This is a genomic window from Sediminibacterium sp. (assembly GCF_051860225.1).
Classification (GTDB): domain Bacteria; phylum Bacteroidota; class Bacteroidia; order Chitinophagales; family Chitinophagaceae; genus Sediminibacterium.
Window position 1 is genome coordinate 519,042 of the sequence record NZ_JBHYEI010000002.1, and the last position, 57,671, is coordinate 576,712.

54 protein-coding genes (1 of these 54 only partly in view) are annotated in these 57,671 nt (G+C 35.3%); 21 read left to right on the forward strand and 33 right to left on the reverse strand.

From position 1 onward, the window contains the following. Positions 1 to 28: 28 nt before the first annotated feature. Genes ACTIEI_RS09175 through ACTIEI_RS09195 form a run of 5 tightly spaced genes read right to left on the reverse strand, consistent with a single transcriptional unit; the run spans position 29 to position 5,873 of the window. Positions 29 to 1,513, reverse strand: coding sequence for a M28 family peptidase (locus ACTIEI_RS09175; RefSeq protein ID WP_439505989.1), 1,485 nt, complete (start codon positions 1,511 to 1,513; stop codon positions 29 to 31). Positions 1,514 to 1,548: 35 nt separating this feature from the next. After that, on the reverse strand, positions 1,549 to 2,424 hold the full coding sequence (rfbD, locus tag ACTIEI_RS09180; protein WP_439505990.1) for a dTDP-4-dehydrorhamnose reductase: 876 nt from the start codon (positions 2,422 to 2,424) through the stop codon (positions 1,549 to 1,551). 16 nt (positions 2,425 to 2,440) lie between these two features. Beyond that, positions 2,441 to 3,424, reverse strand: a complete 984-nt coding sequence (locus ACTIEI_RS09185) for a UDP-glucuronic acid decarboxylase family protein (RefSeq protein ID WP_295186152.1) — start codon at positions 3,422 to 3,424, stop codon at positions 2,441 to 2,443. A 10-nt stretch (positions 3,425 to 3,434) separates the two neighbouring features. Then, positions 3,435 to 4,736, reverse strand: a complete 1,302-nt coding sequence (locus ACTIEI_RS09190; RefSeq protein WP_439505991.1) for a UDP-glucose dehydrogenase family protein — start codon at positions 4,734 to 4,736, stop codon at positions 3,435 to 3,437. A gap of 6 nt (positions 4,737 to 4,742) precedes the next feature. Then, a complete protein-coding gene (locus ACTIEI_RS09195) occupies positions 4,743 to 5,873 on the reverse strand; it encodes a DegT/DnrJ/EryC1/StrS family aminotransferase (protein ID WP_439505992.1) in 1,131 nt (376 codons plus the stop codon). Positions 5,874 to 5,983: 110 nt separating this feature from the next. Here ACTIEI_RS09195 and ACTIEI_RS09200 point away from each other — a divergent pair, with 110 nt between their 5' ends. After that, positions 5,984 to 7,201 carry a 3-deoxy-D-manno-octulosonic acid transferase gene (locus tag ACTIEI_RS09200; protein WP_439505993.1) on the forward strand — a complete coding sequence of 406 codons (1,218 nt, stop codon included), beginning with the start codon at positions 5,984 to 5,986 and terminating at the stop codon, positions 7,199 to 7,201. Here ACTIEI_RS09200 and ACTIEI_RS09205 read toward each other — a convergent pair. Then, on the reverse strand, positions 7,174 to 7,812 hold the full coding sequence (locus ACTIEI_RS09205; protein ID WP_439505994.1) for a hypothetical protein: 639 nt from the start codon (positions 7,810 to 7,812) through the stop codon (positions 7,174 to 7,176). The genes ACTIEI_RS09200 and ACTIEI_RS09205 overlap by 28 nt on opposite strands. Before the next feature lie 78 nt (positions 7,813 to 7,890). Here ACTIEI_RS09205 and ACTIEI_RS09210 point away from each other — a divergent pair, with 78 nt between their 5' ends. Both ACTIEI_RS09210 and ACTIEI_RS09215 read left to right on the forward strand, forming a co-directional pair. Then, positions 7,891 to 8,454, forward strand: coding sequence for a thymidine kinase (locus ACTIEI_RS09210; protein ID WP_439505995.1), 564 nt, complete (start codon positions 7,891 to 7,893; stop codon positions 8,452 to 8,454). Continuing rightward, complete coding sequence (locus tag ACTIEI_RS09215) at positions 8,447 to 9,106, forward strand: heme exporter protein CcmB (RefSeq protein WP_439505996.1); 660 nt, start codon at positions 8,447 to 8,449, stop codon at positions 9,104 to 9,106. Before ACTIEI_RS09210 ends, ACTIEI_RS09215 begins: the two co-directional genes overlap by 8 nt. Here the strand turns inward: ACTIEI_RS09215 and ACTIEI_RS09220 are convergent. Beyond that, on the reverse strand, positions 9,103 to 9,873 hold the full coding sequence (locus ACTIEI_RS09220; RefSeq protein ID WP_439505997.1) for an AMP nucleosidase: 771 nt from the start codon (positions 9,871 to 9,873) through the stop codon (positions 9,103 to 9,105). The genes ACTIEI_RS09215 and ACTIEI_RS09220 overlap by 4 nt on opposite strands. A gap of 66 nt (positions 9,874 to 9,939) precedes the next feature. On the opposite strand from ACTIEI_RS09220, the gene ACTIEI_RS09225 reads away from it, so the two are divergent. The 4 genes from ACTIEI_RS09225 (at position 9,940) to ACTIEI_RS09240 (ending at position 14,485) form a co-directional block, all read left to right on the forward strand. Beyond that, complete coding sequence (locus tag ACTIEI_RS09225; RefSeq protein WP_439505998.1) at positions 9,940 to 10,374, forward strand: type I restriction enzyme HsdR N-terminal domain-containing protein; 435 nt, start codon at positions 9,940 to 9,942, stop codon at positions 10,372 to 10,374. 222 nt (positions 10,375 to 10,596) lie between these two features. After that, the gene (locus ACTIEI_RS09230; RefSeq protein ID WP_439505999.1) at positions 10,597 to 10,947 is read left to right on the forward strand and encodes a hypothetical protein; all 351 of its coding nucleotides are present in this window, start codon (positions 10,597 to 10,599) and stop codon (positions 10,945 to 10,947) included. A gap of 55 nt (positions 10,948 to 11,002) precedes the next feature. Next, positions 11,003 to 11,827 carry a GLPGLI family protein gene (locus tag ACTIEI_RS09235; RefSeq protein ID WP_439506000.1) on the forward strand — a complete coding sequence of 275 codons (825 nt, stop codon included), beginning with the start codon at positions 11,003 to 11,005 and terminating at the stop codon, positions 11,825 to 11,827. Between the two features lie 198 nt (positions 11,828 to 12,025). Continuing rightward, on the forward strand, positions 12,026 to 14,485 hold the full coding sequence (locus tag ACTIEI_RS09240; RefSeq protein ID WP_439506001.1) for a hypothetical protein: 2,460 nt from the start codon (positions 12,026 to 12,028) through the stop codon (positions 14,483 to 14,485). A 53-nt stretch (positions 14,486 to 14,538) separates the two neighbouring features. On the opposite strand, the gene ACTIEI_RS09245 is transcribed toward ACTIEI_RS09240, so the two are convergent. The 3 genes from ACTIEI_RS09245 to ccsA are packed head-to-tail and all read right to left on the reverse strand — an operon-like array spanning position 14,539 to position 16,892. Beyond that, positions 14,539 to 15,960 (reverse strand): Glu/Leu/Phe/Val family dehydrogenase, encoded by a 1,422-nt coding sequence (locus ACTIEI_RS09245; RefSeq protein ID WP_439506002.1) that lies wholly within the window; start codon positions 15,958 to 15,960, stop codon positions 14,539 to 14,541. Positions 15,961 to 15,997: 37 nt separating this feature from the next. Further along, complete coding sequence (locus tag ACTIEI_RS09250; RefSeq protein ID WP_439506003.1) at positions 15,998 to 16,219, reverse strand: CcmD family protein; 222 nt, start codon at positions 16,217 to 16,219, stop codon at positions 15,998 to 16,000. Next, complete coding sequence (gene ccsA / locus ACTIEI_RS09255) at positions 16,212 to 16,892, reverse strand: cytochrome c biogenesis protein CcsA (RefSeq protein ID WP_439506004.1); 681 nt, start codon at positions 16,890 to 16,892, stop codon at positions 16,212 to 16,214. Before ccsA ends, ACTIEI_RS09250 begins: the two co-directional genes overlap by 8 nt. A gap of 254 nt (positions 16,893 to 17,146) precedes the next feature. On the opposite strand from ccsA, the gene queA reads away from it, so the two are divergent. Then, on the forward strand, positions 17,147 to 18,196 hold the full coding sequence (queA, locus tag ACTIEI_RS09260; RefSeq protein WP_439506005.1) for a tRNA preQ1(34) S-adenosylmethionine ribosyltransferase-isomerase QueA: 1,050 nt from the start codon (positions 17,147 to 17,149) through the stop codon (positions 18,194 to 18,196). Positions 18,197 to 18,278: 82 nt separating this feature from the next. Here the strand turns inward: queA and ACTIEI_RS09265 are convergent, their stop codons facing one another. The 11 genes from ACTIEI_RS09265 to ACTIEI_RS09315 form a co-directional block, all read right to left on the reverse strand. Further along, complete coding sequence (locus ACTIEI_RS09265; protein WP_439506006.1) at positions 18,279 to 18,746, reverse strand: iron chaperone; 468 nt, start codon at positions 18,744 to 18,746, stop codon at positions 18,279 to 18,281. After that, entirely contained in the window at positions 18,721 to 19,383 is a 663-nt protein-coding gene (locus tag ACTIEI_RS09270) for a Pr6Pr family membrane protein (protein WP_439506007.1), read from the reverse strand. Before ACTIEI_RS09270 ends, ACTIEI_RS09265 begins: the two co-directional genes overlap by 26 nt. Before the next feature lie 39 nt (positions 19,384 to 19,422). After that, complete coding sequence (locus tag ACTIEI_RS09275; RefSeq protein WP_439506008.1) at positions 19,423 to 20,400, reverse strand: YitT family protein; 978 nt, start codon at positions 20,398 to 20,400, stop codon at positions 19,423 to 19,425. Positions 20,401 to 20,486: 86 nt separating this feature from the next. Next, positions 20,487 to 21,608: a carboxypeptidase-like regulatory domain-containing protein gene (locus tag ACTIEI_RS09280; protein ID WP_439506009.1), complete on the reverse strand. Its 1,122-nt coding sequence runs from the start codon at positions 21,606 to 21,608 to the stop codon at positions 20,487 to 20,489. A 17-nt stretch (positions 21,609 to 21,625) separates the two neighbouring features. Beyond that, entirely contained in the window at positions 21,626 to 22,981 is a 1,356-nt protein-coding gene (locus ACTIEI_RS09285; protein ID WP_439506010.1) for a GntP family permease, read from the reverse strand. Continuing rightward, on the reverse strand, positions 22,978 to 24,906 hold the full coding sequence (gene gndA / locus ACTIEI_RS09290) for an NADP-dependent phosphogluconate dehydrogenase (protein ID WP_439506011.1): 1,929 nt from the start codon (positions 24,904 to 24,906) through the stop codon (positions 22,978 to 22,980). Before gndA ends, ACTIEI_RS09285 begins: the two co-directional genes overlap by 4 nt. Continuing rightward, on the reverse strand, positions 24,884 to 26,206 hold the full coding sequence (locus tag ACTIEI_RS09295) for an aspartate kinase (protein ID WP_439506012.1): 1,323 nt from the start codon (positions 26,204 to 26,206) through the stop codon (positions 24,884 to 24,886). The genes gndA and ACTIEI_RS09295 overlap by 23 nt, the downstream gene beginning before the upstream one ends. A 37-nt stretch (positions 26,207 to 26,243) precedes the next feature. Beyond that, on the reverse strand, positions 26,244 to 27,326 hold the full coding sequence (locus tag ACTIEI_RS09300; RefSeq protein WP_439506013.1) for an Ldh family oxidoreductase: 1,083 nt from the start codon (positions 27,324 to 27,326) through the stop codon (positions 26,244 to 26,246). Positions 27,327 to 27,374: 48 nt separating this feature from the next. Further along, the gene (locus ACTIEI_RS09305; protein ID WP_439506014.1) at positions 27,375 to 28,133 is read right to left on the reverse strand and encodes a LytR/AlgR family response regulator transcription factor; all 759 of its coding nucleotides are present in this window, start codon (positions 28,131 to 28,133) and stop codon (positions 27,375 to 27,377) included. A gap of 159 nt (positions 28,134 to 28,292) precedes the next feature. Further along, positions 28,293 to 29,213 carry a fasciclin domain-containing protein gene (locus ACTIEI_RS09310; protein WP_439506015.1) on the reverse strand — a complete coding sequence of 307 codons (921 nt, stop codon included), beginning with the start codon at positions 29,211 to 29,213 and terminating at the stop codon, positions 28,293 to 28,295. Positions 29,214 to 29,371: 158 nt separating this feature from the next. Beyond that, positions 29,372 to 29,818: a single-stranded DNA-binding protein gene (locus tag ACTIEI_RS09315; RefSeq protein WP_439506016.1), complete on the reverse strand. Its 447-nt coding sequence runs from the start codon at positions 29,816 to 29,818 to the stop codon at positions 29,372 to 29,374. 146 nt (positions 29,819 to 29,964) lie between these two features. Here ACTIEI_RS09315 and mnmA point away from each other — a divergent pair, with 146 nt between their 5' ends. Next, positions 29,965 to 31,080 carry a tRNA 2-thiouridine(34) synthase MnmA gene (mnmA, locus tag ACTIEI_RS09320; RefSeq protein ID WP_439506017.1) on the forward strand — a complete coding sequence of 372 codons (1,116 nt, stop codon included), beginning with the start codon at positions 29,965 to 29,967 and terminating at the stop codon, positions 31,078 to 31,080. Here mnmA and ACTIEI_RS09325 read toward each other — a convergent pair. From ACTIEI_RS09325 to ACTIEI_RS09335, 3 genes are read right to left on the reverse strand one after another with little or no spacing between them, the layout of a single operon-like run. Further along, positions 31,077 to 32,276 carry an Fmu (Sun) domain-containing protein gene (locus ACTIEI_RS09325; RefSeq protein WP_439506018.1) on the reverse strand — a complete coding sequence of 400 codons (1,200 nt, stop codon included), beginning with the start codon at positions 32,274 to 32,276 and terminating at the stop codon, positions 31,077 to 31,079. The two genes, mnmA and ACTIEI_RS09325, sit on opposite strands and share 4 nt — an antisense overlap. Then, positions 32,276 to 33,496 carry a 2-oxoglutarate dehydrogenase complex dihydrolipoyllysine-residue succinyltransferase gene (odhB, locus tag ACTIEI_RS09330; protein WP_439506019.1) on the reverse strand — a complete coding sequence of 407 codons (1,221 nt, stop codon included), beginning with the start codon at positions 33,494 to 33,496 and terminating at the stop codon, positions 32,276 to 32,278. The genes ACTIEI_RS09325 and odhB overlap by 1 nt, the downstream gene beginning before the upstream one ends. A 29-nt stretch (positions 33,497 to 33,525) precedes the next feature. Then, positions 33,526 to 36,267 carry a 2-oxoglutarate dehydrogenase E1 component gene (locus ACTIEI_RS09335; protein ID WP_439506020.1) on the reverse strand — a complete coding sequence of 914 codons (2,742 nt, stop codon included), beginning with the start codon at positions 36,265 to 36,267 and terminating at the stop codon, positions 33,526 to 33,528. A gap of 206 nt (positions 36,268 to 36,473) precedes the next feature. On the opposite strand from ACTIEI_RS09335, the gene rpsT reads away from it, so the two are divergent. After that, the gene (gene rpsT / locus ACTIEI_RS09340) at positions 36,474 to 36,728 is read left to right on the forward strand and encodes a 30S ribosomal protein S20 (protein WP_439506021.1); all 255 of its coding nucleotides are present in this window, start codon (positions 36,474 to 36,476) and stop codon (positions 36,726 to 36,728) included. Positions 36,729 to 36,780: 52 nt separating this feature from the next. Here the strand turns inward: rpsT and ACTIEI_RS09345 are convergent, their stop codons facing one another. Genes ACTIEI_RS09345 through ACTIEI_RS09355 form a run of 3 tightly spaced genes read right to left on the reverse strand, consistent with a single transcriptional unit; the run spans position 36,781 to position 39,567 of the window. Further along, the gene (locus ACTIEI_RS09345; protein ID WP_439506022.1) at positions 36,781 to 38,151 is read right to left on the reverse strand and encodes an ATP-binding protein; all 1,371 of its coding nucleotides are present in this window, start codon (positions 38,149 to 38,151) and stop codon (positions 36,781 to 36,783) included. A 4-nt stretch (positions 38,152 to 38,155) separates the two neighbouring features. Next, positions 38,156 to 38,836: a response regulator transcription factor gene (locus ACTIEI_RS09350; RefSeq protein ID WP_439506023.1), complete on the reverse strand. Its 681-nt coding sequence runs from the start codon at positions 38,834 to 38,836 to the stop codon at positions 38,156 to 38,158. Further along, positions 38,836 to 39,567, reverse strand: a complete 732-nt coding sequence (locus ACTIEI_RS09355) for a head GIN domain-containing protein (RefSeq protein ID WP_439506024.1) — start codon at positions 39,565 to 39,567, stop codon at positions 38,836 to 38,838. The genes ACTIEI_RS09350 and ACTIEI_RS09355 overlap by 1 nt, the downstream gene beginning before the upstream one ends. A gap of 82 nt (positions 39,568 to 39,649) precedes the next feature. Here ACTIEI_RS09355 and guaA point away from each other — a divergent pair, with 82 nt between their 5' ends. From guaA to ACTIEI_RS09385, 6 genes are read left to right on the forward strand one after another with little or no spacing between them, the layout of a single operon-like run. Beyond that, positions 39,650 to 41,185, forward strand: coding sequence for a glutamine-hydrolyzing GMP synthase (guaA, locus tag ACTIEI_RS09360; protein ID WP_439506025.1), 1,536 nt, complete (start codon positions 39,650 to 39,652; stop codon positions 41,183 to 41,185). 21 nt (positions 41,186 to 41,206) lie between these two features. Then, positions 41,207 to 42,364 (forward strand): ABC transporter substrate-binding protein, encoded by a 1,158-nt coding sequence (locus ACTIEI_RS09365; RefSeq protein WP_439506026.1) that lies wholly within the window; start codon positions 41,207 to 41,209, stop codon positions 42,362 to 42,364. A 31-nt stretch (positions 42,365 to 42,395) separates the two neighbouring features. Further along, a complete protein-coding gene (locus ACTIEI_RS09370) occupies positions 42,396 to 42,566 on the forward strand; it encodes a DUF2256 domain-containing protein (protein ID WP_439506027.1) in 171 nt (56 codons plus the stop codon). Then, positions 42,514 to 44,991 carry a ligase-associated DNA damage response DEXH box helicase gene (locus ACTIEI_RS09375; protein WP_439506028.1) on the forward strand — a complete coding sequence of 826 codons (2,478 nt, stop codon included), beginning with the start codon at positions 42,514 to 42,516 and terminating at the stop codon, positions 44,989 to 44,991. The genes ACTIEI_RS09370 and ACTIEI_RS09375 overlap by 53 nt, the downstream gene beginning before the upstream one ends. Before the next feature lie 6 nt (positions 44,992 to 44,997). Continuing rightward, complete coding sequence (pdeM, locus tag ACTIEI_RS09380) at positions 44,998 to 45,660, forward strand: ligase-associated DNA damage response endonuclease PdeM (protein WP_439506029.1); 663 nt, start codon at positions 44,998 to 45,000, stop codon at positions 45,658 to 45,660. Then, positions 45,657 to 46,559, forward strand: a complete 903-nt coding sequence (locus tag ACTIEI_RS09385) for a histone deacetylase family protein (RefSeq protein ID WP_439506030.1) — start codon at positions 45,657 to 45,659, stop codon at positions 46,557 to 46,559. Before pdeM ends, ACTIEI_RS09385 begins: the two co-directional genes overlap by 4 nt. On the opposite strand, the gene ACTIEI_RS09390 is transcribed toward ACTIEI_RS09385, so the two are convergent. After that, positions 46,556 to 47,026: an OsmC family protein gene (locus ACTIEI_RS09390; RefSeq protein ID WP_439506031.1), complete on the reverse strand. Its 471-nt coding sequence runs from the start codon at positions 47,024 to 47,026 to the stop codon at positions 46,556 to 46,558. The two genes, ACTIEI_RS09385 and ACTIEI_RS09390, sit on opposite strands and share 4 nt — an antisense overlap. Before the next feature lies 1 nt (position 47,027). After that, positions 47,028 to 47,780, reverse strand: coding sequence for a helix-turn-helix domain-containing protein (locus ACTIEI_RS09395; RefSeq protein WP_439506032.1), 753 nt, complete (start codon positions 47,778 to 47,780; stop codon positions 47,028 to 47,030). Positions 47,781 to 47,901: 121 nt separating this feature from the next. Between ACTIEI_RS09395 and ACTIEI_RS09400 the strand changes: the two genes are divergently transcribed. Genes ACTIEI_RS09400 through ACTIEI_RS09410 form a run of 3 tightly spaced genes read left to right on the forward strand, consistent with a single transcriptional unit; the run spans position 47,902 to position 50,685 of the window. Continuing rightward, complete coding sequence (locus ACTIEI_RS09400; RefSeq protein ID WP_439506033.1) at positions 47,902 to 49,554, forward strand: M14 family metallopeptidase; 1,653 nt, start codon at positions 47,902 to 47,904, stop codon at positions 49,552 to 49,554. Positions 49,555 to 49,579: 25 nt separating this feature from the next. Next, positions 49,580 to 50,389 carry a 5'/3'-nucleotidase SurE gene (gene surE, locus ACTIEI_RS09405; protein ID WP_439506034.1) on the forward strand — a complete coding sequence of 270 codons (810 nt, stop codon included), beginning with the start codon at positions 49,580 to 49,582 and terminating at the stop codon, positions 50,387 to 50,389. Then, positions 50,389 to 50,685, forward strand: a complete 297-nt coding sequence (locus ACTIEI_RS09410; protein WP_439506035.1) for a hypothetical protein — start codon at positions 50,389 to 50,391, stop codon at positions 50,683 to 50,685. Before surE ends, ACTIEI_RS09410 begins: the two co-directional genes overlap by 1 nt. Positions 50,686 to 50,728: 43 nt before the next feature. Here ACTIEI_RS09410 and ACTIEI_RS09415 read toward each other — a convergent pair whose 3' ends face one another. Together ACTIEI_RS09415 and ACTIEI_RS09420 are read right to left on the reverse strand one after the other, a co-directional pair. Beyond that, positions 50,729 to 53,212, reverse strand: coding sequence for an N-acetylmuramoyl-L-alanine amidase (locus ACTIEI_RS09415; protein WP_439506036.1), 2,484 nt, complete (start codon positions 53,210 to 53,212; stop codon positions 50,729 to 50,731). A 4-nt stretch (positions 53,213 to 53,216) separates the two neighbouring features. After that, positions 53,217 to 53,579, reverse strand: a complete 363-nt coding sequence (locus tag ACTIEI_RS09420) for a BlaI/MecI/CopY family transcriptional regulator (RefSeq protein ID WP_439506037.1) — start codon at positions 53,577 to 53,579, stop codon at positions 53,217 to 53,219. A gap of 90 nt (positions 53,580 to 53,669) precedes the next feature. On the opposite strand from ACTIEI_RS09420, the gene lpxB reads away from it, so the two are divergent. After that, positions 53,670 to 54,779, forward strand: coding sequence for a lipid-A-disaccharide synthase (lpxB, locus tag ACTIEI_RS09425; protein WP_439506038.1), 1,110 nt, complete (start codon positions 53,670 to 53,672; stop codon positions 54,777 to 54,779). Here the strand turns inward: lpxB and ACTIEI_RS09430 are convergent. Next, positions 54,772 to 54,948: a DUF6728 family protein gene (locus ACTIEI_RS09430; protein ID WP_439506039.1), complete on the reverse strand. Its 177-nt coding sequence runs from the start codon at positions 54,946 to 54,948 to the stop codon at positions 54,772 to 54,774. The two genes, lpxB and ACTIEI_RS09430, sit on opposite strands and share 8 nt — an antisense overlap. 90 nt (positions 54,949 to 55,038) lie before the next feature. Between ACTIEI_RS09430 and ACTIEI_RS09435 the strand changes: the two genes are divergently transcribed. After that, entirely contained in the window at positions 55,039 to 57,084 is a 2,046-nt protein-coding gene (locus ACTIEI_RS09435; RefSeq protein WP_439506040.1) for a penicillin acylase family protein, read from the forward strand. On the opposite strand, the gene metX is transcribed toward ACTIEI_RS09435, so the two are convergent. Then, on the reverse strand, positions 57,081 to 57,671 hold the 3' portion of the coding sequence (metX, locus tag ACTIEI_RS09440) for a homoserine O-acetyltransferase MetX (RefSeq protein ID WP_439506041.1). The gene runs 432 nt beyond the window's last position; only the last 591 of its 1,023 coding nucleotides appear in the window; its start codon lies beyond the right edge, outside the window — the gene reads right to left on this strand; the stop codon is at positions 57,081 to 57,083. The genes ACTIEI_RS09435 and metX overlap by 4 nt on opposite strands.

The window sequence follows — 57,671 nt, forward strand, 5'->3', positions numbered from 1 at the left end:
CAAAAAGCCCCAAAATTTGGGGCTTTTTTTATCGTTCTAATTTAAATCCGATTTCTTTGGCAGGTGGCTTGGGTGAGTTAGCTACTTTCCAACCCAATCGATACATCCAATCAGTCATTTTTTTCAACTTAGTATAATCAATACGTTCCGCATTATCTAAAGGAGTATGATAATCTGGATGCAATAATGTAGTAAACATCAAAGAAGGAATACCCAATCTTGCATAAGGCAAATGATCGCTCCTATAATACCATCCTTCAGGATGTGAAGACTTGTCCCATAAAGTATCCAATTTAAATTGTGGACCTTCTAGATTAGCCTGATATAACATCTCAACTAGTTCTGAAGAATTTTTGTGCGGAGATTGTGTACCCAAAACAGCAGCACTATCTGGATGATTTCTTCCAATCATATCAGCATTGAGCACCGTAATAATGCTATTTATCGGAACAGTTGGATGACCTGCATACCATTTTGAACCAAGTAAACCTCGCTCCTCAGCACCATGGATTACAAATAATACTGACCTTTTAGAAGGATTTTTCTTAAAAGCCCTTGCCATCGCAAACATCGCAACATCAATACTAGCATTGTCATCAGCTCCATAATAGATACTATCTCCATTCACTGGATTTCTAATACCATGGGCATCCGTATGCCCACTATATAAAAGATATTCTTTTGAAAGAGTTGGATCAGTACCATCGATTTTTCCAATAATATTCACAGATGGATAATCATACTGTTCTATTATGATATGGGCATTTAAAAAAGCATCCCCCTTTTGTAATATGTTTTTAGCAGCAGATCTGACCCAAATTACAGGAACTGTATTCTTAATGCTCATTGCAGGACCGCCATCAACTTCATACGCACCTTGCTTAAAATTAGCAACCGCATCTTCCCAAGTTTTTTCCCCTACTTCATCAGCAACAAAAATAATAGCCATTGCTCCTTTTGCAATTAAGGGACTGCCATATCTTGCTTGAACAGACCTTGCATAACGCCATGAAGGCAAAGAAACAGCAGGATTATACATGGATGGATCTGCTTCCATGGCAATGACTTTCCCTTTCACTTGATCAGCACTTAAACCTGCTACTTCCGACTTATTTACAAATAAAATAGGCGCATTAATATTACAGTTTGCCATTTGAGCAACAGCCATTTCCGACCACCATGTTAAGGATTGATTATTAATCTTTACAAAGCTTTGTTGATTAACACGATTGCGCCAAATATTGAAATACTGAAAATAAGTACCGTCATCACCAGCAGGTTTCAAACCGATTTCCCTGTATTTCTCCCCAATCCACATGGCAGCTTTTATTTCATCAATCGTACCTCCAGACCGCCCTTTAAAATGAGCATCTGCTAATGCGTATAAATCTTTTTTTAAATCAGCTTCTTTAATGGAAGCCAATGCAGGGGGATTTGAGTATACTTTTATTGACTGTGCATTCAACAAATAACAAGCCGGCATGAGTTGAATTAGAAAAAATAATTTTCTCATATGCTAAAATGTTTATAAGAAAAAATGGCTGAAATTTACTTCAGAAGAATGCTAGACAAGCAATACTTCAAGCTCTCTTTCCAAGGCTTTAACTCAACTCCAAAAACAGTGGCTATGTCTTGAACGTCCATAACTGAATATGAAGGTCGTTTGGCTGGAGTTGGAAACGCTGATGAAGGAATCGGCAAAATATTGGTTGAAAGCCCTGCTTCCTCTTTGATAGCTTGAGCAAATTGAAACCAAGTAATCGCCCCTGTATTACTGTAATGAAAAATACCAGCAACATGATTTCCTTCTGAATGATGCTGAACAATTTGCATGATTGCTGCTGCTAAGTCAGCAGCATAAGTTGGGCAGCCTTCTTGATCGTTCACTACTTTGATTTCAGGACGTTCATTCATCAATCGCAACATGGTTTTTACAAAATTATTTCCATGCGCACTGTAGACCCAAGAAGTACGAATGATGATTGCAGCAGGATTATTGGTAATTGCCAATTGCTCTCCAATTGCTTTAGTAGCTCCATAATAATTAACAGGATCAGTAGGGGTGTCTACTTTATAAGGGGCAACCCCCTTACCATTAAAAACATAATCAGTAGAAATCGTAATAAGTTTGCAATTAAATTCTTCGCAACAAGCAGCAATTTCACCAACAACAGTTGCATTGATTGCCATTGCTGTATCTTGATCTGATTCAGCCTTATCTACCGCTGTATAAGCAGCACAATTAATAAAATATTGTGGCTTTATCGTTTCAAAAAAAGGGTAAACACTACCAATATTGGATAAATCCAATTGAGTACGATCCGTAAAAAAAAATTGGTAACGATCTTCAAAAGCAGAAGCCAATTGTTGCAGTTCCCATCCTAGTTGTCCATTCTTTCCAGTAACTACAATAATTGGCCTCATATTAATATTTCTAAAGTTATTTACCTGTATAAAATTCTTTGGGTTGTTTAGACCACTCTTCTTTGGGCAAAGATTTAAAATATTCGTAGGTCTTCGCCAAACCTTCTGCACGCTCTACCTTAGGCTCCCATCCTAAAATAGATTTTGCTTTGGAGATATCTGGTTTTCTTTGTTTAGGATCATCTACAGGTAATTCTTTGTAAATTATTTTAACAGAAGATCCAGTTAGTTTCAACACTTCTTCAGCAAAATCCTTTAAGGTAATTTCATGAGGATTACCAATATTCACTGGCATGGTATAATCACTCATTAACAAACGATAGATCCCTTCGATTAAATCGTCTACATAACAGAATGAACGGGTTTGACTACCATCACCAAATACAGTTAAGTCTTCTCCACGCAATGCTTGCCCAATAAATGCAGGTAATGCACGACCATCATTCAGTCGCATTCTAGGACCATAGGTATTGAATATACGAACGATCCGTGTTTCAACTCCGTGGAATGTATAGTATGCTCGAGTGATGGATTCCATGAAACGCTTGGCTTCATCGTACACCCCTCTTGGACCTACCGGATTTACATTACCCCAATACTCTTCTGTTTGAGGATGCACCATCGGATCTCCATACACTTCACTGGTAGAAGCAACCAACATTCTAGCTCCTTTTGCTTTTGCTAATCCCAAACAATTATGTGTTCCCAATGCACCTACTTTTAAGGTTTGAATCGGAATCTTTAAATAATCAATAGGGCTTGCAGGAGAAGCAAAATGTAGGATATAATCAATAGGACCAGGTACATGAATAAACTTGGAAACATCGTGGTGATAGAATTCAAAGTCTTCCAACTTAAAGAGGTGATCAATGTTGCGGAGGTCACCTGTAATTAGGTTATCCATTCCTACTACCTTGAACCCTTCTTTAATAAAACGATCACATAAATGTGAACCCAAGAATCCAGCAGCGCCAGTTATTAAAACACGTTTTTGAGACATAATTGTTGATTTAGTGACGACCAATACTTTCGTAATGATAGCCCATGTCGGTAATATATTTTACTTCAAATAAGTTTCTTCCATCAAATATTGCTTTGCCCTTCAATAAGCTATCAATTACTTCAAAATCGGGGGTTCTGAACTCACTCCACTCTGTTGCAATAATCAACGCATCTGCATTTTTTAGTGCACCATATTGACTATCGGCATATTTAATTTTATCCCCAATGCTGTTCTTTACATTTGGCATAGCTTCTGGATCATAAGCGGTAACTGTTGCACCTGCTGCAGTTAATGCATCAATCAAATACAAAGCTGGTGCTTCTCTGATATCATCTGTATTGGGCTTGAATGCCAATCCCCAAAGGGCAAAGTGTTTATCTTTTAAATCTCCATTAAAGTATTTTTCAATTTTTGGAATCAAGTGTAACTTCTGTGCTTCATTTACCTCTTCTACGGCTTTCAAAATTTTAAAATCGTAATTCACTTCTTCAGAAGACATGATTAACGCCTGCACATCTTTAGGAAAGCAGCTTCCACCGTATCCTATTCCCGGAAATAAGAAACGTTTACCAATTCGGTCGTCAGACCCAATTCCCCTTCTAACCATATCAACATCTGCACCTACTTTTTCGCAGAGTTGAGCAATTTCATTCATAAAAGATATTTTGGTAGCCAAGAAAGAATTGGCTGCATATTTGGTTAACTCAGCAGATTTTTCATCCATAAAAATCACTGGATTACCTTGACGAACAAAAGGAGCGTATAAATCAGACATTAATTTTTTAGCTCTCTCCGATTGAGTACCAACTACTACACGATCAGGTTTCATGAAATCATCTACGGCTACCCCTTCTCTTAAAAACTCTGGGTTACTCACCACATCAAATTCGCCTTTGTAGTTTTCAGCAACTGCTGCATGTACTTTCTCTGCAGTTCCTACAGGTACAGTACTTTTATCAACCAACACTTTATAATCGGTCATGATTTTACCAAGGTCTTTTGCAACCCCTAAAACATAACGTAAATCCGCAGCGCCACCTTCTCCAGGAGGAGTCGGTAAGGCTAAGAACACAATTTCCGCATCTTTAACACCCTCAGCTAAATTGGTGGTGAAAGTTAAACGGCCTTCTCTTAAATTTCGTAAAAATATTTTTTCTAAGCCTGGCTCGTAAATGGTGATTTCTCCATTAGACAACTTTTCTACTTTTTTCTGATCAATATCGATACAAGTAACTTTATTCCCGGTTTCTGAAAAACAGGTACCCGTTACTAGTCCAACATAACCTGTTCCAACTACTGCAATTTTCATAAATATTTATTTATTAATAAAGTTTAAAACATGAGTGACTATGTAATTTAACTGTTCTTCATTCATTTCAGTATGAATTGGAAGAGAAATTACGGAATTTGTTAACTCATCGGTCACAGAAAGTAAAATTTCTTTTAAACCAAATGAAGCAAACATATCTTGTTTATGCCCAGGTACTGGGTAATAAATCATTGAGGGGATTTTATGCTCTGCTAAATAAGCAACCAAGCCCTCTCGGTCTACCCCTTTTAATTGTAAAGTATATTGATGGTAAACATGGGTACTATAATCAGCAACATGCGGAGTAATAATGCAAGGATGATTGGAAAATGCTTTATTGTAAAAGGCTGCAACAGCTTGCCTTGCAGCATTATATTCATCTAATTTTTTGAGCTTGATATTTAACACAGCTGCTTGTATAGAATCTAATCTTGAATTACAGCCTACCACTTCATGGTAATAGCGTTTTTGTTGACCATGATTTGCTATCATTTTCATTTGGTGTGCTAATGCATCATCATTGGTAAAAATTGCACCACCATCTCCATAAGCACCTAAATTTTTTGACGGATAAAAACTGGTTGCTCCAATGGTTCCAATAGTACCAGTCTTCTTTTTGGTACCATCTGAAAAAGTATAATCACAACCTATCGCTTGCGCATTATCTTCAATTACATATAATCCATGCTCATTTGCAATAGCCATAATTTCTTCCATTGGTGCCGCATGTCCATATAAATGCACGGGCACTATTGCTTTTGTTTTAGGTGTAATGGCTTTACGTACAGATTCCGGATCAATACAAAAAGTATGAGGATCTACTTCTACAAAAACAGGAGTTAACTTCAGCAATGCCACTACTTCAGTGGTAGCGATATAGGTAAAAGAAGGAGTAATAACTTCATCCCCAGGCTGTAATCCCAACGCCATCATAGCAATTTGCAATGCATCGGTGCCGTTTGCACAAGGAATGGTATGCTTTACTTGCAAATATTCTCCTAATGATTGGGTAAATTGTTGAACTGCTTTTCCGTTAATATAAGCTGCTGTATCTAAGACTTCGTGAATGGCAGCATCCACTTCTGGTTTTATAGCAAGGTATTGTGAATGGGTGTCCACCATTTGAATGGGCCGCATAGTATAAATTTATATGCAAAATTACTACAAAATCAACAACAAAGATTTGAGTGTACATTTGTTCTTGCATGAAATGGGCATACTTTTTATTCATTCGGCTATATCCTTTAATGGCAAAGCTATTAGCGCCTTTTAATACCAAAGCGGCATTATGGGTGAAGGGGCGAAAAGGGCTTATTTTACTTATACAAAAGCAAATGCAATCGAATACCCATCCAGTTATTTGGATGCATGCCGCTTCATTAGGCGAATTCGAACAAGGCTTACCTGTTGTTGAACTATTAAAAAAACAATATCCCCATTATCGTTTATTAGTAACTTTTTTTTCGCCCTCTGGTTATGAGGTTAGGAAAAATCATCCTTTGGCGGACTGGGTATTTTATTTACCCATGGATAGTCCTTCTAATGCAGTTAAATTCATTGAAATAACCAAACCCTCAATAGCAATTTTCATCAAATATGAGTTTTGGTATTTTTATTTAGCAGAATTAAAGAGACAGCAGATCCCCACCCTACTAGTATCCGGAATTTTTAGATCGGATCAATTATTTTTTAAATGGTATGGCGGATTTTATAGAAAGATGCTAGCTTTTTTTAGTCATTTTTTTATACAAGATATAGGTTCGCATAGCTTGATCAAAGATCTAGTAAAACCCAATCTTATCACTATATCTGGAGACACCAGATTTGACAGAGTACTTACCATAGCAGCAGCAAGAAAACAATTTGTTGTTGTGGAACAATTTTGTGGCAATCACAACATTATAGTTGCCGGAAGTACTTGGAGCGATGACGATAAAGTATTGCAACATTTTACCAAAGTTCACCGCAATGAAAAATTCATCATTGCACCACATCAAATTAGTACAGAAAGATTAGGCGAATGTTTGCAACGTTATCCATCTGCCATTTTACTTTCCGAATATGAAGCGTTAGCAGATGCTAAGCGAGCCAATTTTCAAACTTTAATTATCGATAATATTGGTATGTTAAGTTCATTGTACTATTATGCCACAATCGCTTTTATTGGAGGCGGCTTTAGCAGTGAGGGTATTCACAACACCCTAGAAGCCGCGGTCTTTGGGAAACCGATTGTTTTTGGACCTGTTTATGATAAGTATTTAGAAGCAGTAGAAATGCTTGAAATAGGCGCAGCTTTTAGTGCGGAAACTGCACTAGAAATGGAGGACTTGCTCAATGACTTATTGAATAATCCTAATAAAGCACAGGCTGCTGGAGATGCAGGAAAAGCTTATATCCAATCCAAAGCAGGAGCATCAGTCGGCATTCTTGATTATATTCAAGCGAACCGCCTTTTAACCAATTGATCAAAAAGCTGTACGGTAGGGTTTTCATCAGACCAGCTCAGTTTTACTTTCAACTCTCTTTTGATCCAATATTGGGCTTCAGCAAAAATATTAAAGCTATTTATTGTTTTAATGCTGCGTTCGTACATATTTTCATCTCCCCTAAACAAATGATTGATGAATAAATAACGATCATTAATACTAATTGCTTTCTTTAAATCTTTTACTGGCGTTTCATCTAACAATGTGGCAACTTCTACAGTGTATTCCTTTAAGTGCTCATTCATTTCGGGAATATCGTTAATCAACAATTCATTTACTTCTTTTACAACTGAAGGCTTTACTTCAGCTGATTGAGCTTGAAATACTTTCTGTGTTTGCTTTGGGTAGTCAATTAATTCATCAAATAATCCAATGGAAATTTCTTGTTTTTTAACCGCTGGCTTCACAATTGGTGAGGTAAAAGCCACGTGTGGCATTACCACGGCTACTTTTGTTTTATTGGCAACAACTGGTTTAAGCATTTGCAATTCAGCTAATAATAATTGAGCTGTTATAGCCAATTTGTCTGCCGATTCTTGCCGATTAAATTGATCTTGCAATTTATTGATTAAAGTGCCTACTCTTTCCATAGGAAGCAATACTTTTGGGGGGTGACTAAATGGACCATCCAAAAGTCTAAAACGAATTTTAAGCTATTTTATTGTTACATGTTTATAGAACCAAATTTAACAGGAGAAAGAAGGGGCTGGATTGAAGTCATTTGCGGGAGTATGTTCAGCGGAAAAACCGAGGAATTAATCAGAAGACTGAAACGAGCAAAGATTGCCAACCTAAAAGTGGAGATTTTCAAACCCGCAGTAGATAAAAGATACGATGATAATGATGTAGTAAGCCATGATGCCAATGTAATCCCATCAACCCCAATTGAAAATTCTCAAACCATTTTATTGATGGCGCAAGACGTTGATGTAGTGGGCATTGATGAAGCACAGTTTTTTGATGCTGAAATTGTATCGGTTTGCGAAAAATTGGCACTGAAAGGGGTTCGTGTGATAGTAGCTGGACTAGATATGGATTATATGGGCAAACCATTTGGACAAATGCCTTATTTGTTGGCTACAGCTGATTATATAACCAAATTGCACGCTATTTGCATGAAGTGTGGCAATATTGCAAATATTTCTTTTAGAAAAACAAGCAATGAAAGTCAAGTGCTTTTAGGGGAGAAAGAAACATACGAACCTCGTTGTAGAAATTGTTTCCATGACTAATAACCGATTGATATTAACCCTCATTAAGAAAGACTTGTTGCTCGAAGCAAGGCAGCAATATAGTTTCTACGGTGTGCTACTATATATTGCTTCCACCACTTTTGTGGTATACCTAACTATGGGTCAACCTGAAGAAAAAGTATGGAATGGCCTGTTTTGGGTATTACAACTATTTGTATGCATTAATGCAGTTGCTAAAAGTTTTTTGCAAGAAAATAAGGGCAGGATGTTGTACTACTATTCCATCGCATCTCCTACCCATTTTGTTTTAGCTAAGCTCCTATTTAATGCACTATTAATGCTTTTCATGAATATCTTAAGTTTAGCCATATTCACTTTATTACTTGGAAGCCCTGTTATCAGAATGGGTGAATTTGTGCTGATTAGTTTATTGGGAGGTGTTAGTTTAAGTTTGGTATTCACTTTTCTTGCAGCGATTGCAGCTAAAGCCCAACAACAAGCAGCCATGATGGCCATCATGGGCTTCCCCATCATCATTCCCCAACTTTTGTTATTGACTAAAGTTTCTTCAGCAGCATTTACTTCTGCCATTCAAAATGGATGGTGGCAAATGGTAGGCTTATTGGGGGCATTAGATATAATGGTCATTGCCCTTGCAATTATTTTGTTTCCCTTTCTTTGGAAAGACTAGAAACGCAAGTGTCTTACAGTTAGTCCATTATTGATTAACTGTTTCAAAGAATCTATACCAATCTTTAGATGCTTATCTACAAACTGAGCAGTTACTTTGGAATCACTTGCTTCTGTTTTGATACCTTCGGGAATCATTGGCTGATCACTAACCAAGAGTAATGCTCCAGTAGGAATTTTATTATAGAACCCAACCGTAAAAATAGTTGCTGTTTCCATGTCAATAGCATACGCTCTTACCTTTTGCAAATAGGTTTTAAATTCTTCATCGTGTTCCCATACCCTTCTGTTGGTGGTATACACAGTACCTGTCCAATAGTCTACTTCGTAATCGCGAATGGTGGTAGAAATTGCTTTCTGTAAAGCAAACGCAGGCATAGCAGGAACTTCAGGTGGAAAATAGTCGTTGGAAGTACCCTCTCCTCTTATTGCTGCAATGGGCAAAATAAGATCACCCAGTTTATTTCTACGCTTTAATCCTCCGCATTTGCCCAAAAATAATACAGCTTCAGGCTCTATGGCAGTTAGTAAATCCATGATGGTTGCGGCTCCAGGGCTTCCCATACCAAAATTGATGATGGTAATTCCATCTGCAGTGGCACATTGCATCGGACGATCCAATCCCACCACTGGAACATTGTTCCATTCTGCAAACATTTTTACATAATTACTGAAATTGGTGAGTAAAATATATTTACCAAAATTTCCCAAAGTTTCTCCCGTATAGCGGGGCAACCAATTGTTCACAATTTCTTCTCTTGATTTCATATTCAACAGTTTAACTTGTAAATATACAAATTAGTACTCATTTTTACAGCAAATCACCGCTTAACTATGTTTATCCCCTTTCCTGACTATCATCCAAAATTGAAAACAGACAACCTGAAAAAACAGGTTTGGTGCATAGTCAGAAAGAAATGGGTAATATTTACCAAAGAAGAATGGGTTAGGCAGAATTGGTTGAATTACTTAATCAACGAAATGCATTTCCCTGCTTCACTGATAGCGGTAGAAAAAGAAATTCGCTTGGGAGAATTGAAAAAAAGAGTAGATATTTTAGTCTACAAAAATAATTCTCCCTGGATGTTAATTGAATGCAAGGAACAAGAAGTTCCTTTATCCGAACAAACCATACAACAAATCTTGATTTACAATATAAAATTAAATGTGCCCTACTTGGTACTTAGTAATGGTATAGAATCATTCGGGGTTTTTATAAAAGAAGGGGAAATTTATAAGATTTCAACGATGCCTAATATAACGATTTAAACAAATAAAAGAAAATATATAATTATAAAATAATTATATATTTTCTTTTGTTTATACGAGGGGGGGGGGGTATATTTGCTAATCATAATTTGAGAACATTTCTTAAGATTTCACAACCGGTTGTAAAGTTTAAAATTATGATAGTGATTTCATAACACTATTAAATTGAACGCCGAAAAATAACTCAAGGCGATAGACAGAGTTTTGTTAAAGCAATAAAAAATGAAAAAAATTGTTCTCGGCGCAATTCTAGCAATTAGCGCTTTCTCAACAAGTTTTGCCTCTTCAAGCCAATTAGTTTCCAACGAAGAACCCAATTCCAAAAAAGTGGCAACCTCCAAATCATTACAATTTCATGTTCCAAACAAAAACCAATCAAAGCTTAAGGTGGAAAATTGTGCAACTCGGTCAAGTACCATCGAAGGGACCTGTTGGATGCTTATCGCAACATCAACAGTATGTTGTGAATGCGAAACCCCAGTTGCAGCTATGTTGGCAACCATGAATGCACAGGATGAAGCAAGACGGTTAGCTTGGATTATTGAAGTTCTTGAAGAAATTGATCCTTGTTAATTCAAAAAAGTAAGCGTTAGGAACTTGTTTCCTAACGCTCATTAAAATAAATCAAATGAAATATCTAATAACTCTATTCCTACTTTTTTTTATTGTGTCATTAAATGGACAAAATAATAAATTATCAATTAGTGGTAAAGCAATTTACACTTTTAAACATCTTAGAGATACAAGCTTACCAAATAGTATTTATACTGAAAAAATGTTATTGACGTTTAATAATTTTTCTTACAAATATTCAAGTTATATCAGTTATATCGATGATTCAATTTCAAAATCTAGAACGTTACTTGCATCTGACTATTCAAAAAACATAACTGAAACAAAATATACAAGACGAACAATTGAAGAGTTATTCTACTTTTTTGATAAAAATGAATTTTATTTTGTCCATCCATGGATTGGAGAAAAGATTGTAATCGAAAATTCAATTGATAAAATTGATTGGAAAATACAAGATAGCACGAAAGAAGTTAAAGGATTAAATTGTGTGCTTGCAGAAGCAAAATTCAAAGGAAGAATTTACAACGCATGGTTTTGTCCAGAAATACCTGTAAATGCAGGGCCTTGGAAACTTAATGGATTACCTGGATTGATTATAGAAGCCTATGACCTTTCAAATAGTGTATTTTTTTCATTAGAAACATTACAAAAAGTTGAACAGATAATTGAGTTACCAAAAGCTTATAAAAAAGTGACAAAAAAAGAGTTTGACCAATTAATTAATTCAATAAAACAAAATCCGAGTGGATTCATCAATGCAGCTTTAAATGGATCAAACATGCAAAATGGCGGTACAGTTATGCAATTAAATAAAGGTGGGTCAAATACTCAAAACAAAAAGAATCTAGTAAATAATCCAATAGAATTAAATGAATAAATCAAAATGCACAAAAAGATTATATTCATAATGCTATTACATATAGTTATTACAAATAAACTATACACACAAATAATCATAAATGGTTCAATTAGAAATAAGGAGGGAATAACCCTATCTAACGTAAATGTCTTAATATCAAATCTTCAAAATAAAAAAATACTAGCTTATGGAATAAGTAATACCGAAGGTCTATTCATGATCAAATTGAATCATAATAACTTAGACAGTGTTATTATCAAATATTCACTTTGGGGTTATAAATCAAAAGTATTCAAAAAATCAAAAACTGAATTGAATGATATACAATCCGCAACTCTTGAAATAGGAGAAGATACACTTCCAGAAATAAAGGTTAAAAATAATCCCATCTATAAAAAAGGAGACACTATAAACTATAGTGTAAAGTCATTTGTAAAAAATCAAGATCAAGTAATTGCAGACATAATCAAAAGACTCCCTGGAATTGAAATAACAGAAAGTGGCGTTATTAAATACCAAGGAAAGCAAATAAACAAATATTACATTGAAGGAATGAACCTTCTAGATGACAAATATGCTTTAGCAAATAATAATATCCCTGTAAATTCAGTAGATCAGATACAGATTTTAGAAAATCATCAACCTATAAAAGCCCTCGATAGTTTTGCAATATCAAACCAAGCGGGTCTAAATATTAAATTAAACGATAATGCAAAAAATAAAATTATTGGAAGAGGTAAAATAGGGGTTGGTGGATTCCCATTTATGTATGAGAATGAGTTAGTTCCTATGCAATTTGGCTCGAATCATCAATCAATTGTTTCATATAAAAATAATAATACAGGTTTAAATGATGAAAAAGAACTTGATTTATTAAATAGCAATAATGTTATCAACTACATAAAGGGTAATATTCTAAAAAATCCAATTCTTTCAATACCCACCGCTAATCTACCATTAACGAGTAATCAGAGATTTTTATTTAATAACCTACATACTTTATCAATCAACAATTTGAAAAAAATTAGTACTGATTCTGAATTAAAATTCAACTTGGATTTAATTAAAAATCTGAAAAACCAAAATAGTGGAACAAATATTACCAACTTTTTCCCGTCCGACACAATTAGAATTAATGAAAAACAAATAACAACAAAGAATGAAGTCTTAATCAGAGGAAGTTTAAATTACTTATCTAACACAAAAAAGAGATATTATTCTAACCGATTGAATTTTCAAGCTAACATAGATAAAGACGAAGCATCTATTATTTTAAAAGATAAAACTGATCAAGAAATTCTTTCAAGACAATTCAGTATTTCAAATGAAGGTATGTTCTTAAAAACAAATTCAAATAATTTAAAAGGAGTTTCATATTTTCTAAGTTATTCTCAGATGCCACAACAACTAGAAATAAATCCAGGCAAATACAATAATCTTTTTAATAATAATAATCCTTACAAAAGTTTAGTACAAAAAGTTGCTTTAAATACTTTCTTTACTAATGTTACAATTACAAATGCAAAAAAAATTAATGCTTTTTCATTTGAAAATAATTTTGGCATTTCTCTAACAACTCAATCTTATCAAACAGAATTATTAAAAAGAGAATTAAATTTATTAACAAATATTAATGATAGTTTAAATAATAATTTAGTTGGGAAAGAAATAAACATTTATAATTATTTCAAAATAAATTTTATTCAAAAAAAAATAAAAATAAACTTTAGTATCCCCGTAAACTATTTATTTCAAAACAATAATTCCGAAAAAGAGCAATCAATAAATAGATTATTCTTTAATTATGACATGACCATGCAACATATTATGAATAGTAACTTTTCAATGACGCTAAGGTTAAATTCAAATGATATGTATTTACCTATATACTTGTCTACAGAACAATATATTTTAACTGACTATAGAACTTTACAGAATCGCAATAGCATCATTTCAAATTTAAAACAAAGAAAAATTACTCTAAGCGCAAATTTCAAGGAAGTACGAAAAATGCTATTTATCAATAGCAGCATTGCTTTTGAGAACAACATAGACAATATACTTTTCAATCAAAATTTCGCAGGTAGTTTAGTAATAAGAAATGCATTTTATAATTTAAACCCCAATACAAGTACAGTATTTTCATCTAATATAAGCAAGTATATCCATTCAATAAATGGGTCTTTCGCATTAGGTCTGGTTTTACAAAAGAAATCTAGCATTCAAATGATTTCAAATAAACAAGATGAATTTAATGTAAAAACGGTAGGATTTAATTCTAAAATCTTGACGAACATAAAAAGTCATTCCATTGAGTATACATCCCAATATCAGATTTTGTATTCGGGATTAAAAAACAACTTGATGAATAAAACCCAAATATTTAATCAAACAGCAGCAATACACTTAAACTTTATAACAGATTTTCCTGTAAAAATAATTTTAGAACACTCCCATATAAATCAACAATCGAAAGCAAATCGAAATTTTCTTTTTGGTGATATAGCAATTAGAAAAAAAGCTGTTAGTAAAAAAATGGATCTTGAATTGTCATTACAAAATATATTTAATGTAAAAGAATTTGAGACAGTATCCTACTCAGCTAATACTATAACAAATAATTTTTTTATACTAAGGCCTACTCAAATATTAATGAAAGCTCAATTTACTCTTTAAAAAAAAATCCGAATCAAAATATGATTCGGATTTTTTTTTTAATATTTAATCTACTATGGGAATATACCTAATTCAGTATAAGAAGTTCCTACTTTGTTGATAGCGCAAACATAGGCTGCAGTTCTCATATCAGGGATAGAAGGATTTTCTTTCCAGATAGCCATGATTTCTCTTGTAGCTGCAATCATTGACTCTTCTAAACCACTGTGTACTAAATCTACTTCTTCAGGCCCATGTAAAATGATATTACGATCTGCTGCACTTACTGTTTTACCAGTCAATTCCTCCAACTGTGTAAGAATTTTGGTATTTAAATTCTCTGTAAAACGTTTTTCCATTCTACCATAACGAACGTGGCTAAGGTTCTTTAACCATTCAAAATAGGACACCGTAACACCACCTGCATTCAAGTACATATCAGGCACTACTAAAACACCTTTTTTAGCGAATACTTCGTCAGCTTCAGGAGTCAAAGGACCATTTGCTGCTTCTCCAATTATTTTTGCTTTTACTCTTTCTGCATTATCTCCATTAATCACGTTTTCTAAAGCCGCAGGAATTAAGATATCGCATTCAATTTCTAATGCATCAGTACTCTTAGCAATATTGGTAGCACCAGGGAAATTTAAGATTGAACCAGTTGCCTTTCTATGTTGGAAAACTTCTTCTTCATTTAATCCATCGGCATTAAAAATTGCACCTTCGTATTCTGCAATCGCGATAACTTTTGAACCATTTTCACGGAAAAACTTTGCAGAGTGGTAACCTACGTTACCCAATCCTTGAACGATTACGGTCTTACCCACTACACCAGTGGTTAAGCCCAATTTTTCCATTACATCCGGCATATTACATACTTCACGGATGCCAAAGAATACACCTAATCCTGTAGCTTCTTTTCTTCCACGCACACCTCCTTGGGTTACAGGTTTACCCGTAACACAACCAGCAGCATCAATTTCACCTGGCTTTAAAGAAGCATAGGTATCTACAATCCAAGACATTTCACGCTCACCAGTTCCGTAATCAGGAGCAGGAACATCAATACCAGGCCCAATAAAGTTCTTCTTTACTAATTCACTGGTATATCTACGAGTAATTTTTTCTAACTCGTAAACGGAATATTTTTTAGGATTAATTTTAATTCCTCCTTTACCTCCACCAAATGGAACATTCACAATTGCACATTTGTAGGTCATTAATGAGGCAAGTGCCATCACTTCATCTTGATTCACTTCATCACTGAATCGAATACCACCTTTACAAGGCGACTTGTGTTGAGAGTGTTGTACACGATATGCTTCAATAACTTCAATACGGCCATCATCCATTTTTACTGGAAAGCGCATACTGTAAATACTGTTACAAGCTTTAATTTGTTCAAGCAAGCCTTTTTCCCACTTGGTAAAACTGGCTGCTTTATCAAAACTTCTTTCAACACTGTGAAAAAAGCTGTACGGTTGATGATTCGACATTGGCAATCGTTTTATAGGTTATTATCGATGATGAAAATTATTGACGTTGTTCTTCTTTTTCTAAACGAGAAATTTTTTTATCAATGCTTATCAAGTAAGCAAACAAACCAAAAAGAATGGTTAACACTACCGCCATTACTACAAAAATCTTGCCGTTACTTCTCATTAATCCAAGGTCTGAAGTATTTTCCTGAGCGGTTGCAACAAAAGAAACTACTGTGCAAAATAATGCTGTAATAATCAATCGCATCTTAATCATTGTTGTATTTATTTTCTGCTAGCATAGCGTAGCGAATTTTTAATGTACTGATCCAAACACCTAAAAGAGTCCATCCAATAACTGCTGGATAAAACACTGTTCGCATTTGAACATCCATATCTTTTCCATTAATGCCTGGATTACCTTCTGCACCTTCTCCCCCCGGATGCAAAGATTCAGTTAATCTAGGCAATATCCATAAGGTCGGAAAAAGCATGAAAAAAGCAAAAATATTATATACTGCACCAATCCTCCCCTTCTTATCATCCCCATTTAAACTGCCACGCAAAACAAAATAAGCCAGATAAATTAACATAGCAATGGCAGCTCCATTTTGTTTAGGGTCTCCGCTCCAAGGACTTCCCCATTGATAGTTGGCCCAAATAGCTCCAGTAACTAAACCTAATATGCCATATATTACCCCTGTTGAAGCAAATGCCACTGCATAAGCATCATTTTTTGGAGTAGGATTGCGTAAATAACGAATAGAATAAATCATGGACACCAATAATAAAATCATCATGGTAAACCACATTGGAACATGAAAGAAGAAGTTTCTAATAGATTCCTTCATTCGATCATCTAACCTAGGCACTTTCACATAAAAACCATAGGTGCAGGTATAGACCAACAAAGCAATTGACATTATTTTCCACCAATACTTCCGAATCATTGATTAATTATTTGCCAGTCCTGTGCCCAAAGCACTATTAAATAGTGCTGCAAAATTAGGTGAAAGCAACTCAATAAACCTTAGTAATATGTAAAAATTACGCATCCTTTGCAATCTTTTAAAATTGGATAATAGGCTATTTTTTTGTACTTTTGCCAACTTTAAAAATTCATGCCGTAACATGAAGTTATCCTATTCTGCCTCAAGGCGGATTGAACAACTTGCTGTGGCTATCATCTAAAAAGATTAGTTACATGAAATTATCTCAGTTCAAGTTTGACCTACCGTTAAACCTGATTGCCCAGAATCCCACTAAAAGAAGAGAAGACAGCCGCCTAATGGTGGTAGATCGTAAAAGCGGACATATGGAAAACCGCTACTTCAAAGACATTTTAGATTATTACGACGACAAAGACGTTTTTGTTGTTAATAATACCAAAGTTTTCCCTGCTAGAATGTATGGCAGAAAGGAAAAGACGGGTGCTAAAATTGAAGTATTCTTGTTGCGTGAATTAAATAAGCCCAATCGCTTATGGGATGTTATTGTTGATCCCGCAAGAAAGATTAGAGTTGGCAACAAATTGTACTTCGGAGACAACGAAGAATTGGTAGCAGAAGTTATTGATAATACTACTAGTCGCGGAAGAACCATCCGTTTTTTATGGGATGACGATGATGCTAGCTTCAAAAAAATGTTAGAATTTTTAGGGGAAACCCCATTGCCCAAATACATCAAGCGCAAGCCAGACGAAGAAGACAAAGAGCGTTACCAAACGGTATATGCAAAGCACGAGGGTGCTGTTGCGGCCCCTACAGCAGGTTTGCATTTTAGCAAGGAATTAATCAAGCGTTGTGAAATACAAGGTATTCGTTTTGCAGAAGTAACCCTTCACACCGGCTTAGGCACATTCCGCCCAATTGAAGTAGAAGACTTAAGCAAACACAAGATGGATGCAGAGTATTATCAAATTGATGAACAAGCTTGTGCCATTGTTAATAAAGCAAAAGAAAGTGGCAAACGAATTTGCTCAATAGGTACAACAACCATGCGTGCCATGGAAAGCAGCTTTACTGCACAAAAATTATTAAAACCAAGTGAAGGATGGACAAACCATTTTATTCATCCTCCTTACACATTTAATGTTGCAGATAGCTTAGTAACCAATTTCCATTTACCGAAAACAAGCTTATTGATTATGACTTGTGCCTTTGCTGGTTACGACTTAGCAATTGAAGCCTATAAGAAAGCTATTAAAGATAAATATCGCTTCTTCAGTTATGGAGACGCATTATTAATTGTTTAAACTGAATTTGAATTTACACCTGACACTAGTTAGTGTCTAACACAAGAAACTCCCTTTAATTAAAGGGAGTTTCTTGTGCGTATTATTTTTTAGGAAGTTTTTTATAGTTTCTTTCATACAGATTAATCCAATCTAGCACTGTCAACTTTTGAACCAGTTCGCCAATGAGATCATAAGGAATAACACTATTTTTTTTAAAACGCATACAACTCTTCCCCATGTCCAATTTGCCTGAAACTGATTTGGCATATGCTTCAGTAAACCATTTTAATAATTGAGGGTCTGCATAAATTCCCATATGATAAAATGCAACAAAATTTTTTTGAGCAGCTAAGGCCAAAAAAGGCAATGGTAATTGAGGATTGCAATGATATCCATCCGGATAAATACTATGTGGAACCACATAGCCAATCATGCCATAATTCATTACTTCTTTAAACCCCTTTGGTAATTTATTTTTGATTGATTTACGCAATTGCTCAATCTGAACTTTTTGATCAGAAGGGATTTGACTGATATATTCTTCAACAGTTTTTGCTTCGCTGATCATAAAGTTTATTATTTTTTTTGAAACGCCAATTAGCTATGAAACTCAACAGTAGGCTTAAAAATGCAAATATTACTAATACCACCAAGCAATTGAGAAATGATTGTAATAAACCAATTTTGTCTACATCCAAAAATGGATAAGGATAAAATTGCGTGATAGAACCATGGATAATCGTATAAACAAAATACAAACATGGATAAATCAACCAATAAGGAATTGAAGAATAATTCACTTTTTTCGAGGAAACAAAAACATACCAATATAATACGGTAACAGTTGGAGTAAAAGTATGTAAAATATGATCCGCAACTCTAGCAAGTCCCTGAGGATGATAAATATTACTCAATACTAAATGATATACAATTCCTACAATTGAGATATAAACTGTAACAGCAGTGCTTGTTTCAGCCCTTTTCCAAAAGGCATTTTCAATAAAATCAGTTGAAAGTGATCTTGAAGTAAAATAAGTTAACACCAACAAATTACTTAATATGGTGAAATAGCTGAAAAATTGGATGATTCTAACAAATACTGAGTTACTTGTTGGCGCTTGAACCATAATGACAAACTGGAGGAAAATGCCACAAAAAACAACTAAAGCAATAATACCAGCTAGTGCATTGGGGTGTTTATTCATATAGGTAAATGTTCTTTCTCAAGATACAAAGAAAATGAACTAATGTGGCACACCGCTTCGCTTTATCATTCCTCCTTTAGTATCTTTTATGCTAGTCATTACAACAAATGCATTTGGATCAATTTTCTCTAATTCTGTATTTAATTTATTGATTTCTAATCTAGTAATTACGGTATACACAATATCCATTTCTTTTAAATCACCTGATTTCCCAAAACCTCGTTTTCCCTTTGTAATGGTTACATCTCTACCCAAAATATTTATTATCATAGATCGAACCTTATCATTGTGAACCGAAATAATAGTAACCCCCGTATATTCCTCCAACCCTTCGATGATAAAGTCTAATGTCTTTGATGCACTTAAATAAGTTAACAACGAGTACATTGCAATCTCAACAGATAAAAAGTAAGCTGCTGCAGAAAAAATTAAAACGTTTATTAAAATAATGACATCTCCAATTGTAAGACCTGATTTTCTACTCAAAGCAATAGCTAATACTTCTGTGCCATCTAAAACCCCTCCTCCACGAATTGAAAGGCCAATACCAGCCCCTAAAAAAAATCCTCCAAAAACAGATACTAATAAATTATCCTTGGTAACATCTGGAAATGAAATAAAATGAACGGTTAAGGAGAGCAATAAAATAGCAATAGCAGACTTGATAGCAAACTGAGTACCTAATACCTTATATCCAAAAAGCAAAAAAGGGATATTCACTAATAAAATCAAAAGCCCAACTGGCACACCTGATAAAGCAGATATAAGAAGTGAAATACCCGTTGCGCCGCCATCGATAAATTGATTAGTTAATAAAAATCCTTTCAAACCAAAAGCAGCTGAAAGAACGCCCAAACAAATTAATAATGCATCCTTTAACCCAGCGAAAATGGTCACTCGGAATATTCGAAGCCCTTTTGCAATTTGATAAGGGGTATAAAACAATTCCCCATCGGTCAATCCTTTATCAGGGCGAAGTACTGATCTTACAATAAGCTTCTTTAAAAATGAATGCATACGGCAATTTACTAAAGAATCACTGCGATGAAATAAAAAAATCGGGTATTAAAAAGATCTCTTACAATTTTAACATTCTCACTGTTTTATTTACGAAAATCAAGCGGCAACATATTAGAAAGTTTTTCGGACCATGCCCAATAGTCCATTGTAAGTATATCTTTACCTTGAAAGTAACTTCCATTGGCTAATACTGCTACTACTTTATTCGAATCTGGCATGACTAATCTAGCTGTGATTGGAGCACCTATTTGAACGCCCCTAGTTTCTCTAACATAAGCCGATGACATTTGTTTGTTCTTATACACTACCTGCAAATAGTCTTTGAATTGAATCCCTGCAGTGGTACTATCAATAGCAAATGCAATACTATCGCCAGGAATAGGAATATCTATTAAAACATCAATCTCTTGAGTAGGATGTTGTCCATTAATGGTAATACTTGTATTAGTGGTTTTCTGTTTGATCATTCTACGCAACTCAAATCCATCTTTTTGTAAACTATTTCTATAAATCGAGCGCATAAAATGCATTAATGATCCTTCAAATGTTTCATTTCGATTTAAGTTCCATCTAGTTTTCTGACGATTATTTCTAGGCTGCTTTTCTTTAAATAAAGGATATCCTTGGTAAAAAAATATTCGCGACTTATAATTATACTCAAAACTCAATAACTCATAACTTAAATCGAAGCCCAATGCATTGTTAACTATTTTTAAGGGTTCATCAGCAAATGCGCTTAGAATATTTTCTTTCTTATTATACCTAAATTTTACCGCATTTTTATTCAATAACTTACAGTCTAAGGCATTCGGTGTTTTTCCGATTAACATTTCCATGAAAAAGTCACCCCACTTATCCCAACCATTTTTATCATAATTGCCAACAATCACTTCTTGCAATTCTGTAGGTTTAAATGTTAAAGGAATGATTAAAAAATCAGGAATTTGATTTGAATTAATTTCTTTAACATAGGTTTCATATCCTAGTATAGTCACTACTAAATCATATCTGCCATTAGGCAAAGGATCAATGATAAAACTTCCATCTTCTTTTGAAATAGTTCCAACAGAAGTATTACTCAAAAAAACACTCGCGGAAGAAATAGGAACCTGTGATCCAGACACTACAACTTTACCTATTAATTTCTTTTGTGCTTCAGCTCCTAAAGTCAGTAAACTAAAGATGAAAATAAATAACCACTTCATAGGATTTATAGTTGAGATTATGTTCCAATATAAAAAATCAAAGTTGCGAATAAACCAGCTACGAAAGACATCAATAATGTCATTATAGACCATGACTGAAAAGTTTGTTTTTCAGTCAATCCTAGATACTGCTTTACTAGCCAAAAACCACTATCATTAACATGAGAAAAAATAGTAGCCCCTGCTGCGATAGCAGAAACCAATGCAGCCATTTGTATAGGAGAATACGTTCCAGTAACCAATAAAGGGGCCAATAAACTTGAAGCAGTAATCATTGCAACTGTTGCAGAACCTTGCAAAAGACGTATAATGGCTGCTGCTAAGAATGCAAATAAAACAATAGATACACCCGCATGTAAAAGCAATTCTGCCAATAATTTGCCAGCACCTGTATTCACTAGCACTTGTTTAAAAACACCACCTGCTCCTGTCACTAAAATTATGGCACCCGCAGGAGCCATAGATTGAATTGAAATTTTACTCAAATCACTAGCACTGTAACCTTTTTTAATCCCCAAAAAAATCCATGCGACAATATTCCCGATTACTAATGCAGAAAATGGATGACCCATTAGCGCAATAAATTGATTGACGGAATTACTTTTAATAGTCATTAGGCCTGCCTTGAAACTAGTATTCAAAAGAATTAAACCAATGGGTAAAAAGACCACTCCAATTGTTAACCAAAAGGAAGGCAAGTACTTAAGATTATTATGGTCTTCAACAGGAGAAGCTACCATTTGCACAGGGACATCTATATGAATTTTGCTTGCAACCATTTTCCCGAATAATACCCCACATAAAATAACTGTTGGAATACCAATTAAGATAGAAGTCAAAATCACCCAGCCCATTTCAGCACCAATAATTTCAGCAACTGCAATTGGACCTGGTGTAGGTGGAATAAAAGCATGTCCAAAAGCTAGACCAGCCAGCAATGGAATAGCATAAAGTAATAATGATTTGTTTGTATTTTTTTGTAATGCATAAACAATGGGAATTAATAAAATAAAAGCCACATCAAAAAAAACAGGAATAGAAATAATTAACCCAATAAAACCCATTGCAAGTGGAGACTTATTTTGTCCAGCTTTATTGAGCAAATAACGCGCAATAGCGTCTGCCCCACCAGACTTCTCTAATATCGCACCAAACATTGAACCCAAGCCTACAATAGTAGCAACAAAACCTAATGTTGAGCCCATGCCTTCTTGAATTGTTTCTACCATATTTTGTGCTGATAATCCTGCCAACATTCCACTAATAATGGAGGCAATTAACAATGCTATAAATGCCGGAAACTTAAAATAAAGCACCAATATTAGTAAACTAGCAATTCCAGCAAATACACTAAAGATTAGTAAGTAATTCATGCTTCGTGCCAATTAGTATGATAGAATGGGCCGTGGGGATCATTTTTTAATTGATAAGTATGTGCACCAAAAAAATCTCTTTGAGCTTGAATTAAAGATGCCCCCGATTCGGATTGTTTCAAACTAAATAAATATTGTGCGGAAGCACTAAAACAATCCATGGGCAATTCACTAATTAATGCCTCAGATAGTAGTTCCTTTAGAGAATCTATCGAAGAATTACACTGCTGTATGATCAGCGGATGTAAAAGCAGATTATTTGATTGAGCCATAAACTCTTTCAAATCTTCCATTAGTTTAGATCGAATGATGCAACCAGCAGTCCATACTTCTGCTAATTCAGACAAGTTGATATTCCAACCATTTTGTTTTGAAACAGTTGAAATCAAATGAAATCCTTGATGATGATTAATGATTCTACATAGTTGGTATGCTTCCATTACCGTATTTATATCTATCGGCTGCTTATGGATATTGGTTGGCATTTTATCCGCCACACGTTTACGCTCCTCCCACATTGAAGACATAAAACGAGCATATAAAGCAGCTGTTAGTGTAGGAATTGGAATGCCGAATTTTGAAGCCTCAATAGAAGTCCAACTACCAGTGCCTTTATTTCCTGCATTATCTAAAATCTGATCGACCAAATATTGTCCTTTCGATTTTTTCTGTAGAATTTGAATAGTTATTTCTAATAAATAACTGCTTTTGTCTGTATGAAGAAATGGTTTTAAAAGAAGTGCAATTAAATCATAGGTAAATCCACCATTCAGTTTTAAATACTGAAGCAACTCAGCCAATAATTGCATTTCAGCATATTCAATTCCATTGTGTACCATTTTAACAAAATGACCTGCTCCACCTTCTCCAATATATTTACAACAATTAACTCCTTTGCTATTGGTTGCAGCAATTTTCTCAAGAAATGGCTGTACTAACAAATATCCTTGAACTGAACCGCCAGGCATTATTGAAGGCCCTTTTAATGCACCCTCCTCGCCTCCGGACACCCCAGTACCAATAAAGTGAATGCCTAAATTGTTTAAATGAGCTAATCTTCGATCCGTATCGTTATAGTAAGCGTTTCCTCCATCAATTAAAACATCTCCCTTATCCAAAAGCGGTATAAGCTGATTAATCAAATCGTCAGTAGCTTCACCTGCATTAACCATTAACATGATTTTTCTAGGTAATGACAATGATTCAACAAATTCACTAAGGTCTTCAAATCCTTTAGCGCTTTTTAACTCAGGATATTCAGCAATAAATTTTTCGGCTACTTTTTCTTCTTTGTTTTTTACATATCGATTATACAATGAAAGATGAAAGCCTTTGTTGGCAAAGTTTCTACTTAGATTCTTTCCCATAACACCTAAACCAATTAATCCAAATTCTTGCATACTTAAAGTTATTGGTAGTTTGTCAATAATTTGCGCTACAATTTTTGATGGTGCTAAGGCTATATCAATTAACATAGCATCAGTAGGAATTTCTAAAATATTCAGTTGTGAGGTTAATAAATTTGCTTGCATGAAATGACCAACCCTTTTCTGCAAACGCTCACGCAATAAAGCTTCTGTACCGTGTAATAAAATAAAATGACATTTAGCAGAAGGTATGTTCGAAAGTATATCCCGATAAGTTTGCTTCAGCGCAGAGCAGGCAATAATAATTGAATTACCGTATGCTTTCTTTTCTGCAAATTCCCTAATATTCTTTAGCCAGGGTAAACGATCATCATCGCTTAAAGGAATCCCCGAAGCCATTTTTTCAATATTGTCACTAGGATGAAACTGATCTCCATCAAAAAAAGGATACCCAGTTTTTCCAGACAATAAAGTGCCAACGGTTGTTTTACCACAACCAGACACCCCCATGATATAAATAATTTTATTCAGCAAATTATAACCCAAACAATCCAGCATTTAAAAGCTGTAATGTTTTTGTTTTATAGTCTTGCGGCACCAATAGAGAAATATTGTGTGCACTGCCTCCATAACTCACCATTGTAACTGGCACTTCATTTAAAGCATCAAATAATTTCTGCAATACATGATCCGTTTTTGCAATTTCATTCCCTACAATAGACACAATTGTTTGACCCTTTTCTACATCCACTGTGCCAAATGGCTCAAGTTCTCTAACGATATCATCTAAAAATAAAGCTGAGTCAATGGTAACCGAAACAGCTACTTCAGAAGTAGTAATCATGTCAATAGAAGTTTTATACTTCTCAAATACTTCAAATACTTTTCTCAAGAAACCATAAGCTAAAAGCATCCTACTGCTTTTGATTTTTATTGCGATAATACCGTCTTTTGCAGCAACTGCCTTAACCCCAACGCTACCAGCTTCCTTAGTTATAACAGTTCCAGCAGCATCAGGTTGCATAGTGTTCAATAATTTAACAGGGACGTTCTCTTGTTGGGCTGGCCAAATACAGGTAGGATGTAAAATTTTAGCGCCAAAATAAGCCAACTCCGCTGCTTCATCAAAGCTTAATTGTTCTATCGCAATAGTTTTGCCAACGATTCGAGGATCGTTATTATGCATACCGTCTATATCTGTCCATATTTCACAAACTGTGGCATTGCATGCAGCCGCAATTAAAGAAGCCGTGTAATCACTTCCGCCGCGCTTTAAATTATCTACTTCGCCTCTGGCGTTTTTACAGATATACCCCTGCGTAACCAATATTTTTTTATCCGAATGTTTTCTTATCAAATCATTTAGCTTAATTCTAATGGCTCCCAATTGAGGCTCTTCATTTACATCAATACTCATGAATTCTAAAGCAGGCAACAATTCATGATCTACTCCTATTTCAGACAAATACACAGAAAACAATTTGGTGCTCATAAGTTCACCTTGAGCAAGAATATCTTTATTTAAGGCTTCACTAAAAGAAATACGCAGAATAATATGTAGAAACTCAAAATGCTCGGCAATAATTTGATTGGCTTTTTGTTGACTTTCTTCTTTATGTACTAATTCTTGAATAAACTGCTTGTAGTGTTCATGAAGTTTTTCAATCGCATTTTTTGCACCCTCTCTATTTCCTTGAGCAAGGAAATTACTGATTTCAACTAATGAATTGGTTGTTCCACTTAATGCGCTTAATACCACTATTTTATTCTCGGTATCACGGGTAATTAATTTAGCCACCTCATGCATACGCTCTGGTTTACCCACACTTGTACCGCCAAACTTCATAACTTTCATCATTGCATCTAATTTGCAGCAAATGTAACGCTAACAAGCACTATTGGCTTAATTTAATCCCAAATATTTCACCTGTTTTTTGTAAATCTTCTACAACAATTGATAACAACGGGATACCATTCTTTATCCTTTCATTTTCCATAATTCTTTCAGGATCACCTGGTATCAACACTTTTTCTTCACCCTGAATAGGTTGTGCATTCCTGAACCGATTAATCCAATGATCCATATGGCTTTTAAATTCATCAGCAGGTCTAAATGCATCTACCCGCATAGCACCCAAAAAATGTCCCAGTCCCTTACCAGGCATATTTTCTGGCATTGGGATATAAGCAGGAAAAGGAGGCGCCCATGGCCCATAAGCAGCTCCGCTTAATACTGCTGAAAATATGTCTACTATACTCCCTAAAGCATATCCTTTATGACTACCATGCTCTCTATCAGAACCCAATGGCAGTAATGACCCGTCTTTTTTAAGAATATTGGCATCATTACTTTCATTTCCAATATGGTCTTGAACCCATCCTTTTGGAGCATCTTGGCCTTTTCGCTGCAATATTTCTAGTTTGCCATTCGCGGCTGTAGTAGTGGCAAAATCAGCAACAAAAGGAGGCTGGTCTTGAGCTGGTATGGCTACAGCAATTGGATTAGTCCCTAACATTTTCTCTACTGAAAAAGTAGGTGCAACCAAGGCGCTTGCATTGGTCATTGCCATTCCTATCATATCTTTTTCTAAAGCCATCATTGCATGATATCCTGCAATACCAAAATGATTAGAATTTTGAACAGCCACCCAACCAGTTCCAACAGCGCTAGCTTTTTGCATCGCAATCTCCATAGCAAAAGGGGCTACTACTAAACCTAGACCTTGATCTCCATCTACTACTGCTGTTGAAGGAGTTTCATGAATAATTTTAATCGTTGGTTTCGAATTGATTCTTCCTGCTTTCCAAAGGCGAACATAACCACTCAAACGAGCGACACCATGGCTATCTATTCCACGCAAATCTGCGGACAGCAATACTTTTGTTGCTGTTTTTGCGTGTTCAAAAGAACAGCCCATACTAGTAAAAACGGCGTTAGTAAACGCATACAGTTGATCATATTGGAATATCTTTTCCATATATGCAATGTACGAAGCAATCATTCATCTGAAAACGGATATAAAAAATTATCCCTCAACCCATTCTTTAAAAGCAGTCACTTTTTCTCTACTCACTACTGCTTCATCACTATTATTACCAGCTGCTAATATGATTTTCAAACGACTATTAATATAGGTTTTGATTTCTCGAATAGACCGTGTACTACAGATGATTTTTCTGTTTATTCGAAAGAATTTTAAAGGATCAACCAACTGCTGTAATTTCTCTAAAGAATAATCAATTGGATATTTTATGCCTTCTAGATTAACGAGGTATACATTTTTTTCACTAACAAAAAAGTAAGCAATATCCTTTGTTTCTACAAAAAACATTCTGGTTCCCAAATGAATTAGAAATCGCTTTTTATAGTTCGCATCTCTAGATGAATAAAAGATTGGATTAGTTTTACCCGTAGCACCAAGATGTTGAAATTTGAAGCGCTCGTATTTTAATAAAACTTTACCTAAATTCAATTCAGTTAATGGCTTGATAAGGTAATCAATATAATTAGCTGAGATTGGCTGAGTAGGAATAAAACTTTGATTGGTTAAAAAGATTAAAGGGCTCTCCTTTGAATGTTCATTTAAAAGTTGAACCAAGTATTCATCGCCCAACGTTATATCAAAAAAAATATAATCTAGTCGAGAATGATTGATGAGAATTTTTTTCAGCTGTTCTTTATTTACAGCATAATGTACTGATAGGCTCCCAAGATTGTAATCATGTAACATTTTACATAATTTTTCGGCAATCGGATATTCCTTCTCGATGATCAGTATTTCCATAGGTTAAATAGGAACAGTCAAGAGAAAAAAAGGTTTTTAAAACAATATCGATTTTTATAATCAAAGGTTGTATTTACAGTTAATTAAGAAAAATCCGGAACAAATTGGATTTTGTTCCGGATTTAACAATAATATCAAGCTGGTAAATTATAGTAATATTTACGGTAATAACACCCTATTAATTAAATGAACTACCCCATTTGTTGCAACAATATTTATACCCCCATTTAAAACGATATTGGACGGTGGATTAGCACTTGTGGTAATCTTTACCGAAGGAGGCGTTAATCCAATTGTTAGAGTCCCCCCTTGTAAAGTTGTGGCAGTAGCCCCATTGATTAAATCACTTGCAAAAACATTTGTACCTAAAACATGGTAGCTAACAACAGTGGTAATTAAACTGGTGGAAGCTGCGTTGATGTCAGCAGTTGAATTAAACCCAGCTGCATTAAAAGCCGAATTAGTTGGTGCAAAAACAGTTAGCTTACCTTCAGCACCAATTGCATTCAGCAATCCAGCCTTTGAAACAGCTGCTACTAAAAGGCTTAAATTAGGATTTTCTGCAGCAATTTGCTGAATCGTTTGGGTAGGTGGAATGAGCACGTTCTCTATCACGTGAACAACTCCATTACTTGCGTTAATATCTGCCGATTTAACTTTAATCCCATTTACAAATACACCATTTGCATTTCGTGATGCAAATAATTTTTTACCCTGAAGGGTAACAACTCCATCACTAACGGGTACATCAGCAGATCCTACTTTTACAGTCAAAACATGGTAAGTAAGTATGTCTGCCACTTGAGCGGCTGTTAAAGTTTGTAGAGTACTTGCGGTGATTCCAGCTGCGGCAAAAGCTGCATCATCAGGAGCAAATACTGTAAGTGATCCACTAGACAAAGCACTTCCAATTCCTGCTTTTTCAACCGCAGCTTTGAGGGTAGTAAAACTAGCATTGTTATTTACAATGTCTGCAATAGTTGCAGGTGCAGGTGTAGCATCTTTCTTACAACCAGTTCCTACAAAAAGAACTAAACCTAATCCCACTAAAATTTTCGGTAAAATTTGTTTAATTTTCATGTCCTAAAGTTTAAACATAAGAACATGATAATCTATTAATCGTTGCCCAATATTTACCGAATTGTTATAAATAATAGCTGAATTGTTGATATAGAGAATCCGAATCAAAAAAAGGTATTGCAATTGCAATACCTTTTTCAATAAATAGGGCCTATCAATTAAAAAGGCAAATCATCAAACGGCTCTGTAATGTCATTGGAATTAGAAGAGCTACTGGTATTAACTGCTGGTGCAGGTTGATATCCCCCCCCGGAAGCATATCCACCAGAAGATGGGGCAGTGTCATTGTTTCTGCTTCCCAATAGCTGAACACTGCTTACTCTTAAGGAAAGGGTTGCTCCGTTTGTTCCCTCTTTAGTGGTATAGGTTCTTACATCAGGTTGACCTTCAACATATACTTGTGTTCCCTTTTTTAAATAAGGAGCAATGCCTGTTCGCTCTGTCCAGTAGGCACAATCAACCCAAGTTGTTTTATCTTTCTGATTTCCTTGAGCATCTTTATAACGCTCAGTATGCGCAACCGTAAAGTTGATTACATTTTTTCCATTCACATTATTCAAAATGGCATCTTTACCCAGATTGCCAATTGCTGTCAGTTTAATCATAATTGTTTTTTTGTCAATTTCTAAAAATTGAAATTAAGAAAAATGCGTATTAACCGCGGATCCTTTTTGTTTTTAACGGTTAATATCGTATTCCGAAACCCATTTTTGGGATTGATGTTCTACTTTTGCATAAAAATTCAAATAAAATGAGCCGTAAAGGAAAAGTGCTAGTGGCAATGAGTGGAGGTATTGACAGTACTGTTACGGCATTAATGCTGCACCATGAAGGGTATGAAGTGATTGGCATTACCATGAAAACTTGGGATTATGCTAGTAGCGGATCTAGTACAAAAGAAACTGGATGTTGTAATATTGATTCATTTAATGATGCCAGACAGGCAGCAGTTCACCATGGGTTTCCACATTTTATTTTAGATATTAGGGATGAATTTGGAGATTTTGTAATAGAAAATTTTGTTGAAGAATATCTAGCAGGCAGAACGCCTAATCCCTGTGTAATGTGCAATACACATATAAAATGGAAGGCATTACTCAAAAGGGCGAATGCTTTGGGTTGTGACTATATTGCAACAGGCCATTATGCAGAAATAAGACAGCATACCAATGGTAGATATGTAATTAGCAAGGGCTTAGACGATACCAAAGATCAAAGCTATGTTCTTTGGGGATTAGATCAAGAACTGCTTAGTAGAACGATGATGCCTCTTGGAGGTTATCATAAATCAGCAATTAGACAGATGGCAATGGATATGGGATACCCAGAACTAGCCAAGAAAAGTGAGAGTTACGAGATTTGTTTTGTTCCAGACAACGATTATAGAGGTTTTTTAAAAAGAAGAGTGGACGGATTAGAAGAACAAGTTGCTGGTGGATGGTTTATAGATAAAACGGGCAAAAAACTAGGACAACACAAAGGCTATCCTTTTTATACTATTGGGCAACGTAAAGGTTTAGACATAGCCATGGGACATCCAGTTTATGTAACTTCTATCAACCCCGACACCAATACAGTAGTGCTAGGAGATGAATCTGACCTTGAGCAAAACGACATGATGGTAGGGAAATTAAATTGGATGAAATATGATGGAATTTCCGATGGTATGGAAGCCATAACCCGAATTCGTTATAAAGACAAAGGAGCACTTAGTAATTTATACAATGAACCAAATGGAATTATTCGAGCTCGCTTTTATGAGAACGTTAAAAGTATAGCCCCCGGCCAAAGTGCTGTTTTCTACGAAGGCAATGATGTAATTGGCGGTGGTATTATACAAAGAGGCGAATTGATATTAAATAGTTAATCCATTTTCTTAAATAAAGCAGCATACATGGTATCTGCTTTCATATCATATCCTTTTATTGAGATTTGCTCCACTAGTTTTACAAAAGGGAACTTATTTTCAAAAAATGGAATTATTGCTTCATTTTCTGCTTCAAAAACAGAGCAAGTAATGTATAAGAAATACCCATTATTACGAAGTTTAGGTAAAGCATTTTGCACGATATGTTGTTGCAGTTGTTGAAAAACAACAATTTCATGTTCACTGAATTGTGTCAACTGTTCCGGTGTTCTACCCCAAGTACCACTACCTGAGCAAGGCGCATCACAAATAATCAAATCAAACTGCATTCCTGCTAATTCAGGAGCAGTGATTGGCATACTTAAGTCCACAACTAATGATTGGTATTTTCTAATGCCTGCCCTTTCAAATCGTTGAGCCAAATTTTGTATTATACTTTTTCGAATATCAGATACAGTCAGTTCCATATTACCTAAAAAGTCTCTTGCTAAAATAGACTTCCCCCCACTAGCAGCACAACAATCCCAAACATCCACCGAAGCATCTTTGCCTTTACGAAGTTGCTTGGCAGCTTCCATTATGCTTGCCGTTTGTTGAGAACTATAATCTTGAATAACAAAATCTTTATCTAATTCTGCTATACCTTCCAATTTTGTACCATTAGGCAAAGCAAGGCATGATTCAGTAATTGATTTATACGCAATTCCATTACTAGTAAACGCTTTTATTACATTAGGCAATCTACCAGGTCTAACTCTAATAAATAAGTCTGGTTGAATTAAATGTGACTGACTGAACTTTTCAACTTCAATAGTCTTGCTCAAGCAAGAAACAAAGGGAAATATTTGAGTTGGATTAAAATAGGCAATATGATTTTTTACATATTCAATTCGCTCAGTTAATGATACACTCCAATTCGTTAACCAAGGTTGATCAAATAAATCTGCCCAAACTCCTGGCTCGTTATTGCAGAGATACAAAGCAGCTTTTAAAGCTAGCTCCAAATCAATCCCTACCATTGAATTACCTGTTCTAAAGTAACTGTAACAAATTTGTGAGATATACCGTCTATCTTTTGAACCAAACTTTTTATTTGCAGCAAAATGCATTTTTAAAAACCCAGCAAAAGGCATATCCCCACTATATGCAGTAATGATTGCAGCAGCAGAACGTAAATAATTTTCAGCGTACTTCACTATAGTTCTAATAATGCTTTCACTGGATCTTTTCCCATTAATAATAATGCGGGATTTTCCAAAAGATCCTTTACTCGAACTAAAAAGCTCACACTCTCTCTACCATCAATAATGCGGTGATCATAGCTAAGAGCCAAGTACATCATTGGTCTAACAACAACTTGACCATTAATTGCCATTGGACGTTCCTGTATTTTATGCATTCCTAAAATAGCACTTTGTGGAATATTGATAATGGGCGTACTCATCAAACTGCCGAAAACGCCCCCATTAGTAATAGTAAATGTACCCCCTTGCAATTCTTCTGCAGTTAATTTACTATCCCTAGCTTTACCTGCTAATTCTACTACTTTCTTTTCAATATCAGCCATACTAAGGCTCTCCACATTACGCATAACTGGCACCGTTAAACCTCTTGGTGTACTAACAGCGATGCTTATGTCTGCATAATCATGATAAATAATCTGATCTCCATCAATGTAGGCATTTACAGAAGGCCATTCACCCAATGCAATTGCACAAGCTTTAGCAAAGAAGCTCATAAAGCCTAAATTAACCCCATGCCCCTCTTTAAATTTATCTTTATATTGTTTTCTTATTTCCATTATCTGCGTCATATCCACTTCGTTAAAAGTGGTGAGCATAGCTGTAGTGTTTTTAGATTCTACTAATCTTCTACTGATGGTTCTACGAAGCGCACTCATTTTTTCTTGACGCACATTTCTACTAAATAAAGCTCCATCAGGGGCAAAAGATTTTTTACCTGGATTATTTAAAGCATCTAATACATCTTGTTTCATGATTTTACCACCCATTCCAGAAGGGGTAATCGATTTGGTGTCTACCTTCTTGTCTGCAATAATAGCAGAAGCCACTGGACTTGCTTTAATATCATTCGAAACTGCAGTTACTGCTGCTTGATTAATAGGAGTAACTGGAGCAGCAACAGCTGGAGCAGATGGGGCAGCAATTCCTTCAGGCTTTGAAGCTGTTTCATCAATTTTAGCCAACACATCTCCGATATTGAGGGTATCCCCTTCTTTACCAATTGTTGTAAGAATGCCTGCTTTTTCTGCATTCACTTCAAAAGTGGCTTTTTCACTTTCCAATTCTGCAATCACTTCATCACGTTCTACCCATTCTCCATCTTTTTTAGTCCATTTCAAAAGGGTCACTTCATTGATTGATTCTCCAACCGTAGGTACTTTTATCTCGATCATAACGATGTATTAATAAGGTATGTAGTTAATTAAATATTAAAAGCGGTTTCGATGATTTCAGCTTGTTCTTGTGCGTGCACTTTTGCATAGCCAGTGGCAGTAGCAGCACTTGCATTACGACTAATTACACCAAAATTGATGGTCTTCAAATTAGCTTGCAAAAAGCTTGCAGCACCCATATTCAAAGGCTCTTCTTGAACCCAGAACCAAGTTGCTTTATGATATTTCTTGTAAAGTAAATCTAACTGTTGGTAAGGTAAAGGATAAATTTGTTCTAATCTTACGATTGCAATATCTGTTCTGTTCTCTTTTGCTTGTTTATCTGCCAATTCAAAAAATAGTTTTCCAGAACAGAACAGTACTTTTTTAACGGCAGTTGCATCTGTAACAAATGAATCATCAATCAATTCTTTAAATCCACCTGAAATAAAATCATTTTTAGTACTATAAGTACCTGGATTTCTCAAATTTGCCTTGGGTGAAAAATTAATTAACGGCTTTCTATAATTCCAACTTACCTGTCTTCTGAATACATGGAACAGATTGGCTGCTGTTGTAATATTTGTGATAACCATATTCAACTCTGCACACATTTGAAGGAATCGCTCCATTCTAGCACTACTATGTTCTGGACCTTGCCCTTCATAACCATGAGGCAATAACATTACTAACCCATTTTGACGTTGCCATTTTTGTTCCCCAGCAGCAATAAATTGATCAATCATGGTTTGTGCACCATTACAGAAATCACCAAACTGTGCTTCCCAAATAACTAAAGCATTAGGGTTTGCCATTGCATAACCATATTCAAATCCTAGCACTCCGTATTCACTCAGTAATGAATTATAAATTCTAAACTGTTGTTGATCTGCTTGGAAATGGTTCAAACGATTATATTCTTGATTGGTTTCTTCATCTCTAATAACCGCATGCCTATGACTAAAAGTTCCGCGCTTTACGTCTTGCCCACTCATTCTTACAATATTTCCTTCCGTTAAAATAGAACCATACGCCATTAACTCAGCAGTTGCCCAATCTACCTTCCCTTCTGTTTCAAATAATTTTATTTTATCCTGAATTAATTTTTCAATTTTCTTCAATGGCTTTAAATCTGATGGCCACTTCATTAATCCATTGAATAATAAATTAAACTTTGATTCATCAATTGCTGTTGATGGAGAACTTTCAAAATCTTCTGGTTTTGCTTTCACAAAAGACTTCCAAATTAATTCAGGGGGCTGATATTTATAGGGGAGCGGGTTTTGTTTTACTTCATCTAATCGCTCCTGTAAATCTGACCAGAATTTCTTTTCCATTTCCTTTGCTAAATTCTGGGCATCATCTGTTCCATTTTGGATAAGGAATTGTGTATAAATCTCTCTTGGATTTTGGTGCTTATCAATTAAAGCATACAATTGTGGTTGTGTATATTTCGGATCATCTCCTTCATTATGGCCATGCTTTCGATAGCATACCATATCAATGAAGATATCAGAATGAAATTGATCTCTATATCTTGTTGCAATTTCAGCGCACTTAACAACTGCTTCAGCATCATCCCCATTAACATGTAATACAGGTGCTTGAACCATTGCCGCAACAGATGTAGAATAATCTGCACTTCTAGCATCATCAAAATCAGTTGTAAAGCCAATCTGGTTATTAATAACAAAATGAATTGTTCCACCAGTATAATATCCACGAAGCTTACTCATTTGTAATACCTCATATACAATACCTTGTCCAGCAACTGAAGAATCCCCATGGATTAAAATAGGTAGAATATTTTCAAAATGACTTTCAGAAATTAAATCTGCTTTTGCTCTGGCAAATCCAACGACAACAGGATCCACTGCCTCCAAGTGGGAAGGATTGGGCATTAACTTCAAATGAATAGTTTGATCATCCATTGTTTTTACCTCACTACCATACCCCATATGGTACTTAACATCTCCACTACCCATCGTTTGATCAATAGTTGCCGTTCCTTCAAATTCACTAAAAATTTGTTCGTAGGTTTTGCCCATGATATTGGCTAAAACATTCAATCTTCCTCTGTGGGCCATTCCAATGACTACTTCTTGTACTCCATGATTTGCAGCAGTATTTATAATAGCATCTAAAGCTGCAATGGTAGTTTCACCTCCTTCAAGAGAAAACCTTTTTTGTCCTATATATTTTGTGTGTAAGAACTTTTCGAACATCACCCCCTGATTAAGCTTTTCAAGGATGCGTTTTTTCTTATTGATTGATAGTGGTTCAGAAAATTTTTGTTCCATTTCAGCGGTCAAAAAATCTACTTTCTTTTGATCGCTGATATACTTAAACTCAATACCCACATGGTTAGCATAGGTATTTTGTAAATGATTAAGGATATTTTTTAATGTGGTAGCACCTAGGCCAACCAAATTACCGGCTTGATAAACTGTGTTTAAATCAGCATCCGATAAACCAAAAAAAGACAGATCCAAATTGGCTCCGCGATCTTTTCTGGTTCTAATTGGATTGGTTTTAGCAATTAAATGCCCCTTATTCCTATAACCAAGTATAAGCCTGTACACTTTAATTTCTTTCATCCAATCTACTGAAGCGGCAGAGCTTCCTTCTGTTGAAGCCTGACTGGCAGTATAATTACCTGCAACAGCAAAGTCAAAACCTTCAAAAAACTTCCTCAAATCGGGGTCTACGCTCTCTGGATTAGATAAAAAGTCTTGATAAAGACCCTCTATAAACGCTGGATGTGAATTGGTGATGTACGAAAAATCCTTCATTTGGCTTATTTATGCAGCTTTTCAATCAAAATTGTTGGCAAATATCGGTCATTGAAGGCAGAAAATAAACCAAAAATTAAGCCAAATCATACTATTTTATACACAGCAGTTGAATGCCTCAATAATAAGATTTTTGACTTTTTTTAATTTAAATTTCTAAAATTGCTACAAAGCCATTACCTTTGCCGTCCTGAAAAAAATAGAAAATGGCAAATCACTCAGCTACAAAGAAAGACGTCAGACAAGCATCTAAGCGCCGTGACCGTAACCGTTACTATGGTAAAACTACCCGTAACGCTATCCGTGACCTAAAAACGAACGCAGAGAAAAAAGGATACGAAGAAAAACTTCCTGATGTTATTTCAATGATCGACAAATTGGCAAAGCGTGGCATTATCCACAAAAACAAAGCGGCTAATTTGAAAAGCAAATTAGTGAAGAAAGCGGCTGCGTTAGCATAACTGCTTAATCCCTCAAAATATTTAAAGCCAATTGTTATCAATTGGCTTTTTTTTATCCTTTTACAGGAAGTTGTAATAAAATTAAGTTCTTATCATTGTCTAGCGCTTGATAACTTAACCGCCCTTTATGGATCTGAACAATCCTATTAACAATTGGAAGTCCTAGCCCAAATCCTTTCTTTTTTTGAACATTGCTTCCCCGGAAAAAGGGGAAAAAGATTTTTTCTCGATCTTCTACGCCAATTTGTTCTCCTCTATTTTCAAATTTGATTACAATTTCTTGCTTATTGGTGTTTAAGGTAATTATTATTGTTTTGTCATCCGAATACAAATAAGCGTTCTTAAGAAGATTAATAAATGCAGCTTTTAATAAAGATTCATTCCCCTTTACCAATAATTCTGCATCATCTAATGGCATTGTATCAAAAGTAATTGCAGTTTTAACATCAGGAAAATTTCTATTAAAATATGCAACCGTATCAAAAAGCAATTCATCAATTCTTAAATAAGGCCATTCATCCATGAACTCGATCTGTTCATTTTGCGAAATCAATAACAAAGAATTGGTTAATTCAATTAAATGCTGTTGATCTTCTTTTAAAGACATCAACACTTTTTTATATCCCGCTGCATCGTAATTGCTGTTCAAAGCAGCTTCCGTTTGAGAAAGCATAACAGCTAGCGGAGTTCTTAATTCATGGGAAGTCTGATGGACATAACTTTTTCGAAACTCAAAAGCATTCTTAAGTCGCTCTAACATTGCATTAAAATTTTGTGCAATGGCGTTAATTTCATCTTTTGCAGGCTTCACAGTAATTCGCTCAGATAAGTTTAACTCATTGGTACGCTTCATTTGATTACTCAACTCTACAATTGGTTTTATCGCCTGGCCAACAAATAGAAAAGACATTACTGCAGTTAATAATAATGAAGCCCCAAAAACCCCCGCTAAAATAAACCGCATAGTCTTCAGTTTTTTCAGGCCGATTTGATCATAAGCTGCAGTAATTAAGAATTGTTTTTCATTGGGCTTATAGGATATCACAATTTGATGATCATTCTTATCAGTCAGACGAATAATTCCAGCTTTTCTAACTTGACTGTAATTAATTACAGGCAAATCAACTGATGAATTTTCCCCTAGACTGAAAATTAATGACCCACTGGAATCTAATAAAACCAATCGCTCTCGAACCAATGCAATTCTATGAATACGCAAAATATCATCTTGCTTTACAACTGAAGACTTTGATTGTAAATTGACATAAATACCATACAAGTCATTCCCCTCAGATTGGATCCTGTTATAATAATCATCCTCCCGATATGTTGCATACAAGAAATAGATGCTAGCGCAAGCAATAATCAGAATGGCAGCCACAAAGCTGGTAAAAAGTAGTGCAAATCGAAGTTTTAAATTCATGCAATTACTTTATAAAATAACCAAAGCCAGGTTTAGTGTGAATGAGTTTTTTACTAAATGGTTTATCAATTTTATTTCTGAGAAAGCTAATATATACCTCAATGGTATTCGTGCCTGTATCAAAACTAAGATCCCATACTTTTTCTAATATTTCTTGCTTAGAAATGACTCTTTCTGGTGTCCTTACTAATAAAGTTAATAACGTGAACTCCTTAGAAGTTAAATTAATTTGAATTCCGCCTCTATTTACACTTTTTAGCTTGAAATCAATTTCTAAATCTTCATACACTAATTTTTCATGCTTTTCCGCAGTATCCGTTCTTTTAAATAACACTTTCAATCTTGCAAAAAGCTCATCAAAATGAAAAGGCTTAACTAAATAATCATCTGCCCCAATATTAAAAGCTGCTACTTTATCATGTATTTCACCAACAGCTGTTAACATTACAATAGGCATATTGACACTTCTTTTTCTGAATTCACTGCACAATGCCATACCATTTTTCCCAGGCAAATTAATGTCGAGCAAAGCCATGGAATAGTCATTTTCCATGAACATTTTATCTGCTTGTAACCCATTATCTGCCACATCAACTTCATATCCAACCCTAGTTAATTCAGCCTGAATTGCTTTAGCTAATTTTGCTTCATCTTCCGCTAATAATATTCTGTATTTTTTCTCCATTAGTCAATTTTTTTAACATTACCCGCACCCACTATTTTCTGACTTACCACTGCATTTCCTTTATAAAAAACATCGCCCGAACCCATTATTTTTATATCTAATGTAACATCTGCATATACTTTTACATTTCCGTTTCCAGCTATTTTAATCTTTGCATTTTCAGTCTTAAGCATTTCTGCGTTACAATCGCCAGTACCTGCAATATCAAAAAATGCACTTTGAGTTTCCCCTTGCAAATTCACGTTCCCAGAACCACGAATATCCACTTCAACTTTTGGGGTATTTACAGATAAATCAACATCTCCTTGTCCAGCAATATCAATTTTCAATTCGTTCCCACCAATAAATTTCCCATCCCCCTTAATATTTCCAGATCCTGCTAGGTGAATTCCTGTTAAAACGGGAGTAGTAATGATGATTTTTATCCCATGATCAGTCTTCAAATTAAATTTTGACTTTGTTTTGAAAACTATTTCGTCATTACTTTCAGTCATGATGATATACTTCTGCAAATTTTCATCAGTTTCAATAGCAACTGAAGTAGTTTTACCTGGAACTAAAACAATATCAAAGTTCCCTTTAAGTACAATTTTCTCTGCTTTGGTTACTTTTCGATTCTCTGTGATGATATTCCCATCTCCATGAATAGATTTCCCTATCCAATTACAGGACAAATTACAAGACATCAGAACCATTGAGAGCAAAATAGCAGCAAAAACCTTGCTTTTCATATTAAATAAATTATAGTTTACGAAAGATAGCAAAAAACCGCATAAATATCGGAACAAGTAAATTTGAATTAACTTTGACCCCATGACAGAAAAAATACTGATTCTCGATTTTGGTAGTCAATACACCCAGTTAATAGCTCGTGCAGTGCGCGAGGCAAATATTTATTGCGAAATCATCCCCTTTCACAAAGAATTCAAAATTGACGAAACTTTAAAAGGGATTATTTTAAGTGGATCTCCCTTTAGCGTAAATGAAGAAAAAGCACCTTCGGTAGATATAGCTTCGTATATAACACAACTTCCTGTATTAGGGGTATGTTATGGAGCACAACTAACTGCCAAAGTATTTGGAGGAATAGTAGACAAATCGAACAAAAGAGAATACGGTAGAGCGCAATTGGACTTACAACAAGAAGACCAACTTTTCAGTGGAATAATTACAAAGTCTCAGGTTTGGATGAGTCATAGCGATTCAATTAAAAGTTTACCAAAAGGATTCTCCATTTTAGCAACAACTGAGAGCATTCCTGTTGCTGCATTCAAGAAAGACGGTACAGACAGTTTTCCATTATATGGTTTTCAATTTCACCCAGAAGTTTATCATTCTACAGAGGGGAAGAAAATGATTAGAAACTTTCTGGTTGATATTTGTGGATGTAGCCAAAATTGGACGCCCGCTTCATTTGTAGAAGAAACGGTGTCTAGATTAAAAGAAGAAATTGGCGACAAACAAGTTATCATGGCTTTAAGTGGTGGAGTGGATAGCACTGTTGCTGCAACTTTAATTGCAAAAGCCATTGGACCAAGATTGCATGGCATATTTGTAGACAATGGGGTATTAAGAAAAGATGAATTTGAACAAGTACTTGAAACCTACAATGCTATAGGATTAAATGTAAAAGGAGTTGATGCTAAAGAACTTTTTTATGCTGCACTAAAAGATCAAACAGATCCAGAAGCAAAAAGAAAAGCAATTGGAAAACTATTTATAGACGTATTTCAATCTGAAGCACTTCAATTACAAAATATTTCCTTTTTAGGTCAAGGTACCATTTATCCGGATGTTATTGAAAGCGTTAGTGTTCACGGTCCTTCGCAAACTATTAAAAGTCATCATAATGTAGGAGGCTTGCCCGATACAATGCATTTATCTTTAGTTGAACCATTGAGGTACTTATTTAAAGATGAAGTAAGGAAAGTGGGGCTAGAATTGGGCATACCAGCGGATATGATCAACCGACACCCATTTCCGGGCCCAGGATTAGCGATACGAATTTTAGGAGAAGTAAACGCTGAAAGAGTAGACTTACTGCAAAGAGCTGATGCCATTTTTATAAATGGATTAAAGCGGGCTGGATTATACACCCAGGTATGGCAAGCTGGCACTATTTTATTGCCAGTAAAGAGTGTTGGCGTAATGGGCGATGAAAGAACTTATGAATTTACCGTTGCATTAAGAGCAGTAACATCAGTAGATGGAATGACTGCAGACTGGGCACATCTGCCTTACGAATTTTTGGCAGATATTTCGAATGAAATTATCAATAATGTAAGAGGTATCAACCGAGTTGTTTACGATATCAGCAGCAAACCACCAGCAACAATTGAGTGGGAATAGTCTAACTTAATATATAGTGTAATGCGGTTAAAAAAATACATAGTAAGCTTATTGATGCTAGTTGTTGGCTACAGTTTGTCAGCGCAACAATCTGCTCCTTTAAAAATAGCTGTGTTCGCTCCTATTTATTTAGACACATTATTTAATGGAAGCAACTATACTTTGGGAAACAATAATTTACCAAAGACTATATTGCCTGGTTTAGACTTTTACAACGGTGTACAATTGGCTGTTGATTCTTTAAATGCAGAAAGGCAATCTTTGACTGTTTTATTTTTTGATAGTAAAAGTAGTTCAACACCTGTAAAACAATTATTGGCAAAAGAATCATTGCAGGATATTTCAATGATAATAGCTTCATTTAATAATCGAAATGATATAAAACCCATAGCAGATTTTGCACTAAATAAAGGCATACCATTAATTTCTATGACATATCCCAATGATGGTGGAATTAAAGGCAATCCTTACTTTGCTTTGGTTAATCCTACGCTCACCACACATGTAGAAGGGATTTTTAAATTTCTACAAAAAAATTATCCAACAGAACCTATTATTTATGTAAAAAAACCAGGAGGGTTAGAGGACATGATTGAGGAATTATTTTTAGAACTAAATAAAAAGACTCCTGCTTTACCGTTAAAAATTAGAACAATTAGTGCTACCGATAGTACCAATCTTGCTGCTTTTAATTCAATCATGGATAGTACCAAAACAAATATTATTTTTTGTGGAAGTTTGAATGAAAATTTTGGCATTAACCTAGTTAAATCTGCAGCAGCAAATAAAAACTATAAATCAATACTAATAGGCATGCCCACTTGGGATGCCATCAAAGATTTAGGTAAAGGGACAGAAATAATTTATTCCACTCCCTACAACTACAATAGAACAGATAAGCTGGCACAGTACATTAATCAAAGCTATAGAAACAAAGTGGCTGGCAGACCATCGGATATGGTATTTAAAGGATTTGAAGCTATGTATCATTTTGGGAAATTATTGATTAAACACCAAAACAATATAGCTACTCAATTATCTGACAATAGTTTTAAACTATTTAATGAATTTGATTTTGTTCTGGTAAAAAATAAAGGCGAAAACCTGCCTGCCTATTTAGAAAATAAAAGAATTTATTTTATCAAAAAAACAGACGGGGTAATTAAGTCAATTCAGTAAACTGTTTAGCGTTGAAACTGTTACATTAAGTATGGCTGGCAATAAAGGAAATAAATCATACTTACCCCAAAAGAACTGTGCTACTTGTGGCAAGCCCTTTACTTGGAGAAAAAAATGGGAAAAAAACTGGGCTGAAGTAAAATATTGCAGTGATAGATGCAGAAATTCAAATAAAGGAAATGCAGGCCAACAAGGGAAATGATATCATACATCAATGGCTTCAACAAAATCAACTTACTCCTTTCAAATTTCAGGAACAAGCATGGCAAGCCATACTAAATGGTCAAAGTGGGCTAATTAATGCGCCCACTGGTTGTGGAAAAACCTACTCTGTTTTTTTAGGCGCATTGATGCAATTTATTCAGACCAATCCAACTAATTGGGACACTCAAAAAAACAACGGACTACAATTACTTTGGATTACCCCCTTAAGAGCATTAGCCAAAGATATTGGAAGGGCAATGGAAGAAGTAATTGAACAATTGGGGTTACAATGGAAGATAGCAATAAGAAATGGGGATACTTCCACAGCCGATCGAGCAAAGCAAAAAAGGCAAATGCCTGAAGTACTCATTATTACTCCAGAGAGTCTACATTTACTCTTAACACAAAAAAATTATCCAAATTACTTTAGTAGTTTAAAAATACTTGCAGTAGACGAATGGCATGAATTGATGGGTAGCAAAAGAGGGGTACAAACAGAACTAGCCATTAGTAGAATTGCACATTGTACCAATGAATTACAAGTATGGGGCATTAGTGCTACAATTGGAAATTTAGCAGAAGCAAAAAATGTTTTGTTGTCCCCCCTAAAAAAAGAAGGCATCATCATCAAGGCTGATATTAACAAACCTATTGAAGTTCATACCATTATACCCGACGAAATTGACCAATACCCTTGGGCAGGCCATTTAGGAATTAAACTAGCGCATAGCCTAATACCCATCATTGCAGAAAGTAAAACCACCCTAATATTTATCAATACCAGAGGGATGAGTGAAACCTGGTATCAAACATTACTGACTGTTGCACCAGAATTAGCAGGAGCGATTGCATTACATCATGGTAGTATAGAACAAGAATTAAGACTTTGGGTTGAAGATGCTTTACATACCGAGAAGTTGAAAGCAGTAGTATGTACGGCTAGTTTAGATTTAGGAGTAGACTTTAGACCTGTAGATACCGTCATTCAAGTTGGATCACCCAAAGGTATTGCACGTTTTTTGCAAAGAGCAGGACGAAGTGGACATCGACCAGGCGAGATCAGTAAAATCTATTTTCTGCCTACGCATAGTTTAGAATTAGTAGAAGCAGCGGCTTTAAAATCAGCATTAGATGAAGGCAATGTAGAAAGTAAAAATCCTTTATTACTTTGTTTTGATGTGTTGCTACAATACCTATGCACATTAGCAACAGGAGAAGGTTTTATTGCTAAAAAGGTATACGAAGAAGTAAAGTCTACACATTGTTTTGCAGATATGCAAGAACAAGAATGGCAAGAATTATTGCAACATATTACCACCGGAGGCAATGCTTTACAAGCATATGATGATTATAGAAAAGTAGAAATCATTGAAGGCATATACAAAATAACCAATAGAAGGATAGCTATGCGGCATCGAATGCATATTGGTACCATTGTAAGCGACGCAATGCTTAAAGTAAAATTTTTAAGTGGAGGTTATATTGGTGTAATTGAAGAATATTTTATTAGCAGATTATCTCCTGGAGATGTGTTTACATTGGCTGGCAGAAACGTAGAATTAGTCATGATAAAAGAGATGACTGTGCTCGTAAAAAAATCAACAGCAAAAAAATCTTTAATTCCAGCATGGTTGGGAGGGAGAATGAGTTTGACTGCCAATTTAGGTGCCGTTTTAAGAAAAACTTTTTCAGCTGCATTAACTTCTGGTGCAGGATTAGAGCTTAAAAGCCTGGAACATCTTTTTTTACTTCAACAACAGTTATCACATATTCCCAAACACAATGAATTATTGATTGAACAAATTGAAGATAAAGATGGATATCACTTATTGGTTTATCCATTTGAAGGCAGGCAAGTTCATGAGGCCCTAAGTGCAATTTTAGCTTATCGGATTGCACAAATTCTACCCATGAGTTTTTCAATTTCAATGAACGATTATGGATTTGAATTATTAAGTGATTCACCAATACCTGTTGATGACAACAATGTAAGAGAACTTTTCAGTGCCAATCATTTGTTACAACATATTCAACAGAGCATCAATAATACCGAAATGGCTAAGCGGAAATTCAGAGATATTGCCGTTATTGGAGGACTTATTTTTCAAGGTATGCCCGGAGAAAAAACCAAGGCAAGGCATTTACAGTCTTCCGCCTCATTACTATTTAAAGTATTTGAAGAATTTGACCCCAATAATATTTTATTAAGACAGGCTTATAATGAAGTGCTAGAACAACAAATGGACGAAGTAAGATTAAGATTAGCATTACAAAGAATTCAAGAGAGCGAAATCGTTTTGCAATTTCCTAAAAAGCTAACTCCCCTCTCCTTCCCCATTGTGGTAGATGGCTTAAATCGAAATAATCTTTCTTCGGAAAAATTGGAAGACCGCATAAAAAAGATGCAACAACAGCTATCTTAGTGTCCAATGAGTATTCCATTACTTCATATCATTCACGACCAACATTTTTGGCTCTCGCCACAAAGAAGTATTTACTGGGAAGAAGAAAAAACCTTAATCGTTTCTGATACCCATTTTGGGAAGACAGGTCATTTTAGAAAAAGTGGTATTGCAGTACCACAGCAGGTTTATAAAGAAGACTTACAACGATTTTTTAGTTTAGCAACAGCATTAAAGCCTGAAAGAATACTAGTTGTAGGTGATTTTTTTCACAGCACAGCCAACGAGGAAATCAATTTATTTTTGAAATGGAAAAATGATTTCAATAGCTTGCAAATTACTTTGATAAAGGGGAATCATGATATTTTGGGGAATAGCTGGTATGAAAATGCTAACATCCAAATAATTGAGCAATTATATATGATTGGACCATTTAGCTTTCAACACGACCCAACAGAAAACCATAACAAACTAGATGGCAATGCATTTGTTTTTTCCGGACATATTCATCCAGGAATACAAATGAAAGGGATTGGCAAACAATCGCTTCGATTCCCTTGTTTTTATTTTACAAAAAATCAGTGCATACTACCTGCTTTTAGCAAGTTCAGTGGATTAGCCATAGTTAAGCCCAAAAAACAAGATCAGGTATATGCAATTACAAATGATTCTATTATTAAACTAGCATGATCAAAATTGCATTTGACCCCATTTATGCTCATCCATTGCCCGAGAACCATCGATTCCCAATGTTAAAATATCAATTGATACCCGAACAATTAATTTACGAAGGGACTTATACCGAAAATCATTTTTTTACTCCTAGTATTTGTGAAGAAGAAATTATTTTATACACCCACGATCAAGCCTATTTAAATAAATTACTACACCAGCAATTAACTGCTTCCGAGCAGAGAAAAATTGGTTTTCCTCAATCTCCTGAATTAACACAACGGGAATTAATCATTACACAAGGCACTATTGATGCTTGTACTTATGCTTTAGAATCTGGTGTAGCACTGAATGTAGCAGGCGGAACACATCATGCATTTGCAGATAGAGGTGAAGGATTTTGTTTATTGAATGATATGGCAGTTGCAGCCAATTATTTGTTGCGAAACCAATTGAGCAAAAAAATATTAATTATCGATTTAGATGTTCATCAAGGAAATGGAACAGCCAAACTAATGGAAAAGGAAGAGAGGGTTTTTACCTTCAGCATGCACGGAGCACACAATTATCCGTTTCACAAAGAACAATCAGATTTAGATATTGGATTAAAAGATGGAACAACAGGGAAGGAATATCTAGCAATTTTAGGAGAAACACTTCCCAAATTAATCAATCAAGTTAAACCAGATTTTGCTTTTTATTTATCAGGTGTAGACATTTTAAACACAGATAAGTTTGGCAAACTACAAGTAAGTCTGGATGAATGCAAACAAAGAGACGAAATGGTTTTTGAGCAATTAAAAAAGCATCAAATACCAGTTACTGTAGCCCTAGGAGGCGGGTACTCACCTGATGTTAGAACTATTGTTGAAGCACATTGCAATACCTTTAGATTAGCAGCCAGTGTTTACGACTAGCCAATACTGTAAACAGCTTGATGCTTTACAGGGAAATTGCAACTATTCGCAATAAAACAGAATTGATTGGCTTTGACGTGTAAAGCGTTTGCTTGATCCATCATCTGCATATTAGCTAATGAAATGGAAGGCTTTAAGATTACTTCCGTAAACCTTCCACTTCCTGACTGATCTTCTACCATTGTACCTTCTGCATGGTCAATATAAGAAGTAACAATAATTCCAGCTTCTGAACAGAAATGCAAATACCAAAGCATATGACAGGAAGACAAAGCAGCAACCATCATTTCTTCTGGATTATAACGGTTAGGATCACCCCTAAATGCCGGGTCGGAACTTGATTCAATGGGAGGTTTTCCTTCCACTTGAATCAAATGATTTCTCGAATAACTTTTATAATTATTTGTTCCAGTACCTAAATTACCAGTCCATTTGACAGCAACTTTATAATTATGGTCTTTACTCATGCTAGTTTAGCTTCTTCTTAAGTGTACTTACTTGTTCCTGCAAATTGTTAACCATACCCGCTAACTGATTTACGTCCCAAACTGGTGCAGCATTGGCTTTTTGCAAAATGTACACGGCTTTCCAAATCTCCAAAACATCTTCTGCGCTAACATTATAAGGTTCGTATTGAGGATTATCGCTAATTAAAGTGATTTTATTTTTCAAGCGATTGTTTTTCATAACTCGCTTGTAAGCAACTCCTTCATTACGAGATAAAACAACGTAAGTATTACTATTTTTTAAATCATCAAGGTCTTCTACTTTCTCCCCTACAATCACACTACCGCTTGGAGTAGGCAACATAGAATCTCCCATTATTTCAAAAGCTCTATATTGGCCTGGTGCCAACATAGGCAATGTAAAAGTATTCAGTTCGTCAACAAACTCTGGGTCTGCATATCCAGTCATATAACCTGCAGCTGCTTTAACAGGAACAAAACGAATTTCATTGGATTCAGCAACCATTTTCAATTGACGTCTTCTATCCAAATAAGAACCACCTGTTGTTTCAGTAAGATCTTTAAATAGAAAATCTTCTAGTGTAAGCTTAAAAATACTGCAGACCTGCTCCATTACTTCCAATTTTGGCTCAGCTCTTTCTTCTTCATAAGCACCCACTAAAGAGCGCTTTATTTTTAGCTTGTTGGCAAACTCTTCCTGGGTCCAGCCCCGCAGTTTGCGCAGATACCGTAAATTCTTTCCAGCGTTTGACATAACTAATACTTTTAGCGCAATTTACTAAACTTTTTAGTTTTTCCAAATTTATTTTCATTTTTATTTTTTCAAGTCAATTCTAAAAAATGTTTGCAGTACTTTTCATGTGTAATAAATGACCATGAAAAAAATAGCTATTCTGTTTTCCATTTGTTTTTCTGTTAGTGCAACTGCACAACAAAATGCATCATTTCCAGCGTCTTTAATGATAACGCCCGAGAAATCAAATTTCGAAAAAACATCTTCCTATGCAGATGTAATGCAGTTTTTAAACACCATTAAAACAATGAGCCCTCTCATTCACGTGGGTTCAATAGGAAAAAGTACGATGGGAAAAGACATTCCCTTTGCTGTATTAGCGAACCCTGCCATTAGTTCTCCAGAACAAGCAAAGCAATCAGGCAAACCGGTTGTTTACATTCAAGGGAATATTCATGCAGGAGAAGTAGAAGGCAAAGAAATAAGCATGATGTTAATGAGAGATATTTTATTGGGAAATTTATCCGAATTACTTAGCAAACAAATCATCGTATTTGTACCCATTTACAATACAGATGGGAACGATCAATTTGCAAAGGGATTAAGGCCGTCTCAAGAGAATAGCCCACTAGAAACAGGTATCAGAGAAAACGGACAAGGGCTCGACTTAAACAGGGACGGAATGAAGATGGAAACCCCTGAAACCAAGGCAATGGTTGCCAATATTTTGAATGCATGGGATCCTCAAATGGTAGTAGACTTACATACCACCAACGGTACATGGCATGGCTATGATTTAACATGGGCGCCTGGGTATTTATCAGCAGGAGAACCAGGGCCTTATCATTATACGAATAGTACTATCCTACCATTTATTACAGACCAAGTAAAGAAAAAAAATGATTTATTATTTGGACCATTTGGCGATTTTTCTACAAGAGAGGGATGGCCAATTAAAAATTTTTATACCTACAATCATCATCCAAGATATATTATCAATCAAATTGGTTTAAGAAATAGGATGTCCATATTAAGTGAATCTTTTGCCCATGAACGGTTTTATCAACGCATGAATAGCACATACCAGTTTGTAAAAGAGATTTTAACTTTTTGTAACAATAATGCTGCTGAAATTATTCAAATAAACCAGCAAGCAGAAAAAAATGCTATTGAAAATGTACGCAATAATGCAGGTTTAGTTTCTAAGGGAGTTAGATTTAAAATGGTTCCTACATTGGAGGGTATACGCAACTTTAGGACCTACGACTATATTCCTTTTAAAAAGGAAGATGGAAGTACAAGCATCGTTAAAACGGGTAGAATCACGCATTTAGACAAAGTAAACTACTATGCGGATTTTAAAGACACGGTGAATGCAGTTTTACCTAGAGGTTATATTATACCAGCAGCAATGGACAGCATCGTTCAACACTTGAAATTAATGGGTGTAAAAGTAGAAAAGCTAGAGAAAAAAACGGAGTTCAAAGGAGAGGAATTCATGATTGAAAAATTCACTAAAGCCACTAGAAAATTTGAAGGACATCAAATGGCATCCGCAGAAGGTAAATTTATTCCAAAAAATTTTACTGCTGAAAAAGGAGATTTTATGGTAGACTTGGCACAACCCTTGGCCAACCTAATTTTTTATGCCCTAGAGCCTCAATCGGATGATGGTTTATTAACTTGGAATTTCTTTGACCATTATTTAAATACAAATGGAATTAGCACCCAACCAGTAGCCTATCCAGTGTTTAAATTTTTTAGCACAATTACAACAACGAAAAAGAAAAGATAGGCCATGGCTTATCGTACCTTGCAGTATGGCAAAAGAAAAAGTAAAAGTAAAAGCAACTAAGAAAAAAGAAGAACCGATTATATTGGTAACCAATGATGATGGTTTTACCGCACCGGGTATACATGCATTGGTAGAAGCGGTAAAAGGATTGGGGAAGATTGTAGTAGTTGCCCCAGACAAACCTCAAAGTGGAATGGGACATGCCATTACCATTGGTGAGCCTTTACGCTTGCATAAAGTGCACAATTTTGGGGATGTCGAAGCCTATAGCTGCAGTGGTACACCAGTTGATTGTGTAAAGCTGGCAGTAGACAAAGTATTACACCGCAAACCAGACATCTGCATCAGTGGTATTAACCATGGTGCCAACCACTCCATTAATGTAATTTATTCGGGCACGATGAGTGCTGCATTGGAAGCTTCTATAGAAAGTATCCCCAGTATTGGCTTCAGCTTATTAGACTATAGTATAGAAGCGGATTTTGAGGGGGCTAAAAAATACGCCCGCATTATTGTAGAGCAGTTATTGGCCAGCAAAAAATTAGATAAGCATATTTGCTTAAATGTGAATATTCCTAAAGTAAAAACAGAACTAATTAAAGGAATCAAAATCTGCTCTCAGGCTTATGCCAAATACCAAGAAAAATTTGACGAAAGAAAAGACCCACACGGAAGAAAATATTTTTGGTTGACTGGTGAGTTTGTGAATTTTGACAAGAGCAAAGAGAGTGATGTTTGGGCCCTAAAAAATAATTATGTTAGTGTGGTACCCGTGCAATTTGACCTAACCAACTACGAACTAAAAAAGCAGTTGGAAAAAAACTGGAAATTCTAATGCTGTTTAATAAAGATCAATTTGGTTTTGGCTTGCTATTGGGATTTATTGCCCCCATATTTGGCTTATTTGGCTATTACTATTGGAAGTTTAGCCTATTTACGTTGAATGAATTCTTTCAAGTACTGATGCTCCAAAAATCTTTATTGAGTGGTATCATTAGCATTGCATTAATTGCCAATGCCATTGTATTTACCGTTTATATCAACAAGCAGAAAGATAAAACAGCCAAGGGAGTATTTATTGCAACCTGTGTGTATGCGTTAATCTCCCTTGGCTTTAAGTGGTTTTTATAATTTAAGTTCAATAATCATTTACTTGATAATTGATTTCAAATGATTATTCTTCGCTAATTACATAAGTAATCGACTGCTTTACTTTCGATTTAACTGCTTTTCCGTTTTGTTTAGCTGGGACCCATTTAGGTCCTTTAACAATCATCCTAACGGCTTCTGCTGCAGTTTGATATCCAGGATCATTGTCGGCTTTTACATTACTGATACCACCGTCTGGTGCAACTATAAATGAAACAATTACAGTATATTTTCCTGGAGGTGCCCCATTTATTACCGGCAAATCCATTTTTAAATTTCTTTCTAAATATTTTTGCCAAGCTTCTTTACCCCCAGGGAATGATGCAGGAACTTCAGTTTTGGTAAACACTTTATCATAGCTCTCTTCTTTAACTTGAGCGGGACGACCTGAAGGAGGAGGTGGCGGAGGCGCAGGTATTGGAAGTTCACCATATTTCTCTTCAGCCCTTCTCATACTAGCTGCATTATTGATTATGTATTTTTCTTGAGTCCCATCCTTTAAAAGGATTTCCATCGTTTTCAATTGATGATTCCATGAAACATTAGCAACTTCATTATTTCGCTTCATAAAAGATTTTATACCAGACCGATCATTATTATCCGCTCTAAAAGATGGATCAGCGTTTTTGGTTACTATTTCAATAACACCATTGTTACCATCGGCACCGTATTTTAAAGTTGCTTTTTCATTTTTCAGCACATTAATGGATTGAATTTCATTTGCCCCAAAATGATCCAAAATTTCACTTTCTACCTTTTTCCCATTTAAAATAAGCAGCGGTTTTTGTCCATTTTTAGAGAGCAATTTCAAGCTGTTATCCCAAAAAAAATTATTCTTAATAATTGAAAATGTTTGAACAGAATCAACTGATTGTTTACCTAGCTCAGACTCAACTTTCTTTACAACCAGCTTAACAGTATCAGCCTTGGGCAAAATAGTATCATCTGTTTTTACATTATTTTCTTTTGCACTCAAATACTTTTGTATCCCATTAAGTACGGCAACTGCTAATTGCGCTCTAAATTCGTCAGTTTTTATTTTTTCAAAATCAGCTGAATTAGATAGATATCCTGCTTCAACTAACACGCTAGGACAGTTTACATTTTGCAAAACATAAACAGCTTCCTTTCTACTTTTTATGCCATTAAAAGGCATTTTTAAATCATCTAAATCATTAGCTAGTTGATTAGCAAATTGCAAATGGGCATTGTAGTTATTTGTTTTAGCAGGGTTGGCAATAAAGATTTCAGTTCCTGATAATTGGTTATTCTTACTAGCATTATAATGTAAAGACACAAATAAGTCAGGTTTGGCTTTATTGGCAATAGTTGCCACTTCAGTAACTGATTGTGTTTCGTCTTCATTTCGAGTAAACACTAGATTTAAGCGTGGATTTTGATTCAAGGATTTGATGGTATTGGCCAATTCTAGTGTTAATGCAGCTTCTGTACTTTTTCCATCAACTCCAAGGCTACCTTTATCTGTACCGCCATGCCCCGCATTGATTACGATGGTATAGTCTTTTTTCAAATCAACCATCAAGGGCGCAACGGATGGAGTAGGTTTACCAGAAATATCTTTGTAAATGGTGTTAATGACAGATTCAACAGAAATAGGTTGTGTAGTCTCTTTATTTCTAAAAGCTACCAGCACTACAATAATAGCTAATAATGGCAGCACAATCAGTCTTCTTAAATAACTGAATCGTGTGGTGGGTTGTTTGCTTAACATGGCTATGCGTCTTTTGATAGGTGAAAAAAAGAAGGAATTGGTTAAACTAAAATTGTGCTGGGGATATGCCGCAGTGAGCAGCATTTGCGCCAATGATGCAGTATCACCATTGTCAACACATTTTTTATCTGCAATAAATTCATGAATCATATGGAGTTCTTTTTTGATTAACCAGAATAATGGATTGAACCACCCTGCAATCAAAATGAGTTGAACAAATAATTTATCATAAGAGTGTTTCTCTTTTACATGGGTAATTTCATGTTGCAAAATTTGTTGACCTGTTGTGCTATGCATGTCAATTGCTTCATTCCAAAAAATATACTTGAAGAAGGAATAAGGGGTTCCTTTCGCATTCGTGATAACTAAATCAATTTGCCCTAGTGAACTGGTTCTATTCGATTTGAATAACTGATAAATACGAAATAAGGATACAATTAAACTTCCCAATAATAAGAGCGCTCCGCCGATATACAACAGCTTTAATCCATTCTGCCAACTAATATTATACCAATTCAACTTGAAACTAGATTCAATTTCAGTATTGTTCTCTGCGACTGCAGAAAGGAAGTAATAAATATTGGTGTCTTCTGAAAAACTGGTCTCATTCCAATGAATCTTTATGAGCGGAACGATCCAAGAAAGCGCTGCAATCGCCAATAAATAAAACCGATTATACTGATGAAATTTATTATCACGCAGCACAAGCCAGTAATATCCCATCATAATAGCAGAACAAAAAACTACCTGAAGAAAATAATAAATGGTGGTTTGCATACAATTATTTTTTAGTTTTTTTCATTTCTTGTAATAACAATTCCAATTCTTTTACGCTGATGTCTTTTTGTTTGACCATAAAGGATACGGCATCGGCAAAAGAACCCTCGAAATATCCATCTACTAAATTTCGAATCGTACTTGAAGAGTATTCTTCTTTGGTTACAATGGGATAATACTGATGCACACGTCCAATTTGGTTCACTCCTACAAATCCTTTGTCTACTAAAATTTTTACAATAGTAGCAATGGTATTGCTATGGGGCTTGGGTTCAGGTTGGGCATCAATAACGTCTTTTAAGAAAGCTGTTTCCAACTTCCAGATAGACTGCATTATTTGTTCTTCTGCTTTGGTTAATGGTTTCATGATGTACATTTACAAGAGTAAACTTATAACTAAATTTTTAGTTTAACAACTATTTTTTTAGTTATTTAACTATTTATTTAGTTATTCATCATGAAATACTATATCATAGCGGGGGAAGCCAGCGGAGATTTACATGGCAGTAACCTGATTAAACAATTGAAAATACAAGACCCTTCGGCACAAATTCAATGCTGGGGTGGAGATTTAATGAAAGCGGCAGGAGCCCAACTGGTAAAGCATTACAGAGATTTAGCTTTCATGGGATTTGCAGAAGTAATTAAAAACTTACCCACTATTTTAGGTAACCTAAGCTTTTGCAAAAAAGACATTTTTGACTTTCAGCCTGATGTGCTTATTCTTATTGACTATCCAGGATTTAATTTACGCATTGCTGAATGGGCTAAACAACAAGGATTTAAAGTGGTCTACTATATTGCCCCACAAGTGTGGGCTTGGAAAGCCAATCGAGTAAAGAAAATGAAACAATGCATCGATTTAATGTTGTGCATTCTTCCTTTTGAAAAAAACTATTTTAAAGAACAATGGAATTGGGAGGTTAATTACGTAGGTCATCCTTTAATTGAAGTCATTGAAGAATTTAAAGTATCGCATCCATCAGAACCAAAGCAAATTGTGGCTTTATTACCGGGTAGTCGTAAACAAGAAATTGCGAAAAAGTTGCCCATCATGTTAAGTGTAGCTTCCTATTTTCCTGATTATGAATTTGTGGTAGCTAAAGCCCCAGGCCAAGAAGATCAATTTTATGAACCATTTTTAGCAGGACAAACCAATGTAAAAGTGGTGAAAGATAGTACCTATGCGTTATTGATGCAATCCAGCGCAGCATTGGTTACCAGCGGAACTGCTACCTTAGAAACTGCCTTATTTAGTGTACCAGAAGTTGTTTGTTACAAAGGAAGCAATATCAGTTACCAGATTGCAAGAAGATTGGTTAAGATTAAATACATTTCCCTGGTTAACTTAATTATGGATAAGGAAATAGTCAAGGAATTAATTCAGGATGAATTGAATACAGCCAACTTAGTTCAGGCCTTGAATTCAATCTTAAAAAATAATCAAGCTCAAGAAATACTTAAGGAAGAATATTCAAAATTGTATCAATTACTATCAGCGGGTGGACATGCATCCAAAAACGCTTCGAACCTAATTATGCAATTCCTACAACCATCAATTATTTAAACATTGGAATGACCACTTGTTTAATAATGATGAACAGGACTGCAATCAAAAACATCAACAAAGAAATTCGATTCATCCCATGCATATACTTCATCCAAGCAGATTTGGGTGCATTGGGATCTTCTTTCTTGATAAATAAATACTGCTGAATTTGGTTCCAGATTCCCATGGTTGATTATTTTAACAAAGATAACATGCTGGTAGCATTTTAGTTCAATCAACCTTATACCCTTAGATTTGTTAAAACGAAAACCGGTTTATGTTTCAAAAAATCATCTTGATTGCTTGCTTGCTATTTACTATCCATTCTCAAGCACAAATTAATCCTTCCAAAATTGATATTATCCGCGACAAATACGGCGTTCCCCATATTTTCGGAAAAACAGACCCTGAAGTAGCGTATGGCTTGGCTTGGGCGCATGCGGAAGACGACTTTACGACCATACAACAATCCCTTCTTGCAGGCAAAGCCATGCTAGCGCAAAACCAGGGGAAAAAAGGCGCTTCTATCGATTATATTGTTCATTTATTACGAATACCAGAATTGGTAGAAGAAAGATATGAATCGGATTTAGCACCCGACTTTAAAAAACTATTGGAAGGATATTGCGCTGGTCTAAATGCCTACGCAGCCAAACATCCCAAAGAAGTATTGCTTAAGAAAGTATTCCCCGTTACCCCCAAAGACATGGTGCAGTACTCTGTTTTACAACTTTGTGTGCTTTCAGGGGCTGATAAAGCATTGGCTGCAATTTTTGGTGGTACTGTTCCCTTGTTAGAAAATTATAAAACACAGGGAAGCAATGCATTTGCCTTTAACAGTAACAAAACAACAGACGGCAATGTATACCTAGCTATCAATGCCCATCAGCCGCTGGAGGGACCAGTTGCTTTTTATGAAGCCCATTTAAGTAGCGAAGAAGGATGGAATATTTTGGGAGCGAACTTCCCAGGTGCTCCTTCCATATTGCATGGAGTAAATGAATATTTAGGTTGGGCACACACAGTGAATGAGCCTGATAAATTGGATGTGTATCAATTAGAAATAAACCCAGAAAATAAGACCCAATATAAATTTGACGGTAAATGGGAAATATTAGAAGAAAAAGTGGCCAGTTTAAAAGTAAAAATTGCTGGTTTAAAAATCAATGTTAAGAAAAAAGCATACTGGAGTAAATATGGACCAACCATTATTACTGACAGAGGCAGTTTCTCTATCAGAATGCCTGCTCAAATGGATATCAGAGGTTTAGAACAATGGTATCGCTTTAATAAAGCCAAAAACTTTACAGAGTTTAAAGCAGCTGTAAATATGAAAGCCATTCCTGGTTACAATATTGTATATGCAGATAAATATGATACCATTTATTATATCAGTAACGGACGAATTCCCATCAGAGATAAAAACTTTAATTGGAAAACTACTTTGCCTGGAAATACCAGTGCAACACTTTGGAATCAATTGCACCCTATTGATGCATTACCGCAGGTTCTACAACCAAAATCTGGATTTGTATACAATACCAACCACTCTCCTTTTCATTCTACGGAAGGTCCTGAAAATCCCATTGTAAGAGATATTACAATGGGATATGAAACCCTAGAAAACAATCGCAGCAAGCGTTTTGAGGAAATGCTCAAACCCTTGAATAAAGTGAGTTACGAAGACTTTAAACGAATCAAATTCAGTAGACAGTTCCCATCCAACTTTTATTTTCCGTATAATATCGATACCCTATTCATGCTAGATGAAATGAAGTATACAGATATTGCAGACTTAATTTCAAACTTAAAATCTTGGAATAAAATTGCTGATGCGGAAAGTATTGGAGCTGGCACTTTTTTTATGATTACGCATACTGTTTATGATAATAGAGCGCTTTACTTAAAGCAAAAAACAATTACCGAAAATCAGGCGGTGGAAATACTTAGAGCAGCAAAAAATAAAATGCTAGCGGGTTTTAATAGAACCAATTTGCAATTGGGCGATATTCAAAAACTAGTGAGGGGGAATGTTGCTTTGCCTTTACCAGGCTTACCAGATGTATTGGCTCCTATGTATTCTATTCCTTACAAAGATGGAATGTACAAAGGCAATCAAGGAGATGCGTATATTGAATTGGTGCGCTTTACCAAAGACGGACCAATCATTGAAAGCATCAATGTATATGGAGCATCGGCAAGAAAAGATTCACCACACTACACAGACCAAATGGACATGTATGTGAAGCAACAAACGAAAAAAATGACTTTAGATAAAGCAACGGTATATCAACAAGCGGTAAAAAAATACAATCCGCTTTAGACTTGATGCATAAAGGGTTTTAAAAGATTGGAGATTTGTTGCGTCTCAATAATGAAGCCATCGTGCCCATAGGTAGAATGAATGATTTCTAGGGATGCATTGGGCATATAAGTAGCCATGAATTGTTGTTCATCCACAGGACAAAGTATATCAGAACTTATTCCAATGATTAATGTGGGATGTTGTATGCTTTGCAATACAGCTAGTAAATTACCTCCCCTGCCCCTTGCTAAATGATGGCTATCCATTGCCTTAGTAAGCAACCAATAACTGAATGCATTAAAACGATTCACCAATTTTTTCCCCTGGTAATTAATATAGGATGATGCTTTAAAGTCATCTATTTTTTCAGGATCTGGGTCCGTCTGCTTCTCTTGAAAAGTAGCGTAATTGCGATAAGTGAGCATACCTATAGCACGAGCGGCTTTTAATCCTGCAGCACCAGCATCTGAAGTATAATGTCTCCATGTAGCATCTGCTTCAATGGCTAGTCTTTGAGCGGTATGTACCGCAACACCCCATGCGGATTCGGAAGGGGATGTAGCAATTAAAAACAACTTCTTAATAACCGAAGGCTCCATCACTGC

Bases quoted from the DNA above. Each gene is read 5' to 3' on its own strand.
- ACTIEI_RS09275 (WP_439506008.1), bottom strand. From the start codon at position 20,400: ATGCATTCATTTTTAAAGAAGCTTATTGTAAGATCAGTACTTCGCCCT.
- ACTIEI_RS09225 (WP_439505998.1), top strand. From the start codon at position 9,940: ATGTTTATCCCCTTTCCTGACTATCATCCAAAATTGAAAACAGACAAC.
- ACTIEI_RS09195 (WP_439505992.1), bottom strand. From the start codon at position 5,873: ATGCGGCCCATTCAAATGGTGGACACCCATTCACAATACCTTGCTATA.
- ACTIEI_RS09315 (WP_439506016.1), bottom strand. From the start codon at position 29,818: ATGATTAAACTGACAGCAATTGGCAATCTGGGTAAAGATGCCATTTTG.
- ACTIEI_RS09410 (WP_439506035.1), top strand. From the start codon at position 50,389: ATGCTGTTTAATAAAGATCAATTTGGTTTTGGCTTGCTATTGGGATTT.
- ACTIEI_RS09235 (WP_439506000.1), top strand. From the start codon at position 11,003: ATGAAATATCTAATAACTCTATTCCTACTTTTTTTTATTGTGTCATTA.
- odhB (WP_439506019.1), bottom strand. From the start codon at position 33,496: ATGATCGAGATAAAAGTACCTACGGTTGGAGAATCAATCAATGAAGTG.
- guaA (WP_439506025.1), top strand. From the start codon at position 39,650: ATGACAGAAAAAATACTGATTCTCGATTTTGGTAGTCAATACACCCAG.
- ACTIEI_RS09285 (WP_439506010.1), bottom strand. From the start codon at position 22,981: ATGAATTACTTACTAATCTTTAGTGTATTTGCTGGAATTGCTAGTTTA.
- ACTIEI_RS09395 (WP_439506032.1), bottom strand. From the start codon at position 47,780: ATGTCAAACGCTGGAAAGAATTTACGGTATCTGCGCAAACTGCGGGGC.
- ACTIEI_RS09220 (WP_439505997.1), bottom strand. From the start codon at position 9,873: ATGAAATCAAGAGAAGAAATTGTGAACAATTGGTTGCCCCGCTATACG.
- mnmA (WP_439506017.1), top strand. From the start codon at position 29,965: ATGAGCCGTAAAGGAAAAGTGCTAGTGGCAATGAGTGGAGGTATTGAC.
- ACTIEI_RS09370 (WP_439506027.1), top strand. From the start codon at position 42,396: ATGGCTGGCAATAAAGGAAATAAATCATACTTACCCCAAAAGAACTGT.
- ACTIEI_RS09270 (WP_439506007.1), bottom strand. From the start codon at position 19,383: ATGAATAAACACCCCAATGCACTAGCTGGTATTATTGCTTTAGTTGTT.
- ACTIEI_RS09420 (WP_439506037.1), bottom strand. From the start codon at position 53,579: ATGAAACCATTAACCAAAGCAGAAGAACAAATAATGCAGTCTATCTGG.
- ACTIEI_RS09190 (WP_439505991.1), bottom strand. From the start codon at position 4,736: ATGAAAATTGCAGTAGTTGGAACAGGTTATGTTGGACTAGTAACGGGT.
- ACTIEI_RS09385 (WP_439506030.1), top strand. From the start codon at position 45,657: ATGATCAAAATTGCATTTGACCCCATTTATGCTCATCCATTGCCCGAG.
- ACTIEI_RS09310 (WP_439506015.1), bottom strand. From the start codon at position 29,213: ATGAAAATTAAACAAATTTTACCGAAAATTTTAGTGGGATTAGGTTTA.
- ACTIEI_RS09295 (WP_439506012.1), bottom strand. From the start codon at position 26,206: ATGATGAAAGTTATGAAGTTTGGCGGTACAAGTGTGGGTAAACCAGAG.
- ccsA (WP_439506004.1), bottom strand. From the start codon at position 16,892: ATGATTCGGAAGTATTGGTGGAAAATAATGTCAATTGCTTTGTTGGTC.
- pdeM (WP_439506029.1), top strand. From the start codon at position 44,998: ATGAGTATTCCATTACTTCATATCATTCACGACCAACATTTTTGGCTC.
- ACTIEI_RS09185 (WP_295186152.1), bottom strand. From the start codon at position 3,424: ATGTCTCAAAAACGTGTTTTAATAACTGGCGCTGCTGGATTCTTGGGT.
- ACTIEI_RS09250 (WP_439506003.1), bottom strand. From the start codon at position 16,219: ATGATTAAGATGCGATTGATTATTACAGCATTATTTTGCACAGTAGTT.
- lpxB (WP_439506038.1), top strand. From the start codon at position 53,670: ATGAAATACTATATCATAGCGGGGGAAGCCAGCGGAGATTTACATGGC.
- rpsT (WP_439506021.1), top strand. From the start codon at position 36,474: ATGGCAAATCACTCAGCTACAAAGAAAGACGTCAGACAAGCATCTAAG.
- ACTIEI_RS09210 (WP_439505995.1), top strand. From the start codon at position 7,891: ATGTTTATAGAACCAAATTTAACAGGAGAAAGAAGGGGCTGGATTGAA.
- ACTIEI_RS09280 (WP_439506009.1), bottom strand. From the start codon at position 21,608: ATGAAGTGGTTATTTATTTTCATCTTTAGTTTACTGACTTTAGGAGCT.
- ACTIEI_RS09175 (WP_439505989.1), bottom strand. From the start codon at position 1,513: ATGAGAAAATTATTTTTTCTAATTCAACTCATGCCGGCTTGTTATTTG.
- ACTIEI_RS09230 (WP_439505999.1), top strand. From the start codon at position 10,597: ATGAAAAAAATTGTTCTCGGCGCAATTCTAGCAATTAGCGCTTTCTCA.
- gndA (WP_439506011.1), bottom strand. From the start codon at position 24,906: ATGCTGGATTGTTTGGGTTATAATTTGCTGAATAAAATTATTTATATC.
- ACTIEI_RS09205 (WP_439505994.1), bottom strand. From the start codon at position 7,812: ATGGAAAGAGTAGGCACTTTAATCAATAAATTGCAAGATCAATTTAAT.
- ACTIEI_RS09430 (WP_439506039.1), bottom strand. From the start codon at position 54,948: ATGGGAATCTGGAACCAAATTCAGCAGTATTTATTTATCAAGAAAGAA.
- ACTIEI_RS09215 (WP_439505996.1), top strand. From the start codon at position 8,447: ATGACTAATAACCGATTGATATTAACCCTCATTAAGAAAGACTTGTTG.
- ACTIEI_RS09365 (WP_439506026.1), top strand. From the start codon at position 41,207: ATGCGGTTAAAAAAATACATAGTAAGCTTATTGATGCTAGTTGTTGGC.
- ACTIEI_RS09245 (WP_439506002.1), bottom strand. From the start codon at position 15,960: ATGTCGAATCATCAACCGTACAGCTTTTTTCACAGTGTTGAAAGAAGT.
- ACTIEI_RS09240 (WP_439506001.1), top strand. From the start codon at position 12,026: ATGATCAAATTGAATCATAATAACTTAGACAGTGTTATTATCAAATAT.
- ACTIEI_RS09345 (WP_439506022.1), bottom strand. From the start codon at position 38,151: ATGAATTTAAAACTTCGATTTGCACTACTTTTTACCAGCTTTGTGGCT.
- ACTIEI_RS09415 (WP_439506036.1), bottom strand. From the start codon at position 53,212: ATGCAAACCACCATTTATTATTTTCTTCAGGTAGTTTTTTGTTCTGCT.
- ACTIEI_RS09400 (WP_439506033.1), top strand. From the start codon at position 47,902: ATGAAAAAAATAGCTATTCTGTTTTCCATTTGTTTTTCTGTTAGTGCA.
- ACTIEI_RS09390 (WP_439506031.1), bottom strand. From the start codon at position 47,026: ATGAGTAAAGACCATAATTATAAAGTTGCTGTCAAATGGACTGGTAAT.
- ACTIEI_RS09350 (WP_439506023.1), bottom strand. From the start codon at position 38,836: ATGGAGAAAAAATACAGAATATTATTAGCGGAAGATGAAGCAAAATTA.
- ACTIEI_RS09200 (WP_439505993.1), top strand. From the start codon at position 5,984: ATGGCAAAGCTATTAGCGCCTTTTAATACCAAAGCGGCATTATGGGTG.
- ACTIEI_RS09305 (WP_439506014.1), bottom strand. From the start codon at position 28,133: ATGGAAATACTGATCATCGAGAAGGAATATCCGATTGCCGAAAAATTA.
- rfbD (WP_439505990.1), bottom strand. From the start codon at position 2,424: ATGAGGCCAATTATTGTAGTTACTGGAAAGAATGGACAACTAGGATGG.
- ACTIEI_RS09355 (WP_439506024.1), bottom strand. From the start codon at position 39,567: ATGAAAAGCAAGGTTTTTGCTGCTATTTTGCTCTCAATGGTTCTGATG.
- surE (WP_439506034.1), top strand. From the start codon at position 49,580: ATGGCAAAAGAAAAAGTAAAAGTAAAAGCAACTAAGAAAAAAGAAGAA.
- ACTIEI_RS09435 (WP_439506040.1), top strand. From the start codon at position 55,039: ATGTTTCAAAAAATCATCTTGATTGCTTGCTTGCTATTTACTATCCAT.
- queA (WP_439506005.1), top strand. From the start codon at position 17,147: ATGAAATTATCTCAGTTCAAGTTTGACCTACCGTTAAACCTGATTGCC.
- ACTIEI_RS09300 (WP_439506013.1), bottom strand. From the start codon at position 27,326: ATGGAAAAGATATTCCAATATGATCAACTGTATGCGTTTACTAACGCC.
- ACTIEI_RS09335 (WP_439506020.1), bottom strand. From the start codon at position 36,267: ATGAAGGATTTTTCGTACATCACCAATTCACATCCAGCGTTTATAGAG.
- ACTIEI_RS09265 (WP_439506006.1), bottom strand. From the start codon at position 18,746: ATGATCAGCGAAGCAAAAACTGTTGAAGAATATATCAGTCAAATCCCT.